Annotated in this window: 59 protein-coding genes, 2 tRNA genes and 1 other RNA gene (2 of these 62 cut by a window edge); 25 read left to right on the forward strand and 37 right to left on the reverse strand. The window is 68.8% G+C overall.

Annotation, left to right across the window (positions count from 1 at the left end; translation table 11 throughout):
• Both TU34_RS14000 and TU34_RS14005 read right to left on the reverse strand, forming a co-directional pair.
• Positions 1–40, reverse strand: partial view of a DUF3253 domain-containing protein gene (locus TU34_RS14000; RefSeq protein WP_045823517.1) — the start only. The gene continues 221 nt to the left of window position 1, outside the view; the window shows 40 of its 261 coding nt (coding positions 1–40); the start codon lies at positions 38–40; its stop codon lies off the left edge, out of view.
• Positions 37–1,077, reverse strand: coding sequence for a CobW family GTP-binding protein (locus TU34_RS14005; protein WP_045823518.1), 1,041 nt, complete (start codon positions 1,075–1,077; stop codon positions 37–39). The genes TU34_RS14000 and TU34_RS14005 overlap by 4 nt, the downstream gene beginning before the upstream one ends.
• Positions 1,078–1,157: 80 nt before the next feature.
• On the opposite strand from TU34_RS14005, the gene TU34_RS14010 reads away from it, so the two are divergent.
• Positions 1,158–1,700, forward strand: a complete 543-nt coding sequence (locus tag TU34_RS14010; RefSeq protein ID WP_052688936.1) for a DUF4190 domain-containing protein — start codon at positions 1,158–1,160, stop codon at positions 1,698–1,700.
• A 110-nt stretch (positions 1,701–1,810) separates the two neighbouring features.
• Here TU34_RS14010 and TU34_RS14015 read toward each other — a convergent pair whose 3' ends face one another.
• Positions 1,811–3,202 carry a DEAD/DEAH box helicase gene (locus TU34_RS14015; protein WP_045823519.1) on the reverse strand — a complete coding sequence of 464 codons (1,392 nt, stop codon included), beginning with the start codon at positions 3,200–3,202 and terminating at the stop codon, positions 1,811–1,813.
• A 475-nt stretch (positions 3,203–3,677) separates the two neighbouring features.
• On the opposite strand from TU34_RS14015, the gene TU34_RS14020 reads away from it, so the two are divergent.
• On the forward strand, positions 3,678–4,019 hold the full coding sequence (locus TU34_RS14020; RefSeq protein WP_045823520.1) for a histone-like nucleoid-structuring protein Lsr2: 342 nt from the start codon (positions 3,678–3,680) through the stop codon (positions 4,017–4,019).
• A gap of 280 nt (positions 4,020–4,299) precedes the next feature.
• Here the strand turns inward: TU34_RS14020 and TU34_RS14025 are convergent.
• The 3 genes from TU34_RS14025 to pgm form a co-directional block, all read right to left on the reverse strand.
• Positions 4,300–4,372 (reverse strand) — tRNA-Ala (locus tag TU34_RS14025).
• Between the two features lie 110 nt (positions 4,373–4,482).
• Positions 4,483–5,229: a DsbA family protein gene (locus TU34_RS14030; RefSeq protein WP_045823521.1), complete on the reverse strand. Its 747-nt coding sequence runs from the start codon at positions 5,227–5,229 to the stop codon at positions 4,483–4,485.
• Between the two features lie 91 nt (positions 5,230–5,320).
• Positions 5,321–6,961 carry a phosphoglucomutase (alpha-D-glucose-1,6-bisphosphate-dependent) gene (gene pgm, locus TU34_RS14035; protein WP_045823522.1) on the reverse strand — a complete coding sequence of 547 codons (1,641 nt, stop codon included), beginning with the start codon at positions 6,959–6,961 and terminating at the stop codon, positions 5,321–5,323.
• A gap of 169 nt (positions 6,962–7,130) precedes the next feature.
• Here pgm and TU34_RS14040 point away from each other — a divergent pair, with 169 nt between their 5' ends.
• Together TU34_RS14040 and TU34_RS14045 are read left to right on the forward strand one after the other, a co-directional pair.
• Entirely contained in the window at positions 7,131–7,709 is a 579-nt protein-coding gene (locus tag TU34_RS14040) for an alpha/beta hydrolase (protein WP_052688937.1), read from the forward strand.
• A 185-nt stretch (positions 7,710–7,894) separates the two neighbouring features.
• Complete coding sequence (locus tag TU34_RS14045; protein ID WP_238981312.1) at positions 7,895–9,283, forward strand: alpha/beta hydrolase; 1,389 nt, start codon at positions 7,895–7,897, stop codon at positions 9,281–9,283.
• A gap of 69 nt (positions 9,284–9,352) precedes the next feature.
• Here the strand turns inward: TU34_RS14045 and TU34_RS14050 are convergent, their stop codons facing one another.
• A complete protein-coding gene (locus TU34_RS14050) occupies positions 9,353–10,201 on the reverse strand; it encodes an aldo/keto reductase (RefSeq protein ID WP_045823524.1) in 849 nt (282 codons plus the stop codon).
• Between the two features lie 150 nt (positions 10,202–10,351).
• Positions 10,352–10,719, reverse strand: a transfer-messenger RNA (tmRNA) gene (gene ssrA / locus TU34_RS22685).
• Between the two features lie 215 nt (positions 10,720–10,934).
• Between ssrA and TU34_RS14055 the strand changes: the two genes are divergently transcribed.
• Positions 10,935–11,456 (forward strand): GNAT family N-acetyltransferase, encoded by a 522-nt coding sequence (locus tag TU34_RS14055; protein ID WP_045823525.1) that lies wholly within the window; start codon positions 10,935–10,937, stop codon positions 11,454–11,456.
• 6 nt (positions 11,457–11,462) lie between these two features.
• Here TU34_RS14055 and smpB read toward each other — a convergent pair whose 3' ends face one another.
• On the reverse strand, positions 11,463–11,942 hold the full coding sequence (gene smpB, locus TU34_RS14060) for an SsrA-binding protein SmpB (protein WP_045823588.1): 480 nt from the start codon (positions 11,940–11,942) through the stop codon (positions 11,463–11,465).
• A gap of 106 nt (positions 11,943–12,048) precedes the next feature.
• On the opposite strand from smpB, the gene TU34_RS14065 reads away from it, so the two are divergent.
• Positions 12,049–12,576 carry a GNAT family N-acetyltransferase gene (locus tag TU34_RS14065; RefSeq protein ID WP_203225462.1) on the forward strand — a complete coding sequence of 176 codons (528 nt, stop codon included), beginning with the start codon at positions 12,049–12,051 and terminating at the stop codon, positions 12,574–12,576.
• Here the strand turns inward: TU34_RS14065 and ftsX are convergent.
• From ftsX to TU34_RS14095, 6 genes are all read right to left on the reverse strand, one after another.
• Complete coding sequence (gene ftsX, locus TU34_RS14070) at positions 12,573–13,478, reverse strand: permease-like cell division protein FtsX (protein WP_045823526.1); 906 nt, start codon at positions 13,476–13,478, stop codon at positions 12,573–12,575. The two genes, TU34_RS14065 and ftsX, sit on opposite strands and share 4 nt — an antisense overlap.
• Positions 13,478–14,164 carry a cell division ATP-binding protein FtsE gene (gene ftsE, locus TU34_RS14075; protein ID WP_045823527.1) on the reverse strand — a complete coding sequence of 229 codons (687 nt, stop codon included), beginning with the start codon at positions 14,162–14,164 and terminating at the stop codon, positions 13,478–13,480. The genes ftsX and ftsE overlap by 1 nt, the downstream gene beginning before the upstream one ends.
• 80 nt (positions 14,165–14,244) lie before the next feature.
• Entirely contained in the window at positions 14,245–14,721 is a 477-nt protein-coding gene (locus TU34_RS14080; protein WP_045823528.1) for an Rv3103c transmembrane domain-containing protein, read from the reverse strand.
• A complete protein-coding gene (locus TU34_RS14085) occupies positions 14,718–15,644 on the reverse strand; it encodes a mechanosensitive ion channel family protein (protein WP_045823590.1) in 927 nt (308 codons plus the stop codon). The genes TU34_RS14080 and TU34_RS14085 overlap by 4 nt, the downstream gene beginning before the upstream one ends.
• 8 nt (positions 15,645–15,652) lie before the next feature.
• Positions 15,653–16,768: a peptide chain release factor 2 gene (prfB, locus tag TU34_RS14090; protein ID WP_045823529.1), complete on the reverse strand. Its 1,116-nt coding sequence runs from the start codon at positions 16,766–16,768 to the stop codon at positions 15,653–15,655.
• A gap of 74 nt (positions 16,769–16,842) precedes the next feature.
• Positions 16,843–17,223 carry a hypothetical protein gene (locus TU34_RS14095; protein ID WP_045823530.1) on the reverse strand — a complete coding sequence of 127 codons (381 nt, stop codon included), beginning with the start codon at positions 17,221–17,223 and terminating at the stop codon, positions 16,843–16,845.
• Between the two features lie 96 nt (positions 17,224–17,319).
• Between TU34_RS14095 and hisN the strand changes: the two genes are divergently transcribed.
• The gene (gene hisN, locus TU34_RS14100) at positions 17,320–18,120 is read left to right on the forward strand and encodes a histidinol-phosphatase (RefSeq protein ID WP_045823531.1); all 801 of its coding nucleotides are present in this window, start codon (positions 17,320–17,322) and stop codon (positions 18,118–18,120) included.
• On the opposite strand, the gene TU34_RS14105 is transcribed toward hisN, so the two are convergent.
• From TU34_RS14105 to TU34_RS14110, 3 genes are read right to left on the reverse strand one after another with little or no spacing between them, the layout of a single operon-like run.
• Positions 18,113–18,586 (reverse strand): DUF2752 domain-containing protein, encoded by a 474-nt coding sequence (locus TU34_RS14105; protein ID WP_052688938.1) that lies wholly within the window; start codon positions 18,584–18,586, stop codon positions 18,113–18,115. The genes hisN and TU34_RS14105 overlap by 8 nt on opposite strands.
• Positions 18,586–18,699: a TM2 domain-containing protein gene (locus TU34_RS24335; RefSeq protein WP_238981321.1), complete on the reverse strand. Its 114-nt coding sequence runs from the start codon at positions 18,697–18,699 to the stop codon at positions 18,586–18,588. Before TU34_RS24335 ends, TU34_RS14105 begins: the two co-directional genes overlap by 1 nt.
• Positions 18,648–18,995 (reverse strand): DUF4339 domain-containing protein, encoded by a 348-nt coding sequence (locus tag TU34_RS14110; protein ID WP_238981313.1) that lies wholly within the window; start codon positions 18,993–18,995, stop codon positions 18,648–18,650. Before TU34_RS14110 ends, TU34_RS24335 begins: the two co-directional genes overlap by 52 nt.
• A gap of 226 nt (positions 18,996–19,221) precedes the next feature.
• Here TU34_RS14110 and TU34_RS14115 point away from each other — a divergent pair, with 226 nt between their 5' ends.
• Positions 19,222–20,589, forward strand: coding sequence for an acyl-CoA dehydrogenase family protein (locus tag TU34_RS14115; protein WP_045823532.1), 1,368 nt, complete (start codon positions 19,222–19,224; stop codon positions 20,587–20,589).
• A gap of 45 nt (positions 20,590–20,634) precedes the next feature.
• Positions 20,635–21,852, forward strand: a complete 1,218-nt coding sequence (locus TU34_RS14120; RefSeq protein ID WP_045823533.1) for an acyl-CoA dehydrogenase family protein — start codon at positions 20,635–20,637, stop codon at positions 21,850–21,852.
• Between the two features lie 114 nt (positions 21,853–21,966).
• On the opposite strand, the gene TU34_RS14125 is transcribed toward TU34_RS14120, so the two are convergent.
• Positions 21,967–23,454, reverse strand: coding sequence for an MFS transporter (locus TU34_RS14125; RefSeq protein WP_065973601.1), 1,488 nt, complete (start codon positions 23,452–23,454; stop codon positions 21,967–21,969).
• A 124-nt stretch (positions 23,455–23,578) separates the two neighbouring features.
• On the opposite strand from TU34_RS14125, the gene TU34_RS14130 reads away from it, so the two are divergent.
• The 3 genes from TU34_RS14130 (at position 23,579) to TU34_RS14140 (ending at position 25,681) form a co-directional block, all read left to right on the forward strand.
• A complete protein-coding gene (locus TU34_RS14130) occupies positions 23,579–24,148 on the forward strand; it encodes a TetR/AcrR family transcriptional regulator (protein WP_065973605.1) in 570 nt (189 codons plus the stop codon).
• A gap of 411 nt (positions 24,149–24,559) precedes the next feature.
• Positions 24,560–24,889: a transglycosylase family protein gene (locus TU34_RS14135; RefSeq protein ID WP_045823535.1), complete on the forward strand. Its 330-nt coding sequence runs from the start codon at positions 24,560–24,562 to the stop codon at positions 24,887–24,889.
• 195 nt (positions 24,890–25,084) lie between these two features.
• On the forward strand, positions 25,085–25,681 hold the full coding sequence (locus TU34_RS14140; protein WP_045823536.1) for a TetR/AcrR family transcriptional regulator: 597 nt from the start codon (positions 25,085–25,087) through the stop codon (positions 25,679–25,681).
• A 30-nt stretch (positions 25,682–25,711) separates the two neighbouring features.
• On the opposite strand, the gene TU34_RS14145 is transcribed toward TU34_RS14140, so the two are convergent.
• Positions 25,712–26,170 (reverse strand): MaoC family dehydratase, encoded by a 459-nt coding sequence (locus TU34_RS14145; RefSeq protein ID WP_045823537.1) that lies wholly within the window; start codon positions 26,168–26,170, stop codon positions 25,712–25,714.
• Positions 26,171–26,209: 39 nt separating this feature from the next.
• Positions 26,210–26,935, reverse strand: a complete 726-nt coding sequence (locus tag TU34_RS14150; protein ID WP_420835187.1) for a glycoside hydrolase family 25 protein — start codon at positions 26,933–26,935, stop codon at positions 26,210–26,212.
• Between the two features lie 78 nt (positions 26,936–27,013).
• Between TU34_RS14150 and TU34_RS14155 the strand changes: the two genes are divergently transcribed.
• A complete protein-coding gene (locus tag TU34_RS14155) occupies positions 27,014–27,649 on the forward strand; it encodes a class I SAM-dependent methyltransferase (RefSeq protein ID WP_045823538.1) in 636 nt (211 codons plus the stop codon).
• 13 nt (positions 27,650–27,662) lie between these two features.
• Here the strand turns inward: TU34_RS14155 and TU34_RS14160 are convergent, their stop codons facing one another.
• The 3 genes from TU34_RS14160 to TU34_RS14170 form a co-directional block, all read right to left on the reverse strand.
• Positions 27,663–28,526, reverse strand: a complete 864-nt coding sequence (locus TU34_RS14160) for an SDR family NAD(P)-dependent oxidoreductase (RefSeq protein ID WP_045823539.1) — start codon at positions 28,524–28,526, stop codon at positions 27,663–27,665.
• Between the two features lie 91 nt (positions 28,527–28,617).
• Complete coding sequence (locus TU34_RS14165) at positions 28,618–29,325, reverse strand: GntR family transcriptional regulator (RefSeq protein WP_045823540.1); 708 nt, start codon at positions 29,323–29,325, stop codon at positions 28,618–28,620.
• Positions 29,322–29,837 (reverse strand): HD family phosphohydrolase, encoded by a 516-nt coding sequence (locus TU34_RS14170; protein ID WP_045823541.1) that lies wholly within the window; start codon positions 29,835–29,837, stop codon positions 29,322–29,324. Before TU34_RS14170 ends, TU34_RS14165 begins: the two co-directional genes overlap by 4 nt.
• Positions 29,838–29,933: 96 nt before the next feature.
• Here TU34_RS14170 and TU34_RS14175 point away from each other — a divergent pair, with 96 nt between their 5' ends.
• Genes TU34_RS14175 through TU34_RS14205 form a run of 7 tightly spaced genes read left to right on the forward strand, consistent with a single transcriptional unit; the run spans position 29,934 to position 36,391 of the window.
• Entirely contained in the window at positions 29,934–31,061 is a 1,128-nt protein-coding gene (locus TU34_RS14175) for a TIGR03364 family FAD-dependent oxidoreductase (RefSeq protein WP_045823542.1), read from the forward strand.
• Between the two features lie 35 nt (positions 31,062–31,096).
• On the forward strand, positions 31,097–31,789 hold the full coding sequence (locus tag TU34_RS14180) for a phosphonatase-like hydrolase (RefSeq protein ID WP_275041754.1): 693 nt from the start codon (positions 31,097–31,099) through the stop codon (positions 31,787–31,789).
• A gap of 32 nt (positions 31,790–31,821) precedes the next feature.
• On the forward strand, positions 31,822–32,877 hold the full coding sequence (locus tag TU34_RS14185; RefSeq protein ID WP_045823544.1) for a 2-aminoethylphosphonate ABC transporter substrate-binding protein: 1,056 nt from the start codon (positions 31,822–31,824) through the stop codon (positions 32,875–32,877).
• Positions 32,878–32,912: 35 nt separating this feature from the next.
• Positions 32,913–34,064 carry an ABC transporter ATP-binding protein gene (locus TU34_RS14190; RefSeq protein ID WP_045823545.1) on the forward strand — a complete coding sequence of 384 codons (1,152 nt, stop codon included), beginning with the start codon at positions 32,913–32,915 and terminating at the stop codon, positions 34,062–34,064.
• A complete protein-coding gene (locus TU34_RS14195; protein WP_045823594.1) occupies positions 34,061–34,981 on the forward strand; it encodes a 2-aminoethylphosphonate ABC transporter permease subunit in 921 nt (306 codons plus the stop codon). Before TU34_RS14190 ends, TU34_RS14195 begins: the two co-directional genes overlap by 4 nt.
• On the forward strand, positions 34,959–35,756 hold the full coding sequence (locus tag TU34_RS14200; RefSeq protein WP_045823546.1) for an ABC transporter permease: 798 nt from the start codon (positions 34,959–34,961) through the stop codon (positions 35,754–35,756). Before TU34_RS14195 ends, TU34_RS14200 begins: the two co-directional genes overlap by 23 nt.
• A 20-nt stretch (positions 35,757–35,776) precedes the next feature.
• Positions 35,777–36,391: a Type 1 glutamine amidotransferase-like domain-containing protein gene (locus TU34_RS14205; RefSeq protein ID WP_052688939.1), complete on the forward strand. Its 615-nt coding sequence runs from the start codon at positions 35,777–35,779 to the stop codon at positions 36,389–36,391.
• Between the two features lie 8 nt (positions 36,392–36,399).
• Here the strand turns inward: TU34_RS14205 and TU34_RS14210 are convergent, their stop codons facing one another.
• The 5 genes from TU34_RS14210 to TU34_RS24500 form a co-directional block, all read right to left on the reverse strand.
• The gene (locus TU34_RS14210) at positions 36,400–37,788 is read right to left on the reverse strand and encodes an ankyrin repeat domain-containing protein (RefSeq protein ID WP_045823547.1); all 1,389 of its coding nucleotides are present in this window, start codon (positions 37,786–37,788) and stop codon (positions 36,400–36,402) included.
• Positions 37,789–37,946: 158 nt separating this feature from the next.
• Positions 37,947–38,747: an alpha/beta fold hydrolase gene (locus TU34_RS14215; RefSeq protein WP_045823548.1), complete on the reverse strand. Its 801-nt coding sequence runs from the start codon at positions 38,745–38,747 to the stop codon at positions 37,947–37,949.
• 43 nt (positions 38,748–38,790) lie between these two features.
• Entirely contained in the window at positions 38,791–40,341 is a 1,551-nt protein-coding gene (locus TU34_RS14220) for a DUF222 domain-containing protein (protein WP_082080291.1), read from the reverse strand.
• Between the two features lie 182 nt (positions 40,342–40,523).
• Positions 40,524–41,444: an RCC1 domain-containing protein gene (locus tag TU34_RS23030; RefSeq protein WP_338063001.1), complete on the reverse strand. Its 921-nt coding sequence runs from the start codon at positions 41,442–41,444 to the stop codon at positions 40,524–40,526.
• 90 nt (positions 41,445–41,534) lie between these two features.
• Positions 41,535–41,660: a hypothetical protein gene (locus TU34_RS24500; RefSeq protein WP_268810454.1), complete on the reverse strand. Its 126-nt coding sequence runs from the start codon at positions 41,658–41,660 to the stop codon at positions 41,535–41,537.
• Between the two features lie 132 nt (positions 41,661–41,792).
• On the opposite strand from TU34_RS24500, the gene TU34_RS14230 reads away from it, so the two are divergent.
• Positions 41,793–42,248: a limonene-1,2-epoxide hydrolase family protein gene (locus TU34_RS14230; protein WP_045823551.1), complete on the forward strand. Its 456-nt coding sequence runs from the start codon at positions 41,793–41,795 to the stop codon at positions 42,246–42,248.
• 39 nt (positions 42,249–42,287) lie between these two features.
• The gene (locus TU34_RS14235; protein WP_045823552.1) at positions 42,288–42,689 is read left to right on the forward strand and encodes a VOC family protein; all 402 of its coding nucleotides are present in this window, start codon (positions 42,288–42,290) and stop codon (positions 42,687–42,689) included.
• A 64-nt stretch (positions 42,690–42,753) separates the two neighbouring features.
• Here the strand turns inward: TU34_RS14235 and TU34_RS14240 are convergent.
• The 3 genes from TU34_RS14240 to TU34_RS14250 form a co-directional block, all read right to left on the reverse strand.
• Positions 42,754–42,827: transfer RNA gene (locus TU34_RS14240), tRNA-Met, on the reverse strand.
• Between the two features lie 64 nt (positions 42,828–42,891).
• Positions 42,892–43,857, reverse strand: coding sequence for a prenyltransferase/squalene oxidase repeat-containing protein (locus TU34_RS14245; protein WP_045823553.1), 966 nt, complete (start codon positions 43,855–43,857; stop codon positions 42,892–42,894).
• Positions 43,858–43,911: 54 nt separating this feature from the next.
• On the reverse strand, positions 43,912–46,950 hold the full coding sequence (locus tag TU34_RS14250; RefSeq protein ID WP_238981314.1) for a UPF0182 family protein: 3,039 nt from the start codon (positions 46,948–46,950) through the stop codon (positions 43,912–43,914).
• 170 nt (positions 46,951–47,120) lie between these two features.
• Between TU34_RS14250 and TU34_RS14255 the strand changes: the two genes are divergently transcribed.
• Complete coding sequence (locus tag TU34_RS14255) at positions 47,121–47,723, forward strand: PPA1309 family protein (protein ID WP_045823555.1); 603 nt, start codon at positions 47,121–47,123, stop codon at positions 47,721–47,723.
• Between the two features lie 20 nt (positions 47,724–47,743).
• On the opposite strand, the gene TU34_RS14260 is transcribed toward TU34_RS14255, so the two are convergent.
• The 5 genes from TU34_RS14260 to TU34_RS14280 all read right to left on the reverse strand — a co-directional run bounded on the left by TU34_RS14260 (position 47,744) and on the right by TU34_RS14280 (position 52,745).
• Positions 47,744–48,781, reverse strand: coding sequence for a YlbL family protein (locus TU34_RS14260; protein ID WP_045823556.1), 1,038 nt, complete (start codon positions 48,779–48,781; stop codon positions 47,744–47,746).
• A 62-nt stretch (positions 48,782–48,843) separates the two neighbouring features.
• A complete protein-coding gene (locus TU34_RS23585; RefSeq protein ID WP_052688940.1) occupies positions 48,844–49,779 on the reverse strand; it encodes a hypothetical protein in 936 nt (311 codons plus the stop codon).
• 53 nt (positions 49,780–49,832) lie between these two features.
• A complete protein-coding gene (locus TU34_RS14270) occupies positions 49,833–50,693 on the reverse strand; it encodes a hypothetical protein (protein WP_238981315.1) in 861 nt (286 codons plus the stop codon).
• Positions 50,690–51,736, reverse strand: coding sequence for a hypothetical protein (locus TU34_RS14275; protein ID WP_150116532.1), 1,047 nt, complete (start codon positions 51,734–51,736; stop codon positions 50,690–50,692). Before TU34_RS14275 ends, TU34_RS14270 begins: the two co-directional genes overlap by 4 nt.
• Before the next feature lie 43 nt (positions 51,737–51,779).
• Entirely contained in the window at positions 51,780–52,745 is a 966-nt protein-coding gene (locus TU34_RS14280; protein ID WP_045823598.1) for a hypothetical protein, read from the reverse strand.
• A gap of 282 nt (positions 52,746–53,027) precedes the next feature.
• Here TU34_RS14280 and TU34_RS14285 point away from each other — a divergent pair, with 282 nt between their 5' ends.
• On the forward strand, positions 53,028–54,500 hold the full coding sequence (locus TU34_RS14285; protein WP_045823599.1) for a zinc-dependent metalloprotease: 1,473 nt from the start codon (positions 53,028–53,030) through the stop codon (positions 54,498–54,500).
• A gap of 90 nt (positions 54,501–54,590) precedes the next feature.
• On the forward strand, positions 54,591–55,253 hold the 5' portion of the coding sequence (locus TU34_RS14290) for a hypothetical protein (RefSeq protein WP_045823558.1). The gene runs 243 nt beyond the window's last position; the window shows 663 of its 906 coding nt (coding positions 1–663); its start codon is at positions 54,591–54,593; its stop codon lies beyond the right edge, outside the window.

Raw genomic sequence — 55,253 nt, forward strand, 5'->3', positions numbered from 1 at the left:
TCGCCTGCTCGAGGTCCGGTTCCCCATCCGCCGAACTCACGACGCCCGCCTGCGTGGTGCGCGGTAGCGGGTGACGGCGAGCATCGACTGCCGGTCGACCGGATCGTCGCCGCGGACCACCGCCGCGAGGTCGCGGCGGACCGCGTCGACGTCGAGCCCGGACCCGATGACGATCAGGTCGGTCGACCGCGGGTGGTCGGCGGGCATGTCGGCCACGGTGACGTGGCCGCCGACGGCGTGGACCGAGAAGGCGCCGCGGTGGCCCGCGACATCGAAGTGCGTCACGCCCTTCACCCGGTAGGTCCCGGCCGGCGGGCGCTCGAGGAAGACCGCGAGTCGACGGGGATCGAGCGGGTCGTCGACGGTCAGCGCGACGGACTGGTAGCCGTCGTGGAGGTGCCCGTGGTCGTGGGCGGTGTCGTCGAGGAGGTCGGCGAGCTCGAGCTGTCGCGGGCCTGTGTCGGCGGCGCGTTCGACCGGGTCGAACAGCATGGCCGCGTCGACGGCGGCGTGATCGGTCACGTGGAATGCCGCCGTGGGGTTCAGTTGCCGGAGTGAGGTCCTCACGCCGGCGAGCACCTCGGCCGCGACGCGGTCGGACTTGTTGACCAGGACGAGGTCGGCGATCGCGATGTGACGGTCGATCTCGGGGTGGCGGGCCCGCGTCTGCTCGATGTGTTCGGCATCGACCAGATAGATCAGACCGCCGTAGGCGATCCGGGGGCCGGCGGCGGCGGTCACCATCCGCACGAGCGTCGTCGGTTCGGCGAGTCCACTGGCCTCGATGACGACGGCGTCGAGTCCGGCCGTCGGCGCCACCAGGCCGGCCAGCACGGTCTCGAGGGAATCGGCGTCGACGGTGCAGCAGATGCACCCGTTGCCCAGAGTGACCGCGCCGTCGACGGCACCGGCGACCAACAGGGCGTCGATCGACACCGCCCCGAAGTCGTTGACCACCACACCGATTCGGCGACCGTCAGCGGTCCGCAGCACATGGTTGAGCAGTGTGGTCTTGCCGGCGCCGAGGAATCCCGCGACCACGATCACCGGGACGGCCCGGTTCCTCTGCGCGCTCACAGGGTCGAGGATACAAACGACATCGGCCGTATGCTCGCAGGCACCAAACCAGGTCATCCACGACGTCCGAGGAGGACGACATGACATATCCGCCCTCCGACCCCGGGTCCGACGACGCGACGTATCGCCCGTCGCTGGACAAGCAGCCCGACGCCGGTCGCGACGAGCAGACGACCGAGCAACCCGGATACGGATATCCGCCACCTCCGCCGACCGGATACGGCTATCCGCAGAACCCCGGTGCCGGCCAACCGAACCCCGCCTACGGGCAGTCCCCCTACGGCCGGCCGTACGCGGGAACGCCGTATCCGCAGGCCGGTGGCGGCGCCCCGGCGTACCTGAACCCCTATGGGGCACCGATGGGGACGACGACCAACGGCAAGGCGATCGCCGCGCTCGTCTGCGGCATCGCGTCGTTTCTCACGTGCCTGCTGTTCGTCGGCATCCCGGCGGTCATCCTCGGCAACATCGCGATCGCGGAGATCGACGCCTCGCAGGGGTCGCAGGAGGGCCGCGGCATGGCGGTGGCCGGTCGTGTGCTCGGGTGGGTCGCGATCGCGTTGACGATCATCGTGCTCGTCATCGTGTTGATCGCACTGATCGCGGCGTCGTCGAGCGCCTGAGCGCAGCGTCGTCGAGCGCCTGAGCGCGACGACCCGCTGACGCAGACGACGAACGCCCGGACCCTTGCGGGGCCGGGCGTTCGTCATGCGATCTGTTCGCGGACGATCGATCAGGCGGTACGGGCGTGATCGGGGCGACGCGAGCCCGATCCGCCGCCGTGCGACGACGCCGACCGACGGCCACGGCCACCGGCCGAGGAACCGCCGCCGCCGCCACCGCGACGACCGGAGCCACCGCGGGCGCCGTTGCGCGCCGCGCCGCCCTGACGGGGACCGCGACCGGCCGCGACCTGGGTCCGGATCGGCTCGGGGGTCGGTGCGATGCGCTCGGCGATGTCGCCCACGAGGTCGGTGACCGCGGCCGACGACGCGGTGACGCGACTCGGGGCGACGTCGATCGCGGCCCGCTTGAGCAGGCGACGCAGGTCGGCGCGCTGCTCGGGCAGGGCGATGGTGACCACGTCACCGGCGTTGCCGGCGCGCGCGGTACGACCCGAGCGGTGCAGGTAGGCCTTGTGCTCGGCCGGCGGGTCGACGTGGATGACGAGCTCGACGTCGTCGACGTGGACACCGCGGGCGGCGACGTCGGTCGCGACGAGCACCTTCACCGAACCCTCACCGAACGCGGCGAGGTTCCGGTCGCGCTGTGGCTGCGAGAGGTTCCCGTGCAGGTCGACGGCCGGGATGCCTGCGCTGGTGAGCTTCTTCGCGAGCTTCTTGGCCTGGTGCTTGGTGCGCATGAAGAGGATCCGGCGACCGGTTCCCGACGCGAGCACCTCCACGAGGTCGTTCTTGGCGCCGGTGTCGGCGACCTCGAACACGTGGTGGGTCATCGCCGCGACGGGCGAGTTCGCCTCGTCGACCGAGTGCATCACCTGGTTGTGCATGAAGCGCTTGACGAGCTTGTCGACCCCGTTGTCGAGGGTGGCCGAGAACAGCAGACGCTGTCCGTTCGACGGCGTCTTCGACAGGATGCGGGTGACCGCGGGCAGGAAGCCCAGGTCGGCCATGTGGTCGGCCTCGTCGATGACGGTCAGCTCGACCTCGTCGAGGGTGAGGTGCCGCTGCTCGAGGAGATCCTCGAGGCGCCCCGGGCAGGCGACGACGATGTCGACGCCGCCGTTGAGGGCATCGACCTGGCGCTTCTGGTTGATGCCGCCGAAGATCGTGGTGGCGCGCATCCCGTAGACGGCGGCGAGGGGCTCGACGACCGCCGAGATCTGGGTGGCGAGTTCACGGGTCGGCGCGAGCACCAGGGCGCGCGGGCGGCCACGACGACGGGTGCCACCGGTGCCGTCGGCCGCGATGCGGGCGACGAGCGGGATCGAGAACGCGAGGGTCTTGCCGGACCCGGTCTTGCCGCGGCCGAGGACGTCGCGGCCGGCGAGGGTGTCCGGGAGGGTGTCGACCTGGATCGGGAACGCGGTGGTCTTCCCGTCGGCCGCGAGAGCGGCGACGATCGGGGCGGGCACGCCGAGCGTGCTGAATTCGGTGTTGCTCACAAAATGCCTTTCGGGCAGTGGACTCCACGGCGGCACAACGGTGCGCTGGTGCGCACATGAAGTCAGTGGCGAACACGCAGGTGTGCGCGTCCGTTCGCCGTACGAAGGAATCGACTCACCGAAGAATCGGCGGTGAAGAAGCGTTCTACGACGCAAGTCGCCCGGTGACGGGCGAAGCTTTCCTCACCACGATAGCCGACGATCGGCGCGCTCCGCGATCATCGGAGAGTCGCGTGCGACACACCGCGGCGATCTGCACTATTTGCAAGAACTGATCATTGGTCCAGCTTTTCCCCACCGATTCGTACGATTCGTACGCGCAAAGATCAATTGTTCCCGATCGTTGTCGCACACTTCTCCAGCAACATCTCGAACATCAGCGACGCGCGATAAAAGCAATTGATTGCCGAAATGATTGTTGTCATCTAATCTTTTCCATGACAGACCGAAGAACTTCGAAGGGATTCATCCGAGCATGGCCAAGAAGCAGATAGTTCAGTTCATTGACGACATCGACGGCAAGGTTCTGGACGAATTCGAAACGGTGCGGTGGTCACTCGACGGTCGCCAGTACGAATTCGACACATCGCCCAAACACGCACAGCAGTTCCGTGATTCCCTCGAGAAGTATGCAGAGGTGTCGCGTTCGGTCGCGGGTCGGCGAGCACTGAAGCGTCCGACCGCCACCGGGGGCGCCGCACGTTCCAAGGAGCAGACGCAGGCTATTCGCGACTGGGCCAACAGCAATGGCTACGAGGTCAGCAATCGGGGCCGTATCCCCATCGAGGTCGTCGAGGCCTTCGAAGCCGCCCACTGAGCAACACCGCAGACCGCGACCCGACGGCGATTGCCGTCGGCGCGCACATCGGCCATCCGGCATCGTCTCCCGATACGGATGGCCTTTTTGTTGCGTGGTTGTTCTCTGCGTGGACGTCGGTGATCGCCGACCGGCCGACAATGCGCATGAGTACTGCGCCCGCAATCTCAACAGACGATGAGACCGACCGAGCAGAGGAAAAAAAGAAACCCATCGACGGGCCACGCGGATGAACCGCGGCGTACGAGTGGTTGAATCCGACGACAAAGAGTCGGAGAAGTGGAGCTAAGGGGACTCGAACCCCTGACCCCCACACTGCCAGTGTGGTGCGCTACCAGCTGCGCCATAGCCCCGTGTTCAGTTGTGTACACGCACCGTTTCCGTCGCCGTTGCGTCCGTGAAGAAATTACACCACCGCGAGTCGGGCGACCAAATCCCCGCCCCGGCGCGACCGCCGGTCTGCTCAGCTCTGGGATTTGCCGTCGACGAGCTGCGCCACCCACTGCGGACCGTCGAGGATGCCGGAGACGGCCTGGCCACCGGAGAGCACCGTCGGAGTACCAGCCTGCCCGCCCAGGGCCTTGCTGAGCTGTGTGAGCGACTGTTGGGCCGAGGTGTCGGCCTCGGCGACGGCAGACCCGTTCGCGATGCACTGCTGGGTCTGTGTCGAGGCACCGACCGCGGCCGCCTTCTGTGCGAGTGCGGCGTTGTCGGGGTCGTCACCGCCCTCGGCGGGCTGCTCGTCGTAGAGCTTGGTGTGGTACTTCAGGAACGTGTCCTGGTCGCCTGCGCGCGCCACACACAGCGCCGCTCCCGCAGCCCTCGACGAGTAGTCACCCGAGCCGGAGTTGCGGTTGAGGAAGGTGAGCAGGTGGTAGCGGATCCGCAGGGTTCCCGCGTTCGCGGCGTCGACCATGGCCTGGCCCGACGACGCCTCGAACTGCTTGCAATACGGGCACTGGAAGTCCTCGAACACATCGATCGTGTGTGGCGCATCGGCCCGTCCGATGATGAGGCTCGCGTTCTGAGCGAGCACGTTCTGATCGGCACTGCCCTTGTCGCGCTGGCTGTTCCAGATGACACCGCCGATCACGACCACGGCGATGACGACCACCGCGACCGCGACCAGGAGGTACGTGCTGCGGCTGGATGTCGCGCTGGGCTTGTAGCTGGGACCCCGCTTGACCGGCGGCCGGTTGGGCTTGCTCATGCCCACACGATAGACAACGCCGACTGAGAAGAATCTGAGTCCTCGTCGACGACCGATCGGCACGAGTCGGCGGGGTCCCTCGGCGGACCGCTCAGGCCTGCAGCACCGAATCCACGAGCGCCTGGGCCTCGGACTGCACGGTGGCGAGATGGTCGGGACCGGTGAAGGATTCGGCGTAGATCTTGTACAGGTCCTCGGTGCCCGACGGTCGCGCGGCGAACCATGCGTTCTCGGTGACGACCTTGAGCCCACCGATCGCGGCGCCGTTGCCGGGCGCCTCGGTGAGTATCGCGGTGATCGGTTCACCGGCCAGCGACGTCGCCGACACCTGTGAGGCCGACAGTCCGGCGAGCACCGCCTTCTGCGCGCGGCTCGCCGGCGCGTCGATCCGCGCGTAGGACGGGCTGCCGAACTCTTCGACCATCTCCGCGTACCGCTGTGAAGGCGACTTCCCCGTCACGGCCAGGATCTCCGACGCCAGGAGCGCCATGATGATGCCGTCTTTGTCGGTCGACCACACACCGCCGTCGCGCTGCAGGAACGACGCGCCTGCGCTCTCCTCGCCGCCGAACGCGATGTCGCCGGAGATGAGTCCGGGGACGAACCACTTGAACCCGACGGGAACCTCCACGAGACGGCGGCCGATCGACGCGACGACGCGGTCGATCATCGACGAGCTCACGAGGGTCTTGCCGACCGCGGCCGAGGAACTCCAGTCGGGTCGGTGGGTGAACAGGTAGTCGATGGCCACGGCCAGGAAGTGGTTCGGGTTCATCAACCCGCCGTCGGGGGTGACGATGCCGTGCCGGTCGGCGTCGGCGTCGTTGCCGGTGGCGATGTCGTAGGTGTCGCGGACGGCGATGAGCGAGGCCATCGCGTTCGGCGACGAGCAGTCCATCCGGATCTTGCCGTCGGTGTCGAGGGTCATGAACCCGAACTGCGGGTCGACGGTCGGGTTGACGACGGTCAGCTCGGCCAGGCTGTACATGAAGCCGATCTCGGCCCAGTAGCCCACCGAGGCACCGCCGAGCGGGTCGGCGCCGATCCGCACCCCCGCCGAGCGGATCGCGTCCATGTCGACGACCTTCTTCAGGTTGTCGACATAGGTGGTGCTGTACGGGTACTTCACCACCAGGTCGCCGGCGACCGCGCGCTCGAACGGGGTACGCGGCACCGCGTCGACGCCCGAGCGCAGCAACTCGTTGGCCCGAGCAGCGATCCGGGAGGTGATGGTGGAGTCGGCCGGCCCCCCGTCGGGCGGGTTGTACTTGAACCCACCGTCGCGGGGCGGGTTGTGCGACGGCGTCACCACGATGCCGTCGGCCCGCGGACCGGTGCCCGCGTTGTGCACGATGATGGCGTGGCTCAACGCCGGTGTGGGGGTGTAGCGGTCGAGGTCGTCGACCATCACCGTCACCCCGGCCGCGACGAGGACCTCGATGGCCGTACGCCAGGCCGGCCGCGACAGGGCATGGGTGTCGAGCCCGATGAACAGCGGCCCGTCGATGCCCGCACCGCGCCGGTAGTCGACGATCGCCGCGGTGGTCGCGATGATGTGCGATTCGGTGAAGGCGGCGTCGAAGCTCGACCCGCGGTGGCCGGAGGTCCCGAACACGACCTGCTGCAGCGGATCGTCCGGGTCGGGAACCGTCGAGTAGTAGGCATCCTCGAGCGCGCTGACGTCGACGAGATCTTCGGGGAGTGCCGGTGTGCCGGCCCGCTCGTGCGCCATGGGGAGTCTGGTTCCTTCGCTCGTCGTCCGCGCGCGAACACAGCTGCGCTGGCGAGGATTCTGCCAAAGATCGCCACTCGGTAGTGTCGGCACACGGATACTGTCCGGCCAACGACAACCGGGGATGGTTGTGATCGTTCACGGTCGGGCGCACACGAGGGGGGCGGCGATGGCGCCGGAGGCGATCGTTCTGGTGCTGCCGGGAGGCACCGATGTCAGCTACGCGCCGTCGTCGTGGCGGTCGCCGTCGGCGCTGCGGATGTACCCGTTCACCGGCTCGATCGCCGCGCGGTTCGGCCGGCGGGTCGCGGTCCATCAGGTCCGCTATCGGGTCTACGGCTGGAACGGTCGACAGGACAGTCCGATGCCCTACGCACGTGCCGCGCTCGACCGCATGACGCAGCGTCACCCCGGTGTCCCCGTGCACCTCGTCGGGCACTCGATGGGTGGCCGGGTGGGCGCGCAGCTCGCCGCCGACGAGCGCGTCCACGGGCTCCTCGCACTGGCGCCGTGGTGGCAGTTCGCCGACTGGCGCCACATCCACGCCGGCGTCCGGGTGGTCGCGATGCACGGCACCGCCGACACCCGCACCTATCCCCACCGCACCGAACGCGGCGTCACCGAGCTGCGCGAACGAGGGATCGACGCGACGTACATCCCGGTCCCCGACGGCGGCCACGCGATGCTCGACCACCTGCTCTGGTGGCAGCGGACCGCGCTCGACTTCGTCACCGAGGCACTCGACTGACGCTTCTGCGGCACTCGACTGAGCCTTCTGCGGCACTCGACTGAGGCCTCTGCGGCACTCGACCGGGACTCCGAGGCGGGTGTCCGTCACCGACGACGCGCGGTGTGATCAGCCCCACCGGCGATGACCACGTTTCCTTCTCGGATTCACAGCATCCGGGCAGCTGACGGTTGCATCATCATCAGGTGAGTTCTGTGGTCACCGTCGGCGCCGACCGTTCGGTGTCGGGTGGTCCGACCAGCGTGCTGGCGTGGTCGTACACCCCACCGGGGCACAGTTCGGGCCTCGTGATCCACCTGCTGTCGGGCTGGTTCCCGACCGTCGTCGAGGTCGTGACCGTGGCGGTCGTACTGGCCGCCATCGGGTGGCGGACCCGGCGGTGGCGTGTGTTGTGGGTGCCCGTCGCGGCTGCGGTCGGTGCGGTGGTCGCGGTGATCGTCTACGTGATCCTCGATGCTCGCGGCCTGTCGCCGGATTCGGCGCCGACGTTGTTCTGGGTGTGGACCGTGGTCGGGTCGGCGGTGGTGATCCTGACCATCGTCGGTATCCGGTCGGGTCGGTGGTGGCAGCACGTGTCGATGGCGTTCGCGATCGTGCTGGCGGTGTTCTGCCTGGCCCTGTCGGTCAATCAGTGGTCGGGCTACTACCCCACCCTCGATCGCGCGGTCGCCGGCCTCACCGCGCAGCCGCTGCCGAACGAGACGACGGTCGCGAAGCTCGTCACCTTCCGGAATCGACCGGAGACGGTGAAGAACGGGCGGGTGGTCGCCATCCGCACCCCGAGTGCGATCAGTCGGTTCCATCCCCGCACCGAGTACGTGTACCTGCCGCCGGCGTGGTTCACCGGCGCGACTCCCCCGGCCCTGCCCGCGGTGATCATGATCGGTGGCGTCGTGAACACCCCGCAGGACTGGGTGCGCAGCGGTGACGCCCTCGCCATCTCCGATGCCTATGCCCGCGACCACGGTGGTCGGGCGCCGATCCTCGTGCTGGTCGATCCGAGCGGGAACCTCACCACCGACACCGAGTGTGTCGACGGTCCGCGCGGCAACGTCGACACCCACATCACCGACGAGGTGCGCCCGTATGTCATCTCGCATTTCGGGGCGGCCTCGGCGGCACGGAACTGGGCGGTCGTCGGATGGTCGATGGGCGGGACCTGCGCGATCGATCTCGTGGTGCGCCACCCCGAGAAGTTCGCGACGTTCGTCGACATCTCCGGCGACATCGGTCCGAATGTCGGCAACAAACAGAGCACCATCAAGGCCCTCTACGGCGGCGACAGCCGGGCCTGGGACCGCTTCGACCCGGCCACGGTGATGCGCGCCCACGGTCGCTACACCGATGTCGCCGGATGGTTCCGCTCCGAGGGCCACCGCAGCAAAAAAGACGGCGCGATCGTCTCGAGCCAGGCCGAGGCTGCGCGAGAACTGTCGGCCATCGCCCGGTCGGTGGGCATCAGCACCTCCGAGCGCTACTCCGTCGGGCCGCACACATGGGCGTTCGGCGCGCAGTCGTTCGCCGAGGCGCTGCCCTGGCTGCACAACCGGATCGACCCCGGAACAGTGGGCTGATCCGGGGTCGATCGGTGGTGCGGGTCCTCTGACCTACAGGTCAGTCGGGGATGGGTCGGTCGGGGATGGTCAGTCGGGGATGTAATCGAACGTGTCGGGGTTGGGGCCGGTGCGGCCGTCCTCACCCTTGTCGAGTCCGTCGAGCTTCGCGATGTCGTCGGAGGTCAGCTCGAAGTCGAAGATGTCGAAGTTGTCCTTCACGCGCGACTCGGTGACCGACTTCGGGAACACGATGTTGTCGTGCTGCAGGTGCCACCGCAGGGTGACCTGGGCGGTCGACTTGCCGACGCGCTCGGCGATGGCGCTGATCGTGTCGTCGTCGAGCACCTTGCCCTGAGCGATCGGCGACCATGCCTCGGTCGCGATGCCGTGGTCGGCGCCGTACTTCCGAGCCTCGGTGTTCGCGAAGTACGGGTGCACCTCGATCTGGTTCACCGCGGGCACGACGTCGGTCTCGGCCGCGAGGCGGTCGAGGTGCGCGGGCTGGAAGTTCGAGACACCGATGGACTTGGCGCGCCCCTCCTTCTGGAACTCGATGAGGGTCTTCCAGGTGGTGACGAAGTCGCCGTCGTACTGCGTGGGCAGCGGCCAATGGATGAGGAACAGGTCGACGTGATCGAGGCCGAGCTTTGACAGGCTCTCGTCGAACGAGCGCTTCGCGTCGTCGGGACGGTGGAAGCCGTTGTTGAGCTTGGTCGTGACCCAGATGTCGTCGCGGGCGATGCCCGAGTCCTTGATGCCCTCGCCGACCTGCTTCTCGTTGCCGTACATCTGCGCCGTGTCGATGTGGCGGTAGCCGGTCTCGAGCGCGAGGCGGGTGGCCTTCGCGGTGTCGTCCGGCTCGATCTGGAACACACCGAACCCGAGCTGCGGGATGTGGCGTCCGTCGTTGAGGGCAATGGTCGGGACCGAGGTCATGAAGCGTCCTCCAGCAATTCGTTGCCCGCACGGATCTCGTGGGGCACGTGTGGTGCAACGCGCGCAACCGCCCGGGACATTCCACCGCGGTGTCGAACGCCGGTGCCGGAAATGCAGAACGGACCAGGACTGGTGTCCTGGTCCGTTCTGTGGTGGAGCTGCCGGGAATCGAACCCGGGTCCTTCGTCATGTCAGTAGGGCTTCTCCGTGTGCAGTTCGCTACGTCTCTACTCGGATCTCTCGGTCCCGCGAACAAGCCGAGATGACGATCCCAGTCGCTGTTGTTTGTCCCGTCCGACTCCGCGACCGAGCCGGACGGTGAGCCCCCTTGATGATGCCGGTACCCGGGGCGGGAGCACACCCGGGCCGACAGACCAGCACTCGCTCAGGCGGCGAGGGCGTAGTCGCGCTGATTGGAATCGGCGCTTAATTGGTTGCGATGACGCTCACGGTGGTCTCTCGCCTGCACCGACACGCTTCCCCTACTTAGATGAACCAAGTCGAAACCGTTCAGCCCCGTAGGTGTCCGCTCCTGACGCAGCGAACGCTTTATCCTAACAACCCGGAACGACGAATTCATTCCGATTTCACCGCCGGTCACGCTCGTCAGCCCCGCCTCGCGCGCCCACCGTTCGACCGCGCGCAGAGTTCGGCGCGCGGCTGAGCGCTCGGCGCGCGTTCGTGAGCGGAAAATCCCCTCGCCCGGGACGGGCCGTCCCGATACCGTCGCGTCGTGGTGATCAGGCCTCCGGACCCCGCCGAGCAGGCGAGCGCGCTGACCGTGATCGCGGCGGCGTTCGCCTCCGCGGCCTCCCCCGACTCCGAGCCGGCGGAGGTCGAACTCACCCGGCGTCTGCTCGTCGGGCCCGACGTCGTGGCCGGCCTGACCCTCGTGGCGGTCCGCCCCGACTCCGACATCGTCGGGGTGGTGGTCGGAACGCGGGCGCGCGTCGGCGATGTCGATGCGATCGGGCTCGGCCCTCTCGCGGTGAGGCCCGACGCCCAGTCGGCCGGCGTCGGCTCGGCGCTGGTGCACGCGGTGGTCACCGCGACCGACGCACTCGGATACCCGGTGGCCGCGCTGCTCGGCGATCCCGCCTACTACTCCCGCTTCGGATTCAGCGCCGCGGCCGACCTGGGCGTGGTGGCGCCGGATCCACGGTGGGGCGAGCATTTCCAGGCCCGTCGCCTGAGTGCGTGGACCGAAACGGCGGTGGGCACCTTCCGGTACGCCGCACCGTTCACCCAGATGTGACGGCTCTCAGCCGGGCATGCCCTTGACGCGGCGACCGAGTTCACGTGTGACCTCGCGTGCGGCGGTGCGCTCGGCGATGGCGCGGCGTTTGTCGTGGGCCTGCTTGCCCTGGGCGAGCGCGAGTTCGACCTTCACCTTGCCGTCGTTGAAGTACATCGACAGGGGAACCAGGGTCAGGTTGCCGGTCTGGATCTTGCCGGTGAGACCGTCTATCTCGCGTCGGTGCAGGAGGAGCTTGCGGTTGCGGCGCACCGCGTGGTTCGTCCACGACCCGTTGCCGTACTCGGCGATGTGCAGTCCACGCAGCCAGACCTCACCGTTGTCGATGGTCGCGAACGCGTCGACGAGCGAGGCCTTGCCCTCGCGCAGGCTCTTCACCTCGGTGCCGAGCAGCGCGACGCCCGCCTCATAGGTGTCGATGATCGAATAGTTGTGCCGCGCCTTACGATTCGTCGCGATGGCCTTGCGGCCCTTTTCCTTCGTCATCTCACCCACCTCTCGTCGTCGTGAACAGCCTTCCAGCCTACGGACACCGGCGCTGCGACGGTAATCGTTTTCGACTCGGCGGCGACGGCAGGAGACACTAACGCCCATGACCGAGCAGTCCATTCCCCGGGTCCCGCTGCCGACGATGCGCGCCGCCGTGGCCGACGATGCGCAGCCGATCGTCGATCTCCGCGATGATCTCGCTCGCTGGATCACCGCGGGCGGCATCCGACAGTGGGACGAGGGTGATCTGTCGCCGACCGAGGTCGGCGACGGCATCGCCCGCGGCGAGTGGCACGTGGCCGAGGTCGACCGACGGGTCGCGGCGTGCGTGCGGCTGGTCTGGTCGGATGCGGAGTTCTGGGGCGACGACGACGCGCCGGCGGGCTACGTCCACGGCCTCATGGTCGACCGCGCCCACGCCGGCCACGGATGGGGCCGGGCGATGGTCGAATGGTGCGTCGACCGCACCAGAGACGCCGGATACGACGTGATCCGCCTCGACACCGCCGCCCACAACCCGACGCTGGTGGCCTACTACCGGTCATTGGGCTTCGACCCGGTGCGCGAGACCGATCTGCCTGCTCGCTTCGGTCGCGACATGCGGGTGGTCCTGTTCGAACGGGCGATCTAGATCCGTACGTAGAAGCGCAGCGTCGCGTAGCCGGTGATGGTCGCGAGCCCGATTCCGGCGATCACCAGCCAGGGCGAGACGAACACGACGTCGCCGAGGGTGATGCGGGCGAGGATGTTGACGCCGTAGAGGTCGCCGAGTGCACGGTCGAAGAAGAGGATCTTCGCCCCGAACAGTCCGGCGACGGCGAGCAGCGACCCGACGAAGGCCGAGACCACGGCCTCCAGGAGGAACGGCAGCTGGGTGTACCACCGGGTCGCGCCGACGAGGCGCATGATGCCGACCTCGGTGCGCCGGGTGTACGCGGCCACCTGCACCATGTTGGCGATCAACAGGATCGCGGCGAGCGCGAGCACCAGCGCGATGGTGAAGGCGGCGTTGCGGGCACCGTCGAGCACGCTGAAGATCCGTTTGACGAGTTCTCGCTGGTCGAGCACCCCGTCGACCCCGTTGGCCGTCCGGAACTTGTCGAGGACTGCGCCGAACCGGTTCGGGTCGGACATGCGCACCTTGAACGACGCGGGCAGGGTGTTCTCGCGGATCATCGACGCGATGTCGGGACTGTTGGCGAAGGTCTTGGTCTTCGCGTCCCGGAACGCCGCGGCACGGTCGACGTACGACACCGACTCGACACCGGGTTCGTTCTCGATCTGCTTGCGCAGGCTCGCGCACGGATCGGCCCGGCATTCCGGGTCGGCGTCGGCGACGGTGTCGGAGATGAAGAACTGCATCTCGACGCGGTCGAGGAAGATGTCCTGGCTCTTGTCGGCCATCTGCACCACCAGGAGTCCCCCGCCGAACATGGCGAGGGTGATGGCGGTGGTGAGCATCATCGCCAACGTCATGGTGACGTTGCGGCGCAGACCGTTGAGGACCTCGCTGAGGATGAAGCTGGCGCGCATCAGCCGACCCCGTAGACGCCGCGCTGGTCGTCGCGCACGAGCCGGCCCATGTCGAACTCGAGGACCCGCCGACGCATGGCGTCGACGATGTGGCGGTCGTGGGTCGCCATCACCACGGTGGTGCCACGGCGGTTCACCCGGTCGAGCACGTCGACGATCTCCTCGCTGGTGGTCGGGTCGAGGTTTCCGGTCGGCTCGTCGGCCAGCAGCAGCAGCGGGCGGTTGACGATGGCTCGCGCGATGGCCACGCGCTGCATCTCGCCGCCGGACAGCTCGTAGGGCATGCGGTCGGCCTTGCCCGCGAGTCCGACGTACTCGAGGACCTCGGGGACCACGCGTTCGATGGTCGAGCGCGGTTTGCCGATCACCTCGAGAGCGAACGCCACGTTCGCGGCGACCGACTTCTGCTGGAGCAGCCGGAAGTCCTGGAAGACGCAGCCGATCGACTGGCGCAGCAGCGGCACCCGGCGACTGGGCAGCTTGTTGACGTGGAACTGGCCGACCTGGATGTCGCCGCTGGTGGGCTTGTCCTCCTTGAGCAGGAGCCGGAAGAAGGTCGACTTCCCCGATCCCGACGGGCCGATGAGGAAGGCGAATTCACCCTTGTCGACGTCGAGGGTCAGGCCCTGCAGGGCGGGTCGGCCGGAGGCCTTGTACTTCATCGTGACGTTGTCCAGGCTGATCACGGCGGCCAGTCTAGCCACAACAGTCACACCGACCCGGTGTCCCGCACCGTGCGGGCGTCGGGCGATCGGGGGCGTGCGGGTCAGCGCACCGCCGTGGTGGTCGGTGTCTGCCCGGGCAACACGAGGCCGGGGATGGTGGGCAGCTGGAAACCCGGTGTCGTGGTCGTCGTGGACGGCGACCCGTCGGTCGGCGACGTCTGCTGATCGCCGGTGGTCGACGAACTCGACGGCGCACTGCTCGACGATCGCGGCGTGCTGCGTGTCGTGGTGGGCTCGGTGTACTGCTGCGTCTCCTCGGTGGTGCGCGGCGCCGCTGTGCGGGTCGCCGACGCCGCGGCGGCTTCCTCGTCGAGCCGGCTGTAGTAGTCGGCGCGCTGGCCGTAGAGCAGCAACAGTCCCAGGAACACGAGGAGGAGGACCACGGTGCTCGTCCGCGCGCGACCACCGAAGAGGTGGCGCGGCACCCGCGACAGCAGCGTGCGACGGGGAGGCACGGCCGGGTCGGCCTTCGTCAGCGACACCTGCTGACCCGAGGTGTCGGAGCGCTTCTCGCTCATTCGCTGCCCTCCCGCTGCGTCGTGGAGACCATCGCGCCGGTCTCGATGCTCTCGCCGGGGGCGAGAGAGATGCCCGCCCGCCCGAAGGCCCGCACGATCCGGGCCCGCAGATCGCGACTCACCTCGAACTGTTTGCCCGGCAGGGTGCGCGCGACGATGCGCACGGTGACGCCGTCGACCTCCATCTCGGTGACGCCCATGGGCGTCGGCTCGTCGAGGAGCAGCGGCCGCATCCGGGGATCGGCGAACGCCTGCTGGCCGATCCGGTGGAGGATCTCGTTGACGCGGCTGATGTCGGCGCCCACCGGCAGCGGGATGTCGACCACCGACCGCGCCCAGTCCTTCGACAGGTTGGTGGCCTTCACGATCTGGCCGTTGGGGACGGTGATGACCTCGCCGTCGGCGGAGCGGATCTTGGTGATGCGCAACGTGACGTCCTCGACGGTGCCCTCCGCGGTCGCGACCGACCCGACGATGGTCAGTTCCACCACGTCACCGAAGCCGTACTGCTTCTCGGTGATGATGAAGAACCCGGCGAGCAGATCCTGCACCACGCGCTGCGCGCCGAAACCGAGCGCAGCGCCGAGGACCGTGGCCGGCGCGACGAATCCGGTGATGGGCACGCCGAGTGCGCGGATGATGTTGAACACCGCGATGACGTAGACGATCACGATGGCGACCCAGGAGATGACCTGGGCGACCGAGTGCCGGTGTTTCGCCGATTCGGAGCGGACGAGTTCGTCGCTCTCGGTGAACGACTGGTCGATCCGTCCGGTGATGCGGGCGGTGCCCCACTGGATGAACCGGGTCATGATCATCGCGCCGACGATGAACAGGGCGATCTGCACGCCCTGCAGCGACAGGAAGCGGATCAGTTTGTCGGTGCCTGCCGGGGTCGGGGCGGCGAGGAGAACTGTGTGCACCACGGCTCCTAGCTGTCCGCCGAGGCCATCCGCCACCGGATGCCCGACTCGATGAAACCGTCGAGATCGCCGTCGAGGACCGCGGTCGGGTTGTTGACCTCGTACTCGGTCCGCAGGTCCTTGACCATCTGGTACGGGTGCAGGACGTAGGAACGCATCTGGTTGCCCCAGCTGGAGCCGCCGTCGCCCTTGAGGGCATCCATCTCGGCGCGCTCCTCCTTGCGCTTGACCTCGAGCAGCTTGGCCTGCAACACCTTCATGGCGGCGACCTTGTTCTGCAGCTGACTCTTCTCGTTCTGACAGGTCACCACGATGCCGGTGGGGACGTGGGTCAGGCGTACCGCGGAGTCGGTGGTGTTGACCGACTGACCACCCGGACCCGACGACCGGTAGACGTCGACGCGCAGGTCGTTCTCGTCGATGTCGATGTGGTCGGTCGTCTCGACGACGGGGAGCACCTCCACCTCGGCGAAGGACGTCTGGCGCCGGCCCTGGTTGTCGAACGGGCTGATCCGCACGAGGCGGTGGGTGCCCATCTCGATCGAGAGGGTGCCGTACATGTAGGGGCCCTTGACCGCGAAGGTCGCGCTCTTGAGCCCGGCCTCCTCGGCGTAGGAGGTGTCGTAGACCTCGACGCCGTAGTCGTGCTTCTCGGCCCACCGGATGTACATGCGCATGAGCATCTCGGCCCAGTCCGCGGCGTCGACGCCACCTGCGCCCGAGCGGATGTTGACCAGGGCGTCGCGGGCGTCGTACTCGCCGGCGAGCATGGTCTTGACCTCCATCGCCTCGATGTCGGCGCGCAGCGAGGCGCGCTCGGCGTCGGCGTCGGCGAGGCCGGTGGTGCGGTCGTCGCCCTCCTCGTCCTCGGCGAGTTCGTACAGGACGGGCAGGTCGTCGAGTCGGCTGCGCAGCGCGGTGACCCGACGGAACTCACCCTGGGCGTGCGACAACTCGCTCGTCACCTGCTGGGCGTGTTCCTGGTTGTTCCACAGTTCGGGATCGGCCGCCTGGTGCTCGAGTTCGTCGATGCGGCGGGCGAGTTCCTCGAGATCGAGCACCTTCTCGACCGTGGTCAGGGTGGTGTCGAGGGAGTCGAGGTCGGTCTGTACGTCGGGTTGCACGGTTCACCAGGCTACGTGTTGGGCGGCGATGCCCCGCCCACAGCGGGGTGAGGGGCGCGGGGACGACTGGCGACTCACGCGGCGGGCGGGACCTCGAGGCTGCCGAATCGCCAGCTGGTGTCGGTCTTGCCGGGCTTGTAGACCACCGGCATGTCGGCACCGATCTGCGGCCACGGCGTCTTGCCGGTGACGACCATGTGTCCGTAGACGTTCGTGGGCGCGGTGTCGGGGCCGATGATCGTGCCCGAGACGGTGCAGTACATCTGGTCGTTGCGGTCGCCCTCGTCGGGACGGTCGCTCACACCGGTGACCGTCAGGGTGCCCTGGACGAAGCCGGCACCGACTCCCCCGCCGCCGAACAGACCACCGGTTCCGCCGGCGCGACCCCGTCGCCACTGGAGCACCATGAACGTGAGAAGCACCGCGAACATGACGAACAACACGACCGAGACCATCTGCGGGGTCCACCTCTCCTTCGTCCCACCGGCGCATCGCCGGTGGGGAGATTCGGACAATTCGCCTCGCCCGAACTGCCCAGTAGCCTACCGGGCATGGCATCGCACCCGTCTGATCTGCAGCTGGCCCTCGAGATGGCCGACCGCGCCGACGCGATCACCGCGGCCCGTTTCGGTGCACTGGATCTACAGGTCTCGGACAAACCCGATCTGACGCCGGTGTCGGACGCCGATCTCGCGGTGGAGACCGACGTGCGCGCCGTCCTCGCCGAGCGTCGACCCGACGACGCCGTGCTGGGCGAGGAATTCGGCGGCGCGGTCCGTCTCGCGGGTCGACAGTGGGTGGTCGACCCGATCGACGGGACAAAGAACTTCGTCCGCGGCGTCCCGGTGTGGGCCACGCTCATCAGCCTGCTCGTCGACGGCCGACCCGTACTCGGGGTGGTGTCGGCTCCGGCGCTGCACCGACGGTGGTGGGCGGCCGAGGGCGAGGGCGCGTTCGCGACGGTCGGCGCCGGTGAGCCGCGGCGACTCGCGGTGTCGGGGGTGGCCGAGATCGGCGCGTCGAGCCTGGCGTTCTCGAGCTTGAGCGGGTGGGCCGATCGCGGCGCCCGCGACAGGTTCATCGCCCTCACCGATGCGGTGTGGCGGGTCCGCGGCTACGGCGACTTCTTCAACTACTGCCTGGTGGCCGAGGGCGCGGTCGACGTGGCGGCCGAGCCGGAGGTGTCCCTGTGGGATCTCGCGGCGCTCGATGTGCTGGTCCGCGAGGCGGGCGGGATGTTCACCGACCTCACCGGCGCGCCGGGACCGCACGGTGGCAGCGCGGTGGCCACGAACGGCCTGCTGCACCACGCGGTGATCGACGCCCTCGGTGTCACCGCACCGGTCACGTGACGGGCGGGAACCAGCCGGTGCCCATGCCCGCGTCGATCGCGCGCGCCACGCCGTAGGCGATCCAGAGCCCGGCGACGAGCCACACCACCGGATGGCGCGCGACCCCGGCGACCCGCCCGATGCGCGCGGGTCCGGCGGATGCGACCGCGAGGGTGAGCACGATCATCGCGGCGACGAACGCCATGCTGATCGGTCCGAAGTCGTTGTAGGAGAACGCCGTCGCGACATCGCCGTGGCCGAGCGCGATCCAACTCCGCGTGAGGCCGCATCCGGGGCAGGGCAGACCGGTGACCACGCGGAACGGGCACAGCACCGGACCCGACGTGCTCATCGACCGCGGCAGCGCCACGGCGGCGACGATCGACCCCGCACCGACGGCGGCCGCGATCTGCACCGACACCCTCGCGCCGACACCGTCGTCGCCCTCGGCGGACCGACGGGTGGGCGCAGTGGTCGGCGCGGACATCACCGCAGCGGGACGCCGTTCGAGTCGGGCACCTTGCGCAGGATGATCAGGATGAAATCGATCAGCGACCACACGCCGAGTCCACCACAGGTGATGAGCTTGAGGATGCCCAGACCGGTGTAGCCCAGCCAGAAGCGGTCGATGCCCAGGGACCGAGGAAGAAGGAGATGAGGACGGTGGTGAGCCAGTCCTTGTCGGAGAACAGTCCCGGCACCTGCGAGACGGGGAACCACGAACTGGTGGTGGTGCGCACCTGCATCTCCGGCTTGAGCTGGCCGGTGCGGGTGAGGTTCTGCAGGTCGAAGTAGGTCATCGGACCCTGCTCCTGACCGAGGATCGCGGCGTAGAAGGTGTCGTTCTGGGGGCCCGACGGCGGCTGCATCGGGGTACCCATGGGTGGTTGCGTCATGCGCAACAGACTAGGTCACACAACCCGGCAAAACGGCCTGGACGACACAATGGATCCCACCCAGATCAGCGACGTCGCGGAAATGGGTGGTGACATCTTCCTTACCGGTCGGTAAGGTACATCTTACTGCCGAGTAAGATCGGCATCGCCGCAAGTCGGAGCCCTCGGGCCACCCGACACTGCGTCGTCCAGCCCTGAACATCGACCACGAAACTGTAGGTGCGAAATGTCTACTCACACTGAGCCGCGCGACACCTCCGCGGTGGGCAAGAACGCCCCTAAGACGAACGCGATCGGCGCCGCGATGCGGTTCCTGACCGTTCTCACCGGATCGGACATCGCCGAGCGCTTCGGCCTCCGCGAGCCGATCAACCGCGTCGCCTACCAGGGCACCAAGAGCGGATTCCAGACCCTCGGCGCGGCCAGCCGCGCGTTCAAGACCGTGCAGGGCGGTGGCTCGCCGAAGCGCCTGAGCACCCCGGGCAAGGACTACTTCAACATCGCCCCGGACGACGAGCAGAAGATGATCGCCGACACCGCTCGCGAGTTCTCCGAGGAGATCCTGCGCCCGGCCGCGCACGACGCCGACGAGGCCGCCACCGCGCCCGAGGAGCTGTTGACCCGGTTCGCCGAGCTCGGCATCACCACCATCAACGTGCCCGAGGAGTTCGACGGCGCGGCCAGCGAGCGCGGCGTGGTCACCAACGGCCTGGTCGCCGAGGCGATGGCCTACGGCGACATGGGGCTGGCCATCCCGCTCCTCGCACCGAGCGGTGTCGCGACCACGCTGACGCAGTACGGCAGCGACGCGCAGCAGAAGACCTTCCTCCCCGACTACGCCGGTGAGAACGTCCCGCAGTCGTCGGTGATCATCGCCGAGCCCCGCGCTCTGTTCGACGCCTTCGACATCAAGACCAAGGCGACCCGCGCGCCCAGCGGCTACAAGCTCGACGGCGTGAAGTCGTTCGTGCCCGCCGCCGGGTCGTCGGAGCTGTTCATCATCGGCGCGAACCTCGACGGCCGCCCGGCGCTGTTCCTCGTGGAGGCCGACTCCGAGGGCCTCATCGTCGAGGCCGATCCCGGCATGGGAGTGCGTGCGGCCGGAATGGGTCGCGTCGTGCTCAACAACGTGTCGGTCCCCAAGTCGGCTCTGCTCGGCGAGGAAGAGGGCGACGCGGCGTTCGCGGCCTACCGCGACGTGGTCCGGTTGTCCCGCCTCGGCTGGTCGTCGCTGGCCGTCGGCACCTCGCAGGCCGTGCTCGACTACGTGGTCCCCTACGTCAACGACCGTGTCGCCTTCGGGGAGCCGGTCTCCAACCGTCAGGGTGTCGCGTTCCCCGTCGCCGTGATGGCCACCGAGCTCGACGCACTGCGCCTGGTCACCCAGCGCGGCACCTCGCGCGCCGAGCAGGGACTGTCCTACGCCCGTGAGGCGGCACTCGCCCGGAAGCTGGTGTCCGACAAGGGCATGCAGATCGGTTCCGACGGCGTGCAGCTCCTCGGTGGACACGGCTTCACCAAGGAGCACCCCGTCGAGCGGTGGTACCGCGACCTGCGCGCGGCCTCCATCGGCGAGGGCATCGTCGTCCTGTAACCGTCCCGACTCCCCCAACGACTTCTTCCTCGAAAAGAGAAAACAATGGCAATCAATCTCGAACTGCCCAAGAAGCTCCTGGTGACCGTCGACCAGGCGCACCAGGCGGCGGCGAACATCTTCCGGCCCGTCTCGCGCAAGTACGACCTGCGCGAACACGATTACCCCATCGAGCTCGACACGTTGGCCAGCCTGTACGACGGTCTCACCGAGACCGGTCAGGCCGGTGCGGGCGCCGACGGCGGACGCAAGCAGCCGCAGAAGGAGCTGCCCGAGGGCGCCGTCGCCAACGGCGGCAACATGGCGGCCTGCCTCAACGTCCTCGAGACGTCCTGGGGTGACGTGGGTCTGGTGCTCAGCATGCCGTACCAGGGTCTCGGCAACGCCGCGATCTCGGCGGTCGCGACCGACGAGCAGCTCGAGAGCTTCGGCAAGGTGTGGGCCGCCATGGCCATCACCGAGCCCGGCTTCGGCTCCGACTCCGCCGCCGTGTCGACGACGGCCGTGCTCGACGGCGACGAGTACGTCATCAACGGCGAGAAGATCTATGTGACCGCCGGCTCGCGCGCCACCCACATCGTGGTGTGGGCGACGGTGGACAAGAGTGCCGGTCGCGCCGCGATAAAGAGCTTCGTGGTGCCGCGTGAGCACCCGGGTGTCACCATCGAGCGTCTCGAGCACAAGCTCGGCATCAAGGTCTCCGACACCGCGCAGATCCGGTTCGAGAACTGCCGCATCCCCAAGGAGAACCTGCTCGGTTCGCCCGAGGTGGACACCAAGAAGGGGTTCGGCGGCGTCATGCAGACGTTCGACAACACCCGTCCGATGGTGGCCGCGATGGCGGTGGGTGTCACCCGCGCCGCGCTCGAGGAGATCCGTCGTCTGCTCGAGGAGGCGGGTGTCGAGATCGACTACGACAAGCCCGCGCAGTCGCAGCACGCCGCGGCGGCGGAGTTCATCCGCCTCGAGTCCGATTTCGAGGGGGCGTATCTGCTGATGCTGCGCGCCGCCTGGATGGCCGACAACAAGGAGCCGAACTCCAAGGAGGCGTCGATGTCGAAGGCGAAGGCCGGACGCACCGTCGTCGACGTGACCACCCGCGCGGTGGAGCTGGCCGGCACCTTGGGCTACTCCGAGCACCTACTGTTGGAGAAGTGGGCCCGCGACTCGAAGATCCTCGACATCTTCGAGGGCACCCAGCAGATCCAGAACCTCGTCATCGCGCGTCGTGTGCTCAACAAGACCAGCGCCGAGCTGAAGTGAGGACGTGCTGTCACCGCTGCCGGTGACAGCAGCAGAGGGGCCCGGACACGCCGAGGGGTGCGTCCGGGCCCTTCTTCGTCTGCGCGCGAGGCGATCACACGCCCACGCGTCGGGTCAGCCGACCTCGACCGGCGTCGCGATCGGTTCGGGCGCGTTGTCGGCGGAGCGCTGACGCCGCTCCCCCTGCGTGAGGGCCATCAGCACCATCCCGGCGCCCAGCAGGATCGCCGAGGCCCAGAACGTCTGCTGCACACCGGCGGTGAAGGCGTGCAACGGTGTGCCTCCGGCCGCCGCACTCGCCGACCCGAACACCGTCACCAGGACCGCGAGGCCCAGCGTGCCGCCGAGTTGCTGCATCGCGTTGACCATGCCCGAGGCCGCGCCGGCATCGGCCGGGGCCACCCCGCGCAGCGCCGCGGTGGTCAGCGACAGGAACGACGTCCCGCCGCCGAGGCCGATGAGGATCATCGGGCCGATCAGCTCGAGGTAGCTCGACCCCTGGTGGATCTGGGTCAGCCACAGCATCCCGGCGATCGCCAGACCGAAGCCCACCATCAGCAGTGCCCGCCCCGAGAACCGCACCGATGCGTACCGCGCCGAGAACTGGGTCGCGGCGAAGGTCGACGCGGTCATCGGCAGATACGCCAGACCGGTCTGCAGCGGGCCGTAGTGCAGCACGTCCTGCAGGAACTGCGTGAGGAAGAACATCATCCCCATGAAGCCCGCGACCATGACCAGACGTCCGGCGTACGACGCCGAGCGCGGCACGCTGGCGAACAGACGCAGAGGTGTGATCGGTTGGGCGGCCCGACGTTCGGCGACGACGAAGGCGCCCAGCAGGGCGACGCCCACGATCAGGGAGACGAGGGTGACCGCGTCCGACCACCCCTTCTCCGCGGCGTTGACCAGGCCGTAGACGACCATGCCGATCCCGACCGTCGAGTAGAGCGCACCCTGCAGGTCGAACGGCTTGCGCGAACGCTCGGTGGCGGGCAGGGACAGCGCGCCGGCGATGAGCACGACGATGCCGATCGGCACGTTGACGAACAGCACCCAGCGCCAGTTCAACCACTGGGTGAGCGCACCACCGAGCACGAGGCCGATCGAGAAGCCGCCGATGGAGACGGCGGTGAACAGCCCCAGGGCCCGATTGCGTTCCCGCCCTTCGGGGAACCGCGTCATGAGCAGCGCGAGGGCCGCAGGCGCGGCGACCGCGGCGCCCACGCCCTGCGCCGCCCGGGCCACCAGGAGCGCGACACCGTCGACGGCGAACCCGCCGGCCATCGAGGCGACGACGAACAGCGCGAGCCCGCCGAGGAAGGTGCGGCGGCGTCCGAGGATGTCGCCCATGCGGGCCCCCAACAGCAGGAGCCCACCGAAGGTCAGGGTGTACGCGTTGAGCACCCACGACAGCGATGTCGACGAGAAGCCCAGTGCGCGTTGAATGTCGGGGAGTGCGACGTTGACGATGGTCGCATCGACGACCACCATCAGCTGGCACCCCAGCACGCTGATGAGCACCAGCGTGCCGAGGTGGCGGGACAGTGCGCCGGGCATCCGGCCCGATGGGGCCGGGGAACGGCGAACAGAGGGAATGGACATGTGTGGTCTCCCTAGAGGGTCGGAGTACACTCGAGCGCGAAACGGAAGCTTCCTCCGGATACGATACGGAGGCTCCCTCCGTTTTGCAACACCTCATGCTGCCCGCATCGACAAGGAGGTCGGAGTGACGAAGGCGACCCCGGCCGTCTCCCGCGCCCCCCGCGCCGACGCCGTCCGCAATCGCGACAAGCTGGTCGCCGCGGCACGTGCACTGTTCGCCGAGGGTGGTGTCGACACACCGCTCGAGCGCGTGGCCGCCGACGCCGGTGTCGGGATCGGCACCCTGTACCGCAACTTCCCCAGTCGCCAGTCGCTGATCGAGGCCGTCTACCGCAGTCAGTCCGAGGAGATCGTCGCCAACGGCAAGCAGTTCGGGGAGACCATGGCTCCCGACGACGCGCTGGTCGCCGTCTTCGACGAGTACCTCCGCACGGCGGCGTCCAAGCGCGGGATGAAAGAGGTGATCCTCGCCGAGCTCGGTGCCGACGCCCCGGTGTTCGTCGACTCCCGCGCCATGATCGAGACGATCCTGGTCGCGGGACAGGAGCAGGGTCTGTTCCGTGACGACGTGACCGCCGATCAGGTCTTCCGGCTCATCGGCGGACTGTCGATGACCTGTCACGTCAACGGCGACATCGCCGACAGTCGCCCGCTCGTCCGCGTGGTCATCGACGGGCTCCGTCGCACGCGCTGAGCCTCGGATCGACAGGCTCGCGACCGTCGCCGACGCCGTTCCAGACCCTCGGTCGGGACGTGTCCCCGTTCACATGAACACGGTGTTCCTCGTCACGAGAACACCCGGCTGGGCACCCGTCCACCCCCTTTCCGACACGCCGAGATGACCTGCTCCGACGACGGCCCGACGGCGTCGCGAGCCCCGTCTCGCGGACCCCCACCACCAGGCTTCTCGATGTGACCGCACGCCGTGTCGGTTTGTAGCGTCGCCTCCGGTTCGAGATCGAGTGCTCTCGTCGCCCTGCGATGACGGCCTGCCGAGCAGACCTGCAGTCGATCTCGACGACCGCCCGAGCGAGTCCACGGGCGGGAGAGAACACCCAGCGCCGCGCACACCGACATCTCGACCGCGGCGCGTTGAGGAGAAACCATGAGCACGACCATCCGCACCCTGACCCTGCGTGCAGGAGTCACCGGCGTCCTGGCCGCTGCATCGTTCGGCCTGATGGCCGGCACCGCGTCCGCCGAGGGCGGGCACAAATGGGACGCGGTCGCCGCCTGCGAGAGCGGCGGCAACTGGGCGATCAACACCGGTAACGGCTACTCCGGGGGCCTGCAGTTCACCCAGAGCACCTGGGAGGCCAACGGTGGCAGCGGCAGCCCGGCGGCCGCCAGCCGCGAGGAGCAGATCCGCGTCGCGGAGAACGTCCTCGCCTCGCAGGGACCGGGCGCGTGGCCGGTCTGCGGCAGCAACCTCTGATCCGAGGAACCGACGCCCGAACGGGCGACACGGGAACCCGGCTTCGCGCGCGGAGCCGGGTTCCTGCGTGTGTGGGGCAGAATGTGTGCAAGTGAGCAGTTCCCGGCGCACACTGTGGATCGATATTGATTCCTTAGATATTGTCAACGTGGACCGCAGTCCACATCGGATTGCGTGAGGGTGAGGGATCGACAGATGAACACAGGCCGTTCCACGGTCGCGCGGGGTACCGGCCGCGATGTATTGCTCGAAGCCACGTTGCGGTTGATCGGCGAGCGGGGTCTCCACGCGATCACGCTGCGCGAGGTCGCGGCGGCGGCGGGCCTGTCGCTGGGGTCGACCACGTATCACTTCGCCGACCGCGACGCCCTGCTCATCGCGGCCCTGTCGCGCTTCGCCGACTCGGTCGTCGAGCAGTGCGACACCGCGCTGGCCCGGCCCGAGCTCGACACCATGACGCCGCGCGAACTGATGGCCGCGGTGTTCGCCGATTTCAGCGCCTCGTACTGCGAGCCGAACCGGATGCTGGCGCAACTCGAGATGTACACCGAGTCGGCGCGCAACCCGACCGTCGCCGCGATCTCGGACCGCTGCATGGCCGCCTACCGGCGTCTGCTGGTCCGCGCGTTCGCCGCAGCCGGTCTGCCCGACGCCGAGACCGACGCGCGCATCGCGCACGTGATGGTCTACGCCGACGGTCTCGCACTGCAGAGCGCCGCGAAGGGCACCCCCTGCGAATTGCAGGCGGATGCACCGGCGGTCATCTGGGCGCTCGCGACCGCCTCCATCTGATCGGGGGCCGCGCCGCAGGGCGCGAGACGGTCAGAAGGCGACGCGGGTGATGGTCTCGGCCACCAACGACGGCTTCGGGGCGTCGCGTACGGTCAGCGTCTGCGTGACCACCATCTCGACCATCCCGTCCTTCGTGGCCTGCGCCGAGGTCAGCACCGCGGTCAGGGAGACCTCGGAGCCGACCGGCACCGGAGCCGGGAAGCGCACCTTGTTCGAGCCGTAGTTGATACCCAGCTTCGCATTCTCGATGCTGTAGAGCTGCCACGCCAGCATCGGCACCAGCGACAGCGTGAGGTAGCCGTGGGCGATCGGCCCACCGAACGGGCTCTCCGCCTTCGCGCGCTCGACGTCGACATGGATCCACTGGTGGTCGCCGGTCGCCTCGGCGAACTGGTTCACCCGTTCCTGGGTGATCGTCAACCAGTCGGTGGTGCCCAGGGTCTCCCCTGCCGCACCGAGGATGTCGTCTGCTGATGTGAACACTCGCATGGGGCAAACCTACCGCCGCGACCGCAGGGCGACCGGTGATCAGCTGTTCGCGTAGGCGCGCAGCGGGCCCTGCGAACCGCTGTACCGGTTCATGTCGGTGCGTCCCGGGATCCCGGGGACCGACGCACTGCTCGTGTACTGCCAGAACGCCCACCGGGTCCAGCCCCCGGGCAGCGGCCCGGGCGCCGAGCGGCCGTTGTAGTCGGCGATCCACAGCGGGTAGCCGCGGAAGGCGTTCGTGTCGGCCATCGCGGTGCGCCAGAAGTTCGGATAGGTGTAGATGATCGGCATCCGGCCCGTCAGCAGGCGGACGGTGTCGAGGTACTGCTGCGTCCATGCGATGAGCGCGCCGGGCCCCAGGCCGCCGGTCTTCTCCAGGTCGAGCACGGGTGGCAGGTCGCCGTATCCGTTGATGCCGAGGGTCACCGTGGCGAACAGAGCCGCCTGCGGCGCGGCGGGCAGAGCGGGGTCGGCGTAGTGGTACGACCCGCGGGCGACGCCGGCCAGCCGCATGCCGATCGAGTCGGGGACGAAGTACGGGTTGACGTAGCTCAGTCCCTCGGTGGCCTTGACCATGGCCATGTCCTGCCCCGACGCCTTCACTGCGAACCAACTGATGAGGGTGCCGTTGACGTGCTGCCACGACGACACGTCAGGGCCGGTGTCGGCGGCCGCCACCGCCGCGGGTGCCGCCGCGACCATCGCCGTCGCCACAGAAATCGTCGCGACACACCGTCGCAGTCGTTGACTTCGCATCACTCGCATGCTGTGACGGTAGGGCATGAAGTGGCTCGAGGTACAGGTGTGACCCTCGGGCGGTCGCGTTCTCAGTAGGGTGACGGGATGGACGAGGACTTCTGGAACGCCCGGTACGACGAGGACGATCGCGTGTGGAGCGGCGATCCGAACGGCGCCCTGGTCGACGAGATGACCGACGTGGCGCCCGGCCGCGCACTCGATCTGGGCAGCGGTGAGGGCGACGACGCGCGTTGGCTCGCCGCCCGCGGGTGGGAGGTCACGGCGGTGGACATCTCGAGCGTCGCCATCGACCGGGCACGCGCACTGGGCGCGGCCGGCTCCATCACATGGGAGCGGCGCGACGTCGCCGTCGACGGTCCGCCGTCCGGCCCGTTCGATCTGGTGTCGATGCAGTACTTCCCGATGATGCGGGTCGAGGGCGACGGGCCGATGCGCGCCCTACTCGACGTCGTCGCTCCCGGCGGCACCCTGCTGTGGGTCGCACACGACATGACCGACATCCACCGCCACCAGGCCGAGCACGCCGCGAACGCGACCGACGACGAACCCCGTTGGCGTGGTCCCGATCTCGACAGCATCTACCACACCGATCACGTCGTGGCCCTTCTCGGCGACGAATGGGCAGTGGTGCGCAACGAGTTACGGCCGCGTAGACACAGTGGCGTCGGCGGCGGGGCCCATCACGTGAACGACGTGGTGCTGCGGGCCGCGCGCGCCTGACCCGGCGTATCGATCAGCCGAGCGGATTGGATCCCGGTGTCGCGGCCGACATGTCGGTGACGGTGGACCACTGCGCTCGCAGGTCGTCGACCGAGGGCGGGGTGTCGAAGTGCACGCCCGCGTTGTGGAAGATCTGCGCACGGGCGACCTGCCCACCGCCGACTTCGAAGATCGACCCGGTGTCGGTGCACTCCTCGCTCATCAGGTGCGCGACGACCGGTGCGACGAAAGCCGGGGAGAGCTTCTCGAGCATCTCCGCGGGCGCGATGTCCTCGGTCATGCGCGTGGCAGCAAGCGGCGCAACCGCGTTGGCGGTGATCGAGTACTTGGCGCCCTCGACGGCAAGGGTGTTGATCAGTCCGACCAGTCCGAGTTTCGCGGCGCCGTAGTTGGCCTGCCCGAAGTTGCCGTAGAGACCGCTGGTCGAGGTGGCGACCACGACGCGCCCGAAGCGCTGCTCTCGGAAGTGCGGCCACGCCGCGCGAGTCACGTTGTACCCGCCGTAGAGGTGGACCTTGATGACGGCGTCGAAGTTCTCGTCGCTCATCTTGTGGAACGAGCCGTCGCGCAGGATGCCCGCGTTGTTCACGACGCCATGGATGGCGCCGTAGGTGTCGAGTGCGGTCTGCACAAGCGCCTGCGCGCCCTCGGCGGTGGCGACGGAGTCGTAGTTGGCGACGGCGCGGCCACCGGCGTCGGTGATCTCGGAGACGACGGTGTCGGCCATGGCCGAACCGCTGCCGGACCCGTCGCGGGCTCCGCCGAGGTCGTTGACCACCACCAGCGCACCCTCGGCGGCGAGCAGCGTCGCGTACTCACGCCCCAGCCCACCTCCGGCGCCGGTCACCACGACCACCCGATCCTCGACTCCACTCACTGTTCGCTCCTTCCCTCGCCCGACATGTCGTCGCGACGTGTCTACCACCCGAGGTGACCGGCGACACCGACACCTCGCCGACCGCGGCGCGTCACTCGCGCAGGATTGCCTCGAATGCCACGCGATCTCCCCGGTAGAGCGAGCGCACCTTCTCGATCGGGCGTCCGTCGACGTCGAGACTGCGACGATGCATCAGCAGCATGGGCATCGCGGTGGTCGTCTCGAGCAGGGTCGCCTCGCGGGGTGAGGCCAGCACGGTCTCGATCCGCTCGTTCGCGCTGCCGAACGTCACCCCCGCCTCGCGGATCGCCGCGTAGAGCGACGTCGTCGGATCAAAGGTGTCGGTGAACGATCCGAACCGATCCCAGGGCAGGAAGGTGCTCTCCAGGCCCAGCTTCGCGCCGTCGGCGAGCAGTACCCGCTCGAGGTGCATCACCGTCGACCCGCGGGCGATCTGCAGTTCGCCGCAGAGTTCGTCGTCGCCGACGATGTCCTCCCACGTCACCAGCAGACGTCCGGGCACACGTCCGTGGCTGATCGCCCCCTCGGTGTAGGACAGCAGCGACAGCGGTTGGACGAGCTTGGGTGCGGCGACCACAGTTCCTCGACCCCGCCGCTCGATACGACCCTCCACCAGCAACTCGTGGAAGGCCTGGCGCACGGTCTCGCGCGACACCGCGAACCGTTCGGCGAGGTCTCGCTCGGCCGGGACCGCGTCGCCCACCTCGAGGGTGTCGACGATCCGCTCCAGCTCGGTCCGCACCGCGTAGTACTTGGGGACCTTGGGCGCGGCGGTCATCTCCGGGCCACCCGTCGCGCGACGTCCAACGCCTCGTCGATCGACAGTGCCTGTGCACCGGGCACTTTGGCGGCGTCGTCGTAGCGACGCAGCCGGAGCGCGTCGGGCCACCAGACGTGACCGGTGCGAGATGATGTCGCGAGTGCCCCACCCTGATACACCAACGAGCGGACCGACGTCGGCGACAGCGCGCGCGCATAGTCCTCGTCGGTGGCGGCGAGATACTGCTTGGCCTCCACGTGCGCCCCGGCGAGCCAGCCGACACGAGCGCCGAACCGTGCGGTGAGCCATTCCTGCGCCGCGTCCTCGTGATGCACCGCGGGATCGGTGAGCACCAGCGGACTGTGTCCGACGTCGTGCAGCACGCTCGCGAGGACGAGCTCGTCGTCGGCGTCGTCATCGGCCGCCCGACGTCCCGCCTGGAGCGCGTGGTCGAGTTCATCGACCTCCACCTCGTCCCACACCCCGCGCAGCGAAGCCAGTACCTGCGCCGTCTCGTCGATCACGTCCACTCCGTGAGCCTAGCGTATTGGTCTATACCAATTGTTAACCCAGCGTTATCGCCGCGGTCATTGATTGGTCTAGACCAATAATGCAGGCTGGCACCCATGAGAATCGTCATCGTCGGCGGAGGCATCCTCGGCACCTCCCACGCCCGCTCGGCCGTGCTACGCGGCCATCATGTGATCCACCTCGAGCGTGAGCCGGAGGCCCGCGGTGCGACCGTCCGCAACTTCGGCCTGGTCTGGGTGTCCGGGCGTTCCGCGGGAGAACTGGCCGTCGCCAACCGATCTCGCGACCTGTGGGAGGAGATCGGCCGGTCGGTCCCCGGCGTGGGTTTCCGTGCGGCCGGATCGATGACGCTGCTGCGCACCGCGGACGAGGTCGCCGTCGCCGAGGATGTCGTCGCCCGGGCCGACGCCGCCGACCGCGGGTTCCGGCTCCTCGATCCCGACGAGGTGATCGCCGTCAACCCCGCGCTGCGCGGCAAGTACCTCGCCGGGTTGCACTGCACCCGTGACGGAGCCGTCGAATCGCGCGTCGCGCTGCCGGCGATCCGAGATGCGCTGAGCGCCACCGGCCGCTACGAGTTCCATCCGGGGTGTGAGGCGCGCGAGGTGACGTCGTCATCGGACGGGGTGAGCGTGCGTGACGACGCCGGCCGGGCCCATCGCGGGGACGCCGTCGTGCTCTGCGCCGGCGCAGCGCACGGCGGGTTGGTGCGCGAGGTGGCGGGCGACCTGCCAGTGCGTCGCGTGCGACTGCAGATGATGCAGACCGCCCCGCTCGACGAACCCCTGACCACCGCCATCGCCGACGGCGACAGCTTCCGCTATTACCCCGCATTCGTCGGCGACACCCTCGACGACCTGCGCACACGCCAGCCGCAGCCCGAGGTCGCCGCCGAACACCGGATGCAGCTGCTGTGCGTCCAACGCCTGCACGGCGGACTCACCATCGGCGACACCCACCACTACGACGAGCCCTTCGACTTCGACGTCGCCGAGGCGCCCTGCGACCACCTCCGGGGTGTGGTCGAGGAACTGCTCGGTCGCGCGCTCCCGCCGATCGTCCGGCGCTGGGCCGGCGTCTATTCGCAATGCACCGATCCCGACGAGATCGTCTGTCGCCGTGAGGTGTCGCCCGGCATCTGGGTCGTCACCGGCCCGGGTGGCCGCGGCATGACGCTCGGTCCGGTCATCGGCGAGGGCACCGCCGACGCCATGGCGCTCTAGACAATCCGTCACCTCTGACCACGAAAGGGACACCCTTGTCCTCCACCACGCCCCCACCCATCGCACTCGCCGTGCTCGACATGGCCGGGACCACCGTCGAAGACGGTGGACTCGTCCTGGCGGCGTTCGACGTCGCCGCGACCGCCATCGGCATCCCCGAGGACGGCCCTGAGCGCGACCACGCGCGGCAGTACGTCGTCGACACCATGGGCCAGTCCAAGATCACCGTCTTCCGCGCCCTCACCGGCGACGACGAGGAGCGTGCCCAGCTCGGCAATCGCGCCTTCGAGGCGGCCTACGACAACCTGATCGGCACGGGCGACATCCGACCAATCGAGGGGGCCGAGAAGGCCATCGCCACACTGCGCGAAGCGGGCGTGAAGGTGGCTCTCACAACCGGTTTCAGCCGTGCGACCCAACACCGGCTGCTCGACGTGCTCGGGTGGGCCGATGTCGCCGATCTGACGTTGTCACCCGAGGAGGTGGGCCGTGGGCGGCCCTATCCCGACCTCGTCCTGCGCGCGGTCCTCGATCTCGAGATCGACGACGTCGGCGCCGTCGCCGTCCTCGGCGACACCGCCAGCGACATCGTCAGCGGCCTCCGGGCCGGTGCGCGCATCGTCGCCGGAACGCTCACCGGCGCCCACGACCGACAGCAACTCGACGACGCCGGCGCGACCCACGTCGTCGACTCCGTCTCCGACTTCACCCATCTCGTCCTGCCCTGATCACCCGTCACACCACACCGCAAAGGACTCCCATGTTCACTCCATCCCGCCGACACCGTCTCCGACACGTCGCCGTCGCGATCTCCTCCACCGCCCTGGTGCTGGTCACCGCCACCGCCTGCGGCGGCACCGGGACGGCCACATCGGGCTCGGACACCGTCACCGTGTACAGCGCCGACGGTCTCGGCGACTGGTACAAGGCCGAGTTCGCGAAATTCACCGCCCAGACGAAGATCCCGGTGAACTACGTCGAGGCCGGCTCGGGCGAGGTGGTCTCCCGCGTCCAGAAGGAGCGCTCGAACCCACAGGCCGACCTCGTGGTGACCCTGCCCCCGTTCATCCAGAAGGCCGACGAGTCAGGCCTGCTCGCCGATTCCGGCGTCGACACCTCGGCCGTCGCTGCCGACAACAAGGACGCGGGCGGCAAGTACGTCTCCATCGTCGACAACTACCTGTCGTTCATCCGGAGCCCGCGGGCGACGCCCGCCCCCACCACCTTCGACGATCTGCTCGATCCGCGCTTCGCGAGCAAGATCCAGTACTCGACCCCCGGCCAGGCCGGCGACGGCACCGCCGTCCTGCTGTTGCTGCAGCACCTGCGCGGACAGCAGGGTGGTCTGGACTACCTGAAACGCCTGCAGGCCAACAACGTCGGGCCGTCGAGCTCCACCGGCAAGCTGCAGCCCAAGGTGAGCAACGGTGAGATCATGGTCGCCAACGGCGATGTGCAGATGAACCTCACGTCCATCCGCGACGACAAATCGGCCTTCGAGGTGTTCTTCCCATCCGACGCGAACGGGACGCGCACGACGGTGTCACTGCCGTATGTCGCCGGTGTGGCGACGGGCGCACCGCACTCCGAGAACGCCAAGAAGCTTCTCGAGTTCCTGCTGTCGGCCGATGTCCAGAAGACCGTCGGGCCCGACGCACTCGGCGTGTCGGTGCGCTCCGACGTCCCCGCCGACACCTCCGCGAACTCACCCGCGCGGGCCATCGCCGGGGTGACCGTCTGGCGACCGGACTGGAACTCGGTGCTCTCCGGTCTCGACGCGAACATCGCCGCATACCAGAAGGCAACGGGGAGTTGATGATGTCCGACCCCAGAGTGTCGGTGACGCGGCGGATGCGCGGTTCGGTGTCCTCGACGCCGACACCTCCCACCTCGACGACGCCGGCGATCACCTTCGACCGTGTCACCGTGACCTATGGCCGCGGTCGATCCGCCTCGGAGGCGTTGTCGGACTTCAGTCTCCGGGTCGCACCGGGTGAGACGGTGGCCCTGCTCGGTCCGAGCGGGTCGGGCAAGTCGACCGCCCTCAAGGCTCTCGCCGGTTTCGTGCGCCCCTCCTCGGGTCGGGTCCGGCTCGGCGACCGCGACATCACCGATCTCCCACCGGCCCGACGCGGGATCGGTGTGGTCGTCCAGTCCTACGCACTGTTCCCGCACCTGCGTGTCCGCGACAACGTCGCGTTCGGGCTCCGCGCCCACCGTGTGGCCCGGTCGGAGATCGGCGACCGGGTGACCGACGCGCTGTCGATGGTGAGCATGTCGGCGTACGCCGATCGGTTGCCGCGGGAGCTGTCCGGCGGCCAACAACAGCGGGTGGCGATCGCCCGCGCGCTGGCCATCCGCCCCGGTGTGTTGCTGCTCGACGAACCGCTGGCCGCACTCGATGCCGCTCTGCGACAGTCGATGCTGACCGAGCTGCAGCAGCTTCGGGCGGCTCTGCCGGACACCGCGATGCTCTACGTCACCCACGATCAGAGCGAGGCGCTCGCGCTGGCCGACCGCGTCGCGGTGATGCGCGACGCCCACCTGGTCGATCTCGACACGGCCGACGCCCTCTGGGCGCGTCCGCCGTCGACGTTCACCGCCGCCTTCCTCGGCGGCGCGAACCTGGTCCCCTGCACCGTGGGCCGGGTCTCGGGAACGAGCGCGCTGGTGTCGGTGGGTGATCGCATGCTCAGTGTGACCGCACCACCGCGTCGCGTCGGTGCACCGGACTGGGCGCCGGGCACCTCGGCGATGGTGTGTATCCGACCGCATGAGATCACGGTTGGCGCGACGTCGGTTCATGGATCGATCCGCGCCCGGGTCACCGCCACCGTCTGGCAGGGGTCGACGACCCGGGTGACGCTGGCGGTCGACGGCCTCCCGGACGTGCTGCTCGACGCGGACCTCCCCGGACGCACCGAGCACGACATCGACTCGGCCGTGTGGGTGACCATCGCGCCTGGCACCGGGGTGTTGGTGTCGACGAACGGCGCGCCATGACAGCCGATCTGGCCGAACGCCCGGTCGAGGAGTCGACACCGCAACCCAACCCGGCGATCGGTCGCAGCGCGGCGGCGTGGTGGACGATCGGTCCGCTGGTGATCGTCGCCGTCGTGGCGGTGTATCCCCTCATCCGTGTACTGGTCAACTCCACCGCGGGACACGGTGCGAGTTCGTGGTCGGGGGTGCTGTCGTCGGAGCTGTTCCGGAACTCTCTGCTCACCACGGCGCGGATCGCGGTCTGCGCGACGCTCGGGTGTCTCGTGCTCGGCACCTTCATCGCGGTGGTCCTCGCCTTCGTGCCGTTCCCCGGTTCACGGGTGGTGGGGAGTCTCATCGACACCGTGCTGACGTTGCCGTCGTTCCTCATCACCCTGGCCTTCACGTTCCTCTACGGCAGCGCGGGCATCGTCAACGCGGCCCTGTTCGAGATCATCGGCTCCCGCCCGGTGAACTTCCTGACCACCGAACTCGGTGTCATCGTTGCCGAGATCACCTTCTTCACCCCGTTCGTCGTGCGACCGCTGCTCGCCGCGTTCGCGATGGTCCCGCGCGACCAACTCGACGTGGCAGCCAGTCTCGGCGCATCGCCCTGGCGTGTGCTGCGTACGGTCGTGATGCCCGAGGCCTGGCCCGCACTGACCGCAGGCGGAGGCCTGGTGTTGCTCCTCACGCTCAACGAGTTCGGGATCGTCCTGTTCACCGGGGCCAAGGACGTCACGACCCTGCCGGTCCTCATCTACACCCGCGGGATCGTCACGTTCGACCTCCCCGGCGCCGCGGTGATCGCCACCGTGCAGATCGCGTTGTCGATCTGCCTCTATCTGCTCTACCGGCAGGCGTTCTCACGCCTGAGCTCGCGGCGCGGCGCGCCCCACCGAAAGGACGACGGCGATGCTGTTCTGGACCCGACGTAGTCGTGCCGCGGTATGGGCACTGTTCGGCGTCGTCGTGGCGATCGTCTTCGTCGCGCCGATCGCCACCGTGGTGCTGGCGGCCTTCTCGGGGTCGTGGAATGGTCCGCTACCCACCGATCTCGGGCTGGCGCGGTTCGGCGACGCGCTCTCCGGTGACGATCTCGCCAGCCTGTCGGTGAGCCTGCAGACCGCGGTGATCGCCGGTGCACTGGCGTTGATCGTCGGGACCTGGGCCGCACTGGCCGCGCGGTCGGCACCGTCGTGGCTGGGCCGCGTCACCGACGCGGCGTTCCACATCCCGATCGCCGTCCCGTCGGTGGCGATCGGTCTGGGACTGTTGATCTCGTTCAACTCGCGGCCGCTGCTGCTCGGGGGGACGAAGTGGATCGTCATCGTCGCCCACATGGTGTTGGTGCTGGCGTTCGCGTTCAGTTCGGTGTCCGCGGCCGCGGAACGTCTCGACCCCGCACTGCGTCAGGCCGCGGAGTCACTCGGCGCCGGCCCTGCGCGCGTGCTGTTCGGTGTCGAGTTGCCGCTGCTGTTGCCGGCACTGGGCGCGGCCGCCGGCCTGGCCATCGCGCTGTCCATGGGTGAGTTGGGGGCCACCATCATGGTCTATCCGCCGACCTGGAAGACACTTCCGGTCAGCATCTTCGGGCTGTCGGATCGCGGGCAGGCCCTCTCTGCGGCCGTGTTGACCACCACGCTGCTGGCGGTGACCCTGGTGGTGCTCGCCGCTGTGAGCAGAGTGCGCACACGGGCATCTCTGCGCTGACGGTCGCTACATTCGTCGACATGCGACTGTTCCTGACGTGCCTCGGTGTCGATGGACACGACGACCTGCTGGTGTCGGTGACGGGACGCGGCGCGACGATCGGCGTGGTGCTCAACGCCATCGACGACCGACCGTCTGATCGCGCGCTCGCCGGGGAGATCGAGCACGCCGAGATGACCCGACTCGGTCTGCGGCCGGTGGAGCTGGACCTGCGCGAGCACGCCGATGTCGCGCGACTGGCCACCGTCGACGCGCTGTGGGTGCGCGGCGGGAACACGTTCGCCCTCCGGTACGCGATGGCCGCACACGGCGCCGACGCCGTGATCGCGCGACGTATCGGCGACGACTCGCTCGGGTACGCCGGCTACAGCGCGGGCGCCGCCGTCCTCTCGCCCGATCTGTCGGCCGTCGCCGAGGTGGACGACCCGTCGGTGGTCGCCTCTCCGATCACCACCGGACTCGGCGTACTCGACCGCCCGCTGATCCCCCACATCGGTGGGAGCTACGACGACGGCATCGCCTGCACCGCACTGAGTCGACGTCTCACTCTCGACGGCGTCGCACACCACGCGCTGCGCGATGGCGAAGCCCTGGTCGGTCTCGGCGGTGAGCTGCGCCTCGTGCCCCGCCGCTGACCGACGGGTCAGCTCTCGAACAGCTCGGTGAGGTCGTCGTGGCCCAGATGGCGAGCCCACTGTGCAGGCGTCGAGTCGAAGCGGGCGTCACGGATCGCCGGATCGGCACCGAGTTCGAGAAGACGCACGCACAGGGCGGCGTCGTCGCGTTCGACGGCGGCGTGCAGTGCGGTCTGCCACGGTTGATCGACCTCGATGTCCGACCGCCCCATCGCGTTGATGTCGAACCCGTTGTCGCTCAGCAATTCCACGGCGGCAATCCGTCCGTGGGCGGCGGCCCACACCATCAGGGCCGGGCGGGCGTCGCGCACGGCCGACACCACGTCGGTGGACGTGGCGGTGACCGCGGCGGCATCTCCGGCCAGTACCGCCGCGACGAACGACTCCTCGGGCGACAGCGTCGGCATCGCGGCACCCAGTGCGGTGAGGCGGTGGGCGAGCGCAGCGTGACCGTTGCCGACCGCCACGTCGATGGGGAGTCGGCCGTCGGGGAGCGGCGCACCGACGTCTATGCCGTGGGATGCGATCAGGTCGACCCGGTCGCGTTGATCATGGGTCACCGCCCACGCGAGCAGCCCGCCGACGATGTCGCGGGGTGCGGGCAACACGTCGGGAAGTACTGCGCGCCAGGGGCCCCCGTCGCCACGCCCGAGACCGTGCTCGAACAGCAGCGCGTACACGCTGTCGTCGGTGCCGAACATGCGGTTGTAGACGGTCTCGCCGTCGTTGGCCTCGGCACCCGCCTCGAGCAGCAGACGCGTGAGGTCGAGGACGTGTGGGTGCGGTGGTTGGTCCCGCTCTCCCCCACCGCACACCCCGGTGAGGATCGTGAACGGGGTGGCCAGACCTGCGAAGAATCGCCCGTCGTTCACATCCGCTCCGGCCTCGATCAGGAGCTGTGCGGTCGCGAGGCAGTCGTCGACGTCGGTGTCGAGGCGACCGTAGGCGAGGTACATCAGGGGCGTCCAACCGAACGGGCCCACCGGTTCACGTGCCGCTGAGGTGTTGTCCGTCAGTATCTCTCGCAGCGCAGCCACATCGGCGGCGACGGCCGCGGTCGCCGGGTTCGCCCGGCTCAGGCTCGGCTGCGCGGCAAGAAGGGACTCTGCGCGACCGGCGTTCTGCGACTCGTCGCGCTGATAGGTGAGACACGCGAGGTCGAGGAACACATCCGCGGCGGAGTCTGTGGTGCGGTCGACGAGAGTCCATCGACGACCGGTGATGGCCTGCACGTGCCGTACGAGGCGCGTCCAACTGGCGAAGCCGTACTCGCGGGCCAGGTCGCGCTGCGCGGTGGTCAGCGGATACCCCGGGTCGTCGCGGCGCACCGCGCGTTGCAGTTCTCGTGCGCGCGTGCGCAGTTGATCGAGATCGGGGTTGTCGGGAAGGTGTGCCACGGCAGGCTCCTCTCGTTGCCTGCGGTCCGCGGGACAGGCCGAAAGGAGGTGGGTGGTCGATACTCCGGTGTCGCCTACCGAGTGGGCTCAGCCCTGTCCACGGACCCGGAGGCGCCTCGGCGAGCGCCTGGGAACGATGATAACCGGTGCGCGACCGGTTATCGAGGGCTCGCGGCGGGTTCGCTTCCGGCGAGCAGGATGGACGCGATCAACCCCGGATTGTCCGACATGGGAACGTGTCCCACGCCGGGCACCGAGATGATGCGCGCGTGAGGGAAATACGTGACCACGTTGTGGCGGTCGCGATGCGGGAGGATCAGGTCGCGCGTCCCCCACGCGACGGTGACCGGCACCAGCGGTGAGGTGACCGGCGGCAGCTCGAACGGTGCGTCGACACCGCCGGCGAGCGTCGTGTTGGTGAGCAGCGACTGGACGTCGATCACTGCGTTCTCGTAGGAGATGCGGCTGGGGTGGGCGAAGAACGGCGCCAACGACGGGTAGCGAACCAATTTGCTGCGGAACGCCTTCGACGCCTGGTCGCCCATCGCGCCGGCCGCCGCACGCAACGCACGGAACTTGGCCAGCCCGCGCGCCTGGGCCGCCGGAGTTTTCCAGAACCCGGCCGGCGACAGCGCGGTCGCCGAGGCGACGTCACCGCGCGCGGCCAACGCCATGGCGAGGAAGCCGCCGAGTGAGTTCCCGGCGATGTGCACCGGCTCGTCGGGTCCGCCGACCTCGGTGACGAAGTCGGAGAGTCCTTCGATGAACGCGGCCAACCGCTCGGCTCCGAACACATCGACGTCGTCGGATTCGCCGTGACCGGGCAGGTCGACGGTCACGACCCGCCGGTATGGCGTCAGAAGGTCCAGCACCGGATCCCAGGCCTGTCTGCGATGGACCACGCCGTGGACCAGGACCAATGTGGGGCCGTCACCGGCCACGTCGTGTCGCAGACTCATGCGCAGAAGAGTAGACGCACGGTTGTGCGCCACCTGCCGCACGTCAGAACGGTGGTGGGTCGTCGTCTTCGGCGTCGCGCGCGGCTTGCTCTGCCGCCTCTCGGGTGCGGCGGTTGTGTTCCCGTTCGGTCTGGCGTCGGGCGTGTTTGTCTGCCAGGCGTGGTCGGCGTCTGGTCGGTGCAGGCTCTGTGGCGTTGTCCGGGGCGGGTGGTGCGTTCTGTGGTGCGGTGAAGCGGATGTCCTTCAATGCAGGGAACAGGTCGGTGCCGTCGAATGCGGGCCCGGCCACCGTCAAGCCTTCGGGGGTGATGATCACCGACTCGATACGGCCGTCGCGGCCCATGGTCTGGTCGTCGAGGAAGTCGGTGTGGGTTTTCAGGTTGTGGTGGAACCGGCACTTGGATCCGGTGTTCCCCGGGCACGTCTGCCCACCGTGGGTCGGATGGTCGTGGTCGTACTCGCGGACGTGGTCGATGTCGCAGACCCACGCGGGTCTTTCGCATCCTGCGACGTCGCAGTACAACGACCGGGCCCGCACCACGGTGTCCAACGCGGTCGACGGCCGATACGGATTCCCCGGGGTGTGTGGGGCGAGTGCATCATCGCGGTGCCCGATCGGGGCCACGGTCACACCAGGCTCGGTGAGGAGGTCGTCGAAGTGGGCCGGGGAGATCACGCCGTAGCCGTCGAGGAAACACGGTGTCTCCCCGTCCCCGGCGACGGTCTCCAGATCGCAGATAACGTGCAGCGTCATGCTGCTGCCGGTGCCGGGAACCTCCCGCGCCGCAGGCGCTTCGGGGTCGGAAACCGCAGGGGCGTCGCACGACTCATCGTCACCGCACTGGCATTCCCACGCCACACCCATGACCAGACAGAAATGCGCATCGGACTTCCGGGCGGCGAGAGTGCGCCCATCGTCCTTACACACCGCGCGAGCCAGGGCATCGACCCGTCGCGATATCTGAATGGCTTTCTCAGCGGTGGAGGTGGCCTCGACCCGTGCCATGCCGTCGGCGAGGCGCTCGGTCCAGAACCCCCGCGCATCGACCGCAGCCTTACGTCGCGCCCGCACGGCGTCGGGGTCGATCCGGTAGACGCTGCGGTCGACCATGTCCCGGATCCGCGACGGTGACCACGATCCGCGTCGCCGCAATGCGGCCGCGATCTCGGTGTCGACGACCTGCTGCGCGTCACGATCGGTGACGAGGTCGGTGCGTTCGACGATCACCCGCACATACCGCGTCGCCAACCGGCCATCGCGGAGACATTCGGCCACCTTCGGGAGCCGGTCGCGTAACGCGACGGCGGTGTCGACGATCCGCTCGGCCGCGCCCTGGGAGATCGAATGGGTGACCGCGATCCGCGCCGCGCACTGCATGGTCGCGTCGAACGTCCGCCGGTCCGACGCTTCTTCTGGCACCACCAACTGCCGGTGCAACTCGCCGACGTCGCGGTACCGGGTCCACTCCAGGAAGGCCTGTCCGGCGGCGGCGTGAACCATGTTGCCCAACAACGCGTTCACCGACGCAGCAACGTGATCGGTGAGCAATCCCACCGACCCCGCATCCACCCCAGCCCAACCCCCATCGCGCATGAATCAACCCTAGAACAGGGGTACGACAGAGCCGTTTTCCCCTAAGTCACGCTGTATTACAGTTTCGTCTGGGTAGAGCCTCGTTGCCTGTCAGGAGTCGGCATCGGTGGCGACATCCCACCACACCGGGCTCTCCGCGACCGTTCGCCGCATGTGGTCTCCCTGAATCGAATATGTCGGTCTCAACAACGTCGAGCGGCTTCTGACTGTGGTGGCCCGCAAACCGTCTCAACCTGAGTCCACGCATCCACGTTGCACTGACCGTCACCGTTCTCGCCGGCACTCACAACAGTTCCGTCGACACGGAGCCCCAGGGTGTGCGTAGACCCAGCAGCGACGGCCACGAGGCCACTCCATTTGCCCACATCGCATTGACCGTGGCTGTTATCGCCGGCAGCGACAGCACGCCCATCGACGGTGAGACCGACGCAGTGGTGGCTACCTGCGTCCAAATGGAAGATGTCAGCCCATCGGTCAACACTGCGGGCGCCTGCGTCTGGTGATCCTGTGGCGAGAACGCAGCCGTCGGCGCGCAGGCCGATTGTGTGCATAGAGCCGGCTGCCACCGCTGTGACGTTGCTCCAATGGCCGACCGCGCACTGACCTCGCCGATTGGCACCCGCGGCGACAACAGTTCCGTCGCCCCGCACTGCGACAGAGTGCCAATCGCCACATGAAAGACCGGTTACTCCGTGCCACGCGTCCACCTGACACTGGCCCTCGTCACGTCGACCGGTCGCAAGGACTGTTCCATCGGAGCGGAGCCCGAGAGTCGTTCGCCAGCCTGCCGCCACCGCGACGATGCCTCGCCAGTCATTTGCGCTGCACTGTCCGTTGCCGTTCCAGCCTGACGTGACAACAGAGCCGTCCGACCGCAGGCCCACCGTGTGCGAACGCCCGGTGTTCTTTGCTGAGTGCACGTTCCCCACTGCGACCGACACCACGTCGCGCCAACCGCTGACATCGCACTCGCCTGCGGCACCGTTGCCGACCGCCACAACCGTTCCGTCCGAACGCCGCCCGACAGAATGGCGTCGACCAGCCGCTATCGCCGTTCCGGCGCGCTCGAGATCGGCGGCGTCCACACGTTCATCGTGGAACACCGCGGACAAGTAGTCCAATGGTCGCCGGCACTACAGCCGCCACCACTCTGTACAAGGCAAATGTCTGCCGACTTCCTGATTCACGGCAGTTCAGCCGATGTGGAACACGTACCCGCCGATGAGGATCGCGATGCCCGCGGCGATCGCTCCGATGGCACCGATGCCGATGAACGGCGCTGCGATGATCTGCGCGATGGTGGTGGCGACACTTCCCATGACCGACTCCTCTCGATGAATCGGCGCCATGCCGGTTCGGTACCAAAGCGTACCAAGATCCTTACCTCTCCGCACGACCGAATCCGGATCGAGACCTCGCGAGTCGCGCCATCGAAGTGCGATGGTGGACGCATGGACACCGACATAGTCACGGACACCACCGACCACGCGATGGTCGTCACCGATTTTCTCCACGCTCTTCGCGATGAGGACTTCGACGCCGCCGCAGCGCTTCTCGCCGACGACCTCGTGTACGAGAACGTCGGGTTGCCCACCATCTGCGGGTCCCGACGGACGATGGCCCTCTTCCGACGGATGGAGGGCCGGGTCGCGTTCGACGTGATCGTGCATCGTTCGACGTCGAACGGATCGACGGTGATGAACGAGCGCACCGATGCGTTGACCTTCGGGCCGGTGCGGCTGCAGTTCTGGGTGTGCGGCGTCTTCGAGGTGACCGACGGACGAATCACACTGTGGCGCGATTACTTCGACCTGGCCGACATGACCAAGGGTCTCATCCGCGGCGTCCTCGGCGCTGCCGTGCCCGCTCTGGGGCGGACTCACCAGGGGACCCGGCGCCCAGCCTGACCGTGCCCCTGCGACCTACGCCGTCCCTAGGATGAGCCGATGCGAGCCCTCCCGTTCCTGACCTTCCAACCGTCGTCCGACAGTGTGGCGGCCGCCGCCATGTCCGCCTACGTCCGCATCTTCGACGGTCGGGTCATCTCGGATCGTCGCCGAAGCGCGGACGAGCCCGGAGGCGAGGGCACGGTGTTCCTCGCCGAGTTCGAGGTGGCCGGGCTGCGGATCCGGTGCAGCGACTCGGCGATCACCCATGCATGGGATGTCACGCCGGCGATGTCGATCTGGGTCGACTGCGACACCGAGGACGATCAGCGTCGCGTGTTCACCGCGCTGTCGGAGGACGGCCAGGAGTTCATGCCGCTGGGCGACTACGGATTCGGGCCGTTCGGCTGGGTACAGGACCGCTTCGGCGTCAGCTGGCAGATCGGGGTCACCGCGGACTGACCGAGACCACCGATCACATAACGAAAGAGACCCTCGGAGCGAACTCCGAGGGTCTCTTACCTAGTAGCGGGGACAGGATTTGAACCTGCGACCTCTGGGTTATGAGCCCAGCGAGCTACCGAGCTGCTCCACCCCGCGTCGGGTGAACACAACGTTACACAGCGGCTCGCGCAGACTGCAAATCGCGCCCTGAGCTGCGGCATCAGCGGTGATGGTCGTCCCACCAGGCCAGAACTCGGGTCCCGATGAGCGTCAGCCAGCGGGACGGTTCGCCGGGCGGGACGTCGGTCTGGAACCACACCGCGCCGGGATGGCGGCCACCCTGCAGCCACGTCCCGTCGTCGCGGCGGGCAGCGCGGATGAGAGCGATCGCGTCGGCCATCCGCGGGTCGGGACCGACGCCGTCCACGGAGGCGGCCATCCGGAGGTGATCGGCGGCGCCGAGCACGCTGTAGACCCACCGCGCCGGGTACACGAACCGGGTCGCCCACGGGCCGACGACCTCACCCGTGCTCGCCCTGCGGAACAGGTTGCGCGACAACAGGTACTCCTCGCCTGCTCGACGGATCGACGCGACGCGAATGTCGCCGGTCGCGATCTCGTAGGACAGCAGGCCGCGCAGCGAGTTCAGGGTCGAGTGGAACGAGGAACGCTGCGCGCCCTCGACCCATTCGCAGTTCCATCCCCCGTCGGCGAGCTGGTGTTCGGCGAACCAGTCCACGAGCGCTGCGACGTCGGCCCCGAGCCACTGTCCGTTGGCGAGCGTCATGGCGTTGATGCACGCATCCACCTCACCACCCCAGTAGGGCAGATCGTCGTACTCCCATCGGGCGTTTGCGGCGAGGAGCTCTGCGGTCCCGCGCCGTCGCAGCGGTTCGGCGTCGACGCCCCACTCCCGCAGGGTGGTCAGGCTCCACGTCGTCGCCGTCCACGGCTGGCCGTCACCACCACTGTCGACGAACCCGGCCGGGAAGAACGCACCGCCCGCCCACTGCCCGTCGTGGTCCTGCAGCGCCAGCAGACGGGCCCCGTGGCCCTCGACCGTGGTGCGGGCCCGTGTCGCCTCCCAGACGGCACTCGGCGCACCGACGACGTCGCGCTCGACCTGCCATCGCAGCGTGGGATCGGCGTCGAGCAGCCAGTCGACTCCGACGTCGGGCATCGCCATCGCAGGAACGCTAGTTCCCGGCCGCCGTCTGATCAACGACGACCGGGAAGGCGGTCACTTGGGGAGTGCTTCGTACCTCTCGGTCGCCGCACGGAGGCGATCGAGCGCCTGCCCGTACTGGGTGAAGTTGCCCGAGTTCTGCGCCTGCTGCAGCGCGTCGATGGCGCCGTTCAGCTCGGCGACCGCGGCGTCCCGGTCGGCGTTCGAGCCGCCGCTGGGTGCGGCGCTCGATGACGGCGGTGTCGAACTCGGGGCCGTGGTGGGCACCTGAGCCTGGCCGTTCTGGCCCGTCTGGCCGTTCTGGCCCGTCTGGCCGTTCTGACCCGTCTGGCCGTTCTGCTCGCCGGTGTCCTGACCGTCCGGGACCGAGCTGGGATCGGTCGCGTTGGCGCGGCTGATGCCGGCCTGGGCGAGCGCCTCACCGATCGTCGGCGCGTAGCCGATGGTGATCGGCTGGTTGCTCGAGGCGCGGTAGCGGACGATCACGCGGTACAGGCGTGGGAACGTCGCGTCGTTCTTCGCCTGGGCGTAGAGCGGCACCACGTTGAGGATCCCGTTCTGCCCCACCGGGAGTGTGAGCAGATTGCCGAACCGGACGTTGGCCGAGCTCTGCAGGTTACGCAGATCCTCGTTGACCTGACCGAACGTCGACATCGCCGAGAACGCCTGCTTCGGGCCCTCGCGCTGCGGGTTGAGCGGGACCTCCCGCACGGTCATCTGCCCATAGCTGTCCGGGTTCGACGACACCGTCATGTACGACGCCAGGAAGTCCCGGTTGAGGGCGTTGAGCACGCTCGTCAGCTGGAAGGTTGCGTTGCCCGTCCGCGGGTCGGCCGCCACGAAGTAGTACGGCGGCTGATCGAGCCCCTGGGTGACGGCGTTCGGATCGGTCGGATCGGTCGGGACCGACCAGAAGGCGTTGCCCTGGAAGAACGTCTGCGGATCCTTCACGTGGTACTTCTCGAGCAGCGTCCGCTGGATCTTGAACAGGTCCTCCGGATACCGCACGTGCTCCACGAGGCTGGTGTTCTTGTCGAAGTCCGCGCGCGACTTGACCGAGCCCGGGAACACCTTCATCCAGGTCTTGAGGACCGGATCCTTGTCGTCGAACTGGTAGAGCGTCACCTTGCCGGTGTACGCGTCGACCGTGGCCTTCACCGAGTTGCGGACGTAGGCGATCTGCTTGTTGATCTGCGTACGACCGGTCTGGCCCTGGTTCAGTTCCTGGGCGTCGGTGGTGGCGTCCTGCAGCGACGTCTTCTGCGCGTACGGGTAGTTGTCGAGCGTGGTGTACCCGTCGACGATCCACTGGATCGACCCGTCGCTCATCACGGCCGGGTAGGTCTTCGAATCGACCGTGAGCCACGGCGCCGCCTTCTTCACGCGGTCGCGGGGGTCGCGGTTGTAGATGATCTTCGAGTTCTTGTTGATCGCACCCGAGAGCAGGATGTTCCGCTCGGTGTACTTGATGGAGTACGCGAGGCGGTTGAAGATGTTGCCCAGCGAGACGCCGGCGTCGCCGGTGTAGGTGTAGCGCGGCGAGTTGGCGGTGTCGTACTCGACGCCCTGGCCGCCGTCCGACCCGACGATCGCGTAGTCGGGATTGACCTTGGAGATCAACTCGCCGAAGTAGATTCGCGGCTGTGTGACCTTGATGGGCGCGTTGGCCTTGTAGTCGGCGCTGTTGATGTTCTCGAGGTCGCTGACGTCGAACTCCGGCTGTCCGCCGTTGTTGACGTCGGTGCCCGAGGACGCCGCCTGGGCGGTCCGGTTCGCCGGCGAGGCGACGAACCCGTTGCCGTGGGTGTAGACGGTGTGCTTGTTGATCCAGTTCTGCTGGTTCTCGGCGAACCGGCTCGGATCGAGTTCACGCACCGCGACGATGTAGTCGCGCAGTTCGTTGTTCACGCGGTAGCGGTCGATCGCGAGCTGCGACGGGAACCCGTAGAAGTTCGCGCCCTGCTGCAGCTGCGTGAACGCCTCGGAGATCACGTTCGGGTCGAGCAGGCGGATGTTCGACAGCGTCGCGCGGTCGTTGTCGACGGCCTGCTGCACCGCGGGCTGCTGGGTCCAGTCGGTCTGGTACTTGACGTTGTCGTCGCCGATCTTGTACGCCGCCTCGGTGGCGCTGATGTTGCGCCCGATGAACTCCGATTCCTTCTGCGCGGCGTTGGGCTTGACGGAGAACTGCTCCATCACCAACGGCCACCCGACACCGATCACCAACGCCGACAACAGCATCAACGCCGTCGCGAGAGCGGGGACACGGAGATCGCGGAGCACGATGCCACCGAAGAACGCGGCGGCACAGATGACCGCGATGGCCAGAAGGATCAGCTTCGAGGGCAACACCGCGTTGATGTCGGTGTAGCTCGCACCGGTGAAGATCTCCTGCTTACGGGTGCTCGAGAGCAGCGTGTACCGGTCGAACCAGTAGGCAACTGCCTTGAGCAGCAGGAAGAGTCCCGCGATGACGGCCAGCTGGATACGCGCGGCCTTGGTGAGCGTGCCGTTGCGCCCGTTGAGCGCGATGCCACCGAAGATGTAGTGCGTCACCAGACTCGCGATGAACGCGACGACCAGCAGCACGAACAGGAAGTTCAGCACGAAACGGAAGAACGGCAGATCGAACGCGTAGAAACTGACGTCGTAGTTGAACTGCGGGTCCTTCACGCCGAACGACTCGCCGTGCAGGAACGTCTGGACCGTCGCCCACGACCCCTGCGCCACCAGACCCGAGAGCAGACCGATGATCAGCGCGGGCACGATCGCGAACCAGCGGATGCGGGTCATGACGACGGCGCGGTACCGCGCGATCGGGTCGCCCGGGCCACTGGTGGGCACGAAGACCGGTCGGGACCGATACGCCAGGGCAAGGGCGCCGAACACGATCGCCCCGGCGACGAACCCGACGATGAAGAACAACGCCACCCGCGTCCAGATGATGGTGGAGAAGACATTGCTGTAACCGAGATCGTCGAACCACAGCAGATCGGTGTAGAGCCCGATCAGACGCGGCCCCACCAGCAGGATGACCAGGAGGGCGACGGCGACCCCGATCAGAATCTTGCTCCGCCTCGACAGTGTCGGCATTCCTGCCGGACCCCGTACGTTCACGTCTCACACTCCCACTCATGGTCCCGCGCCAGACGGCCACGGAGCTGCTTTGCCAACACTTTACTGACGGCCACCTCGGCGAGGAGGCCTCGTGCTCGCGACCGCCGGTGACGGACCTGCCGCGTTCGCGGTGACAGGATGGGCCGGTGACCGACCACAGTCTGCCGCCACTGTCATCCGACGCCCTCGGCGTCGCCGTACGCGAGGTCGTCGAGTTCGTCGACGCCAACGGATGGGGACAGCCTCCCGTGCTGTTCGCGCTCGTGCCCACCGCGCTGGTGATGCAGGCACAGCCCGACCTCGTCGACTCCCTCGACGAGACCGAGTTGACGCTCGTCGAACAGGACCCGCTGCCGGTCTCCGAGGACAGCGGCATGACCGAGCTCGAACACGTCCTGGGCACCACCAGCTGGCCGGGCACCGTCGCGGGATGCGTGCTGGTGCAGGAGATCATCGTGTTGCCACCCGAGGCCGAGACCGATCTCGACGAGGCGCTCGTGCCCCTGCTGGCCGACCGCGACGCCGCCGACGAGGCCGCTCGCCAGACCGCGCTCGAACACCCCGAGGCGAACGAGGCGCGTCTGGTGGCCGCGGTCCTGCGCGGTGGTCAGAACCTGTGTCTGCTGCAGCTGCGGCCGCCGCTCGGCGAGGAGGACGCGCCCGTCGAGCTGCTCGCCCACCCCGAACTCGCGCCCAACCTCATCGCCGCGCTCACGACCACCCTCGAGAACGACCCCGAGGACTTCTGAACCCGGCACCCGCGGTGTGCTCAGCACCGGGTGACGTTCTTTCCGTCGCGGATCGCGGCGAGTTCGCCGATCGCGTCGGACAGGGTGTCGACCCGCACCAGGCGTAGGCCGTCGGGGACGTCGGATCGCGCCTCGGCACAGTTGCCCGCGGGCACGAGGAAGTCGGTGGCGCCGGCCTCGCGCGCGGCCAGGGTCTTGTGGGTGATGCCGCCGATCTCGCCCACCTCGCCGGAATCGCTGATGGTGCCGGTACCGGCGATGAACTTGCCGCCGGTGAGATCGGTGGTGCCGAGCTTGTCGATGACGGCCAGGGTGAGCATCAGCCCGGCCGAGGGGCCGCCGATGTCGCCGACGTTGAAGTCGATCCGCAGCGACGGGTCGGCGTTGACGACCTCGGGGGTGACGCCCAGATAACCCTTGCCGGTGTCGCCGGGGCGCGCACCGAGGGTGACGCGCCGATGCTCGACCGGCGTCGGGGTTCCCGCGGGCACGCTCGCGGCGGTGTTCGGTACACCGAGGGTGACCACGGCGCCGGGCTTCAGCTTCGAGACCGCGTCACGCAGTTCGTCCGAGGTGGAGACCGCCGCGCCGTTCACGCTCACGACCCGGTCGCCCGTCTTCAGGCTCGCCGCCGCCGGCCCCTTGGGGTCCACGGTCACCGTGAGCTCCGTCGGCCGCTTCAGGTACCGCAACGCGGCGATGGTGGCCGAGTCCTCCGACCCGCCCATCTGTTGCTGATCCTGGCGACGGGTCTCCTCGGTGCTCTGCCCCGGGGGGAAGACCTCTTCACGCGGCTGCAGCGAGTCGCGACCCGAGAACCACATCCCGATGGCCTGGAACAGGGTCAGCTGATCGGTCACCGACACCGTCGTGAGGTTGAGGTTGCCGTCGGTCGCGCGGACGGGGGCGCCGGAGATCTTCACGACGGGGGTCTGTCCGACGGCACCGAGGGTGTTCACGGTGGGGCCCGGTCCGAGACTGACGTAGGGCACCCGGACGAACGCGCCGACGACGACCAACACCACCAGCAGCACCAGGGTGACGGCCAGCGTCACCATTCGCCGATTCGCCGGGACAACTCTCACGTCGACCACAGTAGAGGTTGCGCGGGACCCGCCCGTCAGCGTCGAGGTCCGAGGGTGACCACGCGCCCCGGGTGCGCCAGCGACGGCGCGGTCACCCGGTTCCCCTTCGCCGAACGGATCAACTGCCCCTCGAAGGCGGTGAGGCAGGCTGCGGCCGGCGACTGATAGGCCGAGGCGAGCGCCGGGGCGACGGCCGCAGCCCATCGCCCCTCGGCGGCGATGAACTGGTCGCGGTAGGGACCGTAGAACGGCAGGATCGCCTGCAGCACCACCGTTCCGGCGCCCGCGATCTGGTTCAGGATGGGGGTGAGCCACGGGAGGTTCTGGTGGATCACCGGTTCGAGTTCGGCGAGGAACGGACCGGCGAGCTGCATGAGCGGCTGGATCGCCGGGCCGAGGGCGAAGACCTCGGACGCGAACGGCCCGAACATCGGCGAGAGCTCGACGATCGACGACAGACCGCCGGTCTTGTCGGGTTTCGGCAGTCCGATGGGGCACGCCGCCTGCTCGGTGATCGGTGCGACCGACAGACCCGCCCCGCCCGCACCGATCTGTGTCGATGATCCCGGGGCGCCGGGGGCGATGGGCGTGGCCGGGTTCGCGCCGGTACCGGGCGTGATGGCGGTGGCACCGGGCAGTGTCGCCCCACCGCCACCCGGGGTGATGGCCACCGCGGCGGCCGGGGCGTTCGCGGCAGGCGCCGCCGGTGCGGGCCTCGGCGATGTCGGCGTCGCGGCCCCCTGGGCAGCACCGGCAGGGGGTGACGCGGGCGCCACCACGGCCGCCTGCTGCGCGACGGCCGGTGTCGTGACCACCACCCGCCGACCGGCGTCGGCGTACCAGGTGGCCGAGGCCAGTACGGCGAGGACCGTGATGCCCGACAGCGCACGCACCACCGTCGGCGCCGACGGGCGGCGGCGGGCCGCGGGCTGGGCCGGGATCTCCTCGGTGATCGGGTCGTCGTGGCTCACGTCAAAGCTCTCTCTCGAGTGTTGGGCGGCGGCATCCACGTGGTCGGCGGGGCTCACGCGGACGGCGGTGCGGTCGACGGGGCGGCTGCCTGCGGTTCGTAGACACCCTCGAGGTGCCACACGCCGGTGAAGCCGTTGAACGGACCGCCTACGATGAGACTGGTCCACTCCAATGTGTATGCGCGCGTGCCACTGTCGTAGGTGCCGGTGGCCGGAGGCCCGTCACCGGCCGAGACCGCGCTCTGCCCGAACCACTTCTGCGACACCCAGTCCCACGCGCGGGTGGCCTGCGCGACGCCGGGGACGGCCGGACCGGCTTTCGCCGGCGCCTTCGGGGCGCCCTGGTTGAACTCCTGGTTGTTCCACGACGCCGACCACGCGGTGAGGTTCGCCGTGAGCTTTCCGCCCTCGTTGCGCACCGAGGGCGCCACCACCGCGTTGCGAGTCTGGGGATCGATCGGGTTCGTCGAGGCACCGAACTCCACACCGAAGAACTTGGTGGGCGCCATGATCGACCCCGCGAGGGCGTTCCCGTCCCGGAATGCGGGGGTCGGTTCGGACTGGTAGCCGCCGACGCGCAGGCCGCCCTCGCTCCCCGGGGACAGGAGGGTGACGGTGCCGCCCTTCGCCGGCGAGTCCCCATTGGGCATGAACGGTCCCTTCTCGGGCGTACCGCCGGGTTGCACCATCGAGAACCACGATCCGGTGACCGTGTCGCCGGACACCGCGCCGGGCGTCAGCCGCAGCAGGCCCACGAGGTCGCCGGATTGCGCGGGCGCACCGGAATTCGATCCACATGCGGCGAGCAGGCCTGCGCCGAGCGCGAGCGCCACCACGAACGTCGGCAGCGTTCGCCGGCGATGGCTCGTCCGGGCCGAACGCGGTCGCACCCGGGCGGGAAGGGAGAGGGTCATCGTGCTCCTGTCGTGCGTCGTGCGGTGCGGCCCAGTGCGCCCGCCGCGCCGAAAAGGCCGGCGAGCACCCCTGATCCGATGAGGAACCAGGGCAGCAGGGCGAATGCGCCGACGCCCAGGGCATCGGTGCGGTGGTCGAGCCGGGCGACGCCGGCGTAGTTCTTCACGTTGTCGTTCAAGGTCCCGATCAGACCGGCGAAATCCGACGACATCCGTTGCCACGAGGCGCTGAGATCGTCGACGCCGGCGAGGTCGGCGCGCGACGAGACGGGGGTGTCGACCGCATCGCGATAGCTGCTGTCGATCTGTCCGACCGCCCCGACGAGGACGACGAAGTAGCCCTGGACGTCGCGGACCTTCCCGGCGGTGACGACACCGTCGAAGCGATCGAGCAACGGACTCGCGGCCCGCGAGTGCGACACCATCGACGTGGCCACCGGGTAGACGACGAGGCCGGCGGCGACCGCGAGGACGAGCGCGGCCGCGCCGATCCGGCCGGGCACGGTGTGTCCGCGACGCAGCCCCCACACCCCGGCCCCGATCAGCAGCAGTCCCGCGCCGACCGGCACGAACGGGATGACGTCCAACGGACGCATCGCCGCCAGGCTCCCGAAATCGCCACGCGCGGAATCGATCCGATCGAGCAGCCCGGTCATGTCGGCGTCGATGTCGCCAAACCGCGTCTGGAACCCGGCGACCTGCGGGAACCGTCCGGCGTCGATCCGGTTGGCCGCGTCGAGACGCACCGTGGCCGCACGTGCGACGGCGAGTCGGTCGAGGTCTGCGCGGAAGCCGTCGAGACGATCGGTCGTCATGTAGGGCTCGAAGGCGCCGATCATGGCCTGGCCCTGGGCTGCCGGGTAGAACATGCCCCCGGCCAGCGGCGCGACGGTCAGCACCGCACCGAGCAGCAGCACGAGAACCCATGGCCACCGGCGCAACCGTGCCCCCGCGTCGCCGGGGACCGGCGTCGGCACCGACTCCGCGTCGCCGCGCCCCTCCCCCGGATACGACGGCAGGACGGCGTCGTGCCGTTCGGTCACGCTCACCGCGGGTGGGCGGTCATCGGGCGCTGCGCGCGAGCGCTCATCGAGCACTGCGCCGGCGGAACAGCCGATCGGCGTTGGTGAGCAGCGCGGTCGCGATCGCGGTCACCACCACCAGCAGCGGCAACAGCCACCGGGGGCTCGACGAGTCCGACACCTCGATCGTCTTCGCGGCCAACGCGGGGTCACCGCTCACCGCCGCGGGTGCGGCTGCGGCCGGCGCGGCGGCCGCAGTGGCCCCGCCTGCTGCCGGTGCAGGCTGCCCGGGTGCCGGTGCAGCGGGTGCCGACGTCGTCGTGGGGGCGCCGGGTACAGGTGCGGAAGCGGGTGCGGCCGCCGCCGGCGCGCCACCGAGGCCCGAGCCCCGGTAGGTGCCGGCGAGGTGCCACAGGCCGGTGAAGTTGTTGAAGGGGCCTCCGACGATCTGGCTCGTCCACTCGATCACGAACGCACCGGTGGTGCGGTCGATGGTTCCGCGGACCGCGGAGGTCTTGCCCGGCAGTCCGCCGCCCGGCTTCGGTGCGCCCTGGTTGAACACCTGCTTGTTCCAGGTGACGCCGAAGCTGCTCAGGTCACCGGTGAGGCTGGTGCCGTCGGCGCGCAGTTGCGGGAGCGCGGCGGCCGAGCCGGTCTGCGGGTCGGTCGGGTTGGTGGCCGTCGCGAACCCGACGCCGTAGAACTTGACCGGCCGGGTGACGCGGCCCGACACGGCGTTGCCGCTGCCGTCGAACGCCTGCGCGGGCTGCGCCTGGTAGGTGCCCGAGGTCAGACCGCCGTCGGTGCCCGCGGCGAGCGGGGTCACCGTCTTGTCGGAGCACCCCGAGTCGCTGTTGGACAGGAACGGACCGCTGGTCGATCCGGCGGGCAGGATCATGCGGAAGAAGGAGCCGGTCACCGAACCGCCCGAGCACACGCCGCCGTCGAGGGCGAACAGGCCGTTCAGGGCGACCGGTTGCGCCGATGCCGCCGGGGCGAACAGCCCGGCCGAGGCCGAGACGATGGCCATCGCGGCGGCGAGCGCCGTCAGACGGCTACCCCGTCGGCCACGGGGGAGGTCGAAAAGGGTCTTCACGTGTGGTTCTCCGCCTATCGAGGCCGTCGATCGCGACGGCCTGGTGCACTTCGGCGCTGAAACTACGGACGCGTGCAGCCGGGCAGAACGGTTACGGTCAGCCCGCGCCGAAGGCGACCACCGGCCCGCGGGCGTCATCTCCGCTGACAGCGAAACCCCCGATTGCCGCCTGCTCGTGACCTCGGTGGCGGCGCTTCCGCCGGTACCGTGGACGGCATGAATGACCTGCCCTTCGGTTTCAGATCGTCCAGCGACGACGGCGACGACGACGCCGCGCGCAAACGCGGCGACTCCTCGTCGGGTGGCGCGCCGGGATCGGACCCGTTCGGGTTCGGCGGAGCCGGCGGCGGCGCAGGCGGTTTCGACCCGAATGCGCTGGGGCAGATGCTGTCTCAACTCGGGTCGATGATCAGCGGCATGGGCGCGGGAACGGGCTCGGGCGGCGGTGGACCGGTCAATTACCAGGTGGCCACCAGCCTCGCCCGACAGCAGATCGGCGACTTCACCCCGATCGACGCGGGCCAGGAGTCGGCGGTCACCGACGCCGTCCGTCTCGTGGAGGTCTGGCTCGACGGCGCCACCACCCTGCCCGCCGGTGTCACGACATCGGTCGCCTGGACGCCCGTGCAGTGGCTCGAGGAGACGCTTCCCACATGGAAGGTGCTGTGTGACCCGGTCGCCACACAGATCGCGGGCACGTTGAGTGCGGGTCTGCCCGCCGAGGCCCAGCAGTTCGCCGGCCCGATGATGGGCATGCTGAACCAGATGGGCGGCATGGCGTTCGGCACGCAGCTCGGCCAGGGTCTCGGCCAGCTGGCCAAAGAGGTGCTGACGTCGTCGGATGTGGGCCTGCCGCTCGCGCCGACCGGCACCGCGGTGCTGCTGCCCGAGGCGATCGCCGCGTTCGCCGACGGGCTCGAACAGCCGGCGCAGGAGATCATCGTCTTCTTCGCCGCGCGCGAGGCCGCACACGTCCGTCTGTTCGCGCATGTGCCGTGGTTGCGCCAGCGTCTGCTCGCGACCGTCGAGGAGTACGCCCGCGGGATCACCGTCGATTTCTCCGGCATCCAGGAGGCCGCGAACGGCATCGACCCGACCGAACTGCTGTCGAACCCCGCCAAGATCGAGGAGTTGATGGCGTCGGGCACCTCGTTCGAGCCCACGACCACGCCCGAACAGAAGGCGGCTTTGGCGCGGCTCGAGACCTTGCTCGCGCTCATCGAGGGCTGGGTGGAACACGTCGTCGCCCACGCCCTCGCCGACCGCATCCCCGCCGCGGGAGCACTCGCCGAGACCGTGCGCCGTCGGCGTGCGAGCGGCGGGCCAGCCGAGCAGACCTTCGCGACGCTCGTCGGTCTCGAACTGCGCCCCCGCAAGCTCCGGGAGGCGGCCGATCTGTGGGAGAAGCTGCTCACCAGCAGCGACGTCGCCACCCGCGACGGCATCTGGGCCCACCCTGATCTCATGCCCGACGGCGACGACATCGACTCCCCCGCCGGGTTCATCGACCGGGTCATCGGCGGCGACGTCAGCTCGTTCGACGACCCGATGGCCGAGCTCGAGAAGACGATGGCCGACGAGGCCGCTGCTCGCGAGGCGAAGTCGGAGTCGGAGTCGTCCGGGGAGAAGGACACCGACACCGACACCGACGGGGAAGATCCGACGGGCTCGGGCGACACCGAGCGCTAGCCCATCCACACCACCGGTCGGCGACGTCGACCTGTGGATAACCCGTGCAGGTCGCGGCGTCGGGCCCGGCGGCGGTGACATCGTCTGCCCATGGCACGACACGACACCCTCACGGCGCTGCGGACGGGCACCCCGGTGGTCCACCGCGGCAACGGTTGTATCCAGGTCGGCTGCGACCCCGACCGGGGTCTGGTGATCCAGCTGCCCACCACCCTGCGCGCCGACGACGTCGTCGCGTTCCTGCGGTTCCTCGCCACCGCGCGCACGCCCACCGAGATCCGACGGACCGCGGGCCGATGGGGGCTCGACGAGCAGGTCACGCGCGATCTGCTCGATCGCCTGCGTGACGCCGGGATGGTCGCCGAACCCGATGCCACCGAGCACGCCCGGTCGCTGCGGGTGCGGTTACACGGCCGCGGCCCGCTCACCACGCGCCTGACGACGTTGCTGCGCGAGGCGTCCATCCCGATGACGGTGTCCGCGCAACGTCCGCGCACGGCCCAAGGGGCGGCCGACGCCCCGTTGGCGTCGTGGGACGAGGGCCTCGTCGTGCTCACCGACCACCTCTCCCACGACCCGGCCATCGTCGGCGGCCTCATGTCACGCGGCATCGCCCACATGCCCGTCCGTCTGCGCGACGGCAGCGGGATCATCGGTCCGCTGGTCCTGCCCGGCCGCACCAGCTGTCTGCGCTGTGCCGATCACCACCGGGCCGACCGTGATCCGGGGTGGCCGCTCGTCGCGGGTCAGATG

This window comes from Williamsia herbipolensis (assembly GCF_000964005.1).
GTDB lineage: Bacteria > Actinomycetota > Actinomycetes > Mycobacteriales > Mycobacteriaceae > Williamsia_A > Williamsia_A herbipolensis.

Coding starts and splice junctions, on each gene's coding strand:
- TU34_RS14010 (WP_052688936.1), top strand. CDS start 1,158: ATGACATATCCGCCCTCCGACCCCGGGTCCGACGACGCGACGTATCGC.
- TU34_RS14020 (WP_045823520.1), top strand. CDS start 3,678: ATGGCCAAGAAGCAGATAGTTCAGTTCATTGACGACATCGACGGCAAG.
- TU34_RS14030 (WP_045823521.1), bottom strand. CDS start 5,229: ATGAGCAAGCCCAACCGGCCGCCGGTCAAGCGGGGTCCCAGCTACAAG.
- pgm (WP_045823522.1), bottom strand. CDS start 6,961: ATGGCGCACGAGCGGGCCGGCACACCGGCACTCCCCGAAGATCTCGTC.
- TU34_RS14040 (WP_052688937.1), top strand. CDS start 7,131: ATGGCGCCGGAGGCGATCGTTCTGGTGCTGCCGGGAGGCACCGATGTC.
- TU34_RS14050 (WP_045823524.1), bottom strand. CDS start 10,201: ATGACCTCGGTCCCGACCATTGCCCTCAACGACGGACGCCACATCCCG.
- smpB (WP_045823588.1), bottom strand. CDS start 11,942: ATGACGAAGGAAAAGGGCCGCAAGGCCATCGCGACGAATCGTAAGGCG.
- TU34_RS14065 (WP_203225462.1), top strand. CDS start 12,049: ATGACCGAGCAGTCCATTCCCCGGGTCCCGCTGCCGACGATGCGCGCC.
- ftsX (WP_045823526.1), bottom strand. CDS start 13,478: ATGCGCGCCAGCTTCATCCTCAGCGAGGTCCTCAACGGTCTGCGCCGC.
- TU34_RS14080 (WP_045823528.1), bottom strand. CDS start 14,721: ATGAGCGAGAAGCGCTCCGACACCTCGGGTCAGCAGGTGTCGCTGACG.
- TU34_RS14095 (WP_045823530.1), bottom strand. CDS start 17,223: ATGGTCTCGGTCGTGTTGTTCGTCATGTTCGCGGTGCTTCTCACGTTC.
- hisN (WP_045823531.1), top strand. CDS start 17,320: ATGGCATCGCACCCGTCTGATCTGCAGCTGGCCCTCGAGATGGCCGAC.
- TU34_RS14105 (WP_052688938.1), bottom strand. CDS start 18,586: ATGTCCGCGCCGACCACTGCGCCCACCCGTCGGTCCGCCGAGGGCGAC.
- TU34_RS14110 (WP_238981313.1), bottom strand. CDS start 18,995: ATGACGCAACCACCCATGGGTACCCCGATGCAGCCGCCGTCGGGCCCC.
- TU34_RS14115 (WP_045823532.1), top strand. CDS start 19,222: ATGTCTACTCACACTGAGCCGCGCGACACCTCCGCGGTGGGCAAGAAC.
- TU34_RS14120 (WP_045823533.1), top strand. CDS start 20,635: ATGGCAATCAATCTCGAACTGCCCAAGAAGCTCCTGGTGACCGTCGAC.
- TU34_RS14125 (WP_065973601.1), bottom strand. CDS start 23,454: ATGTCCATTCCCTCTGTTCGCCGTTCCCCGGCCCCATCGGGCCGGATG.
- TU34_RS14135 (WP_045823535.1), top strand. CDS start 24,560: ATGAGCACGACCATCCGCACCCTGACCCTGCGTGCAGGAGTCACCGGC.
- TU34_RS14140 (WP_045823536.1), top strand. CDS start 25,085: ATGAACACAGGCCGTTCCACGGTCGCGCGGGGTACCGGCCGCGATGTA.
- TU34_RS14145 (WP_045823537.1), bottom strand. CDS start 26,170: ATGCGAGTGTTCACATCAGCAGACGACATCCTCGGTGCGGCAGGGGAG.
- TU34_RS14150 (WP_420835187.1), bottom strand. CDS start 26,935: ATGCGAGTGATGCGAAGTCAACGACTGCGACGGTGTGTCGCGACGATT.
- TU34_RS14155 (WP_045823538.1), top strand. CDS start 27,014: ATGGACGAGGACTTCTGGAACGCCCGGTACGACGAGGACGATCGCGTG.
- TU34_RS14165 (WP_045823540.1), bottom strand. CDS start 29,325: ATGACCGCCGCGCCCAAGGTCCCCAAGTACTACGCGGTGCGGACCGAG.
- TU34_RS14175 (WP_045823542.1), top strand. CDS start 29,934: ATGAGAATCGTCATCGTCGGCGGAGGCATCCTCGGCACCTCCCACGCC.
- TU34_RS14185 (WP_045823544.1), top strand. CDS start 31,822: ATGTTCACTCCATCCCGCCGACACCGTCTCCGACACGTCGCCGTCGCG.
- TU34_RS14190 (WP_045823545.1), top strand. CDS start 32,913: ATGCGCGGTTCGGTGTCCTCGACGCCGACACCTCCCACCTCGACGACG.
- TU34_RS14195 (WP_045823594.1), top strand. CDS start 34,061: ATGACAGCCGATCTGGCCGAACGCCCGGTCGAGGAGTCGACACCGCAA.
- TU34_RS14200 (WP_045823546.1), top strand. CDS start 34,959: ATGCTGTTCTGGACCCGACGTAGTCGTGCCGCGGTATGGGCACTGTTC.
- TU34_RS14205 (WP_052688939.1), top strand. CDS start 35,777: ATGCGACTGTTCCTGACGTGCCTCGGTGTCGATGGACACGACGACCTG.
- TU34_RS14215 (WP_045823548.1), bottom strand. CDS start 38,747: ATGAGTCTGCGACACGACGTGGCCGGTGACGGCCCCACATTGGTCCTG.
- TU34_RS14220 (WP_082080291.1), bottom strand. CDS start 40,341: ATGCGCGATGGGGGTTGGGCTGGGGTGGATGCGGGGTCGGTGGGATTG.
- TU34_RS24500 (WP_268810454.1), bottom strand. CDS start 41,660: ATGGGAAGTGTCGCCACCACCATCGCGCAGATCATCGCAGCGCCGTTC.
- TU34_RS14230 (WP_045823551.1), top strand. CDS start 41,793: ATGGACACCGACATAGTCACGGACACCACCGACCACGCGATGGTCGTC.
- TU34_RS14235 (WP_045823552.1), top strand. CDS start 42,288: ATGCGAGCCCTCCCGTTCCTGACCTTCCAACCGTCGTCCGACAGTGTG.
- TU34_RS14245 (WP_045823553.1), bottom strand. CDS start 43,857: ATGGCGATGCCCGACGTCGGAGTCGACTGGCTGCTCGACGCCGATCCC.
- TU34_RS14250 (WP_238981314.1), bottom strand. CDS start 46,950: ATGCCGACACTGTCGAGGCGGAGCAAGATTCTGATCGGGGTCGCCGTC.
- TU34_RS14260 (WP_045823556.1), bottom strand. CDS start 48,781: ATGGTGACGCTGGCCGTCACCCTGGTGCTGCTGGTGGTGTTGGTCGTC.
- TU34_RS14270 (WP_238981315.1), bottom strand. CDS start 50,693: ATGACCCTCTCCCTTCCCGCCCGGGTGCGACCGCGTTCGGCCCGGACG.
- TU34_RS14280 (WP_045823598.1), bottom strand. CDS start 52,745: ATGGCCATCGTCTCGGCCTCGGCCGGGCTGTTCGCCCCGGCGGCATCG.
- TU34_RS14285 (WP_045823599.1), top strand. CDS start 53,028: ATGAATGACCTGCCCTTCGGTTTCAGATCGTCCAGCGACGACGGCGAC.